Source organism: Microcoleus sp. T3_A4, from assembly GCF_036700465.1.
In the GTDB taxonomy this organism is placed as follows: domain Bacteria; phylum Cyanobacteriota; class Cyanobacteriia; order Cyanobacteriales; family Microcoleaceae; genus Microcoleus.
The window spans coordinates 1-53268 of record NZ_JAUBOY010000047.1 but is presented as its reverse complement, the minus strand read 5'-3'; the positions used below and the strand labels follow the sequence as shown (position 1 = coordinate 53268).

The following is a 53268-nucleotide window of genomic DNA, read 5'->3' as shown; positions in this document are numbered from 1 at the left end:
CTGCCACATCTCTTGATGAGATTATTCGCGCTTATTGTGCAACTTAGTGTCTCATTTTTATTTGAAATAACTATAATAACTAAACCCCAGCCGCAGTAAAAGCCGCCCAATAATAAGGATTGGCAAAAGGATAGGGTTTGCGGTTGCGAATTTGCTGCAAAGAAGCCTCCGCAATCAGGCGAGAACTTTGAGAAAGCCGATCGAACATTTGCGAAATTTGAGGTTGAAAATCCGCCAGCAACACCTCCAATTCCTCGCTAGTCAAATCCCGCAGCCACCTTTGAGCGTCCCCCAACGCGATCGCCACATCTCCCACCTGCAACCGAGAAAACCGTCGCAGATTTTCATAAAACTTGCTCGTCAGCAGCAGCGTAGAAACATCGTTCACCTTCCACAGACTGCTAACCACACTAGACGTGCCAGCATACAACAAACCCGCCGACAAACCCACAAAATCTCCTCCAGCACCGCTAACTCCGCCAGCGGCAATTTCACAACCCGATAAAGTAACTAAAAAATATTGTCTAAAATCCAGATTAAAAATTTCCTCCAAACTCAGAGAATCATTCCTCAAAAACACTGCGGATTTCAGAGGACAAGCCAAATTAAGCAAACTAAAACAAGCAAAATGAGCGCATTTTTTCTGCGGCAACTGCCCTATTTCCTGGGGCAAATTCCCATTATTAGCAGAGATTTCTTGGGAAAAAGCCTCTTTAATTGCCGGCTTATGGCGCACAACTTCTGTAGTGGCAAAATACTGGGAAATAGTGCCGATTTCAATGTTGCTGTAGAACGCATCTCTGGTGAAAGTTGGAATTGCCAAAAGCTGCTGCAAACCTGGTTTGTACCGACCAATAGCCGCTCCGTGTGCACTTTGTCTCAACAGCAATAGCTGACAGCTAGGAGCATAGCGAATTCCTCCGGGAAATCGATCAATCAAAGAAGTAGTAGGCGCTGCAACGTCGCCAAAAGACGAACTTTGAGAAAAATCCGAAAGGCTGTAGGTTTCCACCTCAAAACCGCTGCGATCGCTCCACCCAGACCTAAAAATTCCCCCACCGTCCTCAAACCCGTCTCTCCCCGCCAAAGGCAAAGCGTGGAGTGGCAAAGCGTGCAAAAATCGGTGCGGCACAAAAATCAGCCGATCGCAATTATCAGGAATCAGCGCCACCACTCGATCGATTTCCAGCATCGTAGCCAAGCGTTTGAGGCGAGTCGGGAGATGATTGATCCAGCGACCTTTTTGTTCAGAATAAGCGGTGAGGTACTCCTGGCTCCAACTTTCGGCAGCCAAAGCATTTTCCGGCGAACACAGGTGAACGGCGGGATATTGTGCACTCTTTACCACCACAAAAGCAACCAGCAACTCCCCCAAACTCGCCCACACCACAGCAGCGCAATTGTCATCAGGCAACAATTGGCGAATTTGCTCAAAAGCGATCGGTTCAACTTTGTGAGCGAGGCTGAAGAAAGGGTCGTTTGCCTGCACCTCCCGCGCAATCAACCTATCCAACTGCTTCCACAATTGATTTAAGTGCATGAAGTCCGAGTTCGGCAGCAGAGAACCGCTGTTCAAACCTTGGCTATCGCCCTCAGAAATCAAGGTCGTGTTCGGCTCAGGTTCTCCCTGTTCTTGGTGCCGCTGTTCCCCCGCTATTTCCAGTTGCAGGGACTCCAACTCGCTTCGCACCGCTGCAGGAATTTCGGCTTTCGGAGTCAAGTGACATTTAACCAGCAGTTGTACCAAATTCCGATTTTTGTGGCGTTCGGCGTATTCCAGAGCCTTAGCGTAATATTCAGGTTGGCTGGCGCCGAGTTCGAGGCCAACTTGCACCAGGCATTTATAGAGTCCAGCCCAGGTGCGGGTTAATTTGACTTTTGCGGTACTCGTCCGATCGCCAAAATCGACTGTATCAACCCCAACTTCGCAACGCAAGAATTCCACAGTATCGACCGCAGCAGTAAAAACCCCGTAGGCGCGAAGCAAGTCGCCTCGAATTCGGTAAGCTTGACCCAAATAAAATAAAATTTCAGCCCAGCGGTGGGGATAGGTTTCGCGAGTGTAGACTTGACAGGCGCTGTGATAGCAGCCGATCGCGCTTTCCATGTGGGACAAGTTTTCCGCCTCGGTCAGTTGCGAATAAGCCCTGCCGAGATAAATTTGTAGCATTGCCCAGCGGTTGGGATAGGCTTGCCTGGTGTAGACTTCGCCCGCATTTTGATAGCAGGCGATCGCGCTTTTGAGGTTGCGGTTTTTTTCCCCTTTCACGTGTTCGCAGAAAGCGCGGCCGAGGTAGGCACACAGCATAGCCCAGCGTTCGGGAGATTTTTGGCGGTTGCAAAAGAGCAAAGCATTTTGATAGCAGGCGATCGCCATTTCCATATTGTCGGCTTTTTCCCCTTTCACGCGCCGACTGTATATCCTACCGAGGTAAGTTTGGATCGAAGCCCAGGCTTCGGGAAATTTGATGCGGGTGTAGACTTGTAAAGCATTTTGATAGCAGGCGATCGCCATTTCCATATTTTCCACCGGATCGCCTTTGATGCGATCGACAAACACCCGGCCCAAATTCCTCTGAGTCGTTGCCCACTGCTGCGGAAAAGCTTCCCGAGTCCGCACCTGCAAAGCTCTCTGATAGCACGTAACCGCGTATTCCAGATTTTCGGCTCGGTTGCCCCCCAGCAACTCGCAGTAAGCATTTGCCAAATTATTTTGAGTTGTGGCCCAACGCCGGGGAAACACCTTGCGGTTGTAGACTTGCAAAGCATTTTGGTAGCAAGCGACTGCCAGTTCCAGATTTTGGGCTCGGTTGCCCCGCAGTCGGCGGCTGTAAGCACGGCCGAGATTGTTTTGAGTGCTCGCCCACTCTTCCCCAAAAGTTTCGCGGGTGCGAACTCGCAGTGCGTTTTGATAGCAGGCGATCGCCTGTTCTAGATTGTCTGCCGGAGCTCCCCTGAGACGCTCGCTGTAAGCGTTGCCCAGATTGTTTTGCAGCGTCGCCCACTGTTCCGGGTAATGTTCGGGCGTGCGTACTTGTAGGGCATTTTCAAAGCAAGCGATCGCCTGTTCGATATTTTGAGCCTTATCACCTTTGGGGCGATCGCTATAAGCGTTGCCCAGATTGTTTTGCATCACCGCCCATTCTTGGGGAAAGTCTTTGCGGGTAAACACCTTAGCAACTGTTTCGTAACCGGCAATTTCGATTTCCAAGTTATGAGCCTTGCTGCCGAGGGGAAACCGCCCAATTTTGTTGCTCAGATTGCCGATTAACGCTGCAATGCGCCTAGTCTCCGATTCTTTGGCAGCAGGGAGCACCAAAGTGGCCCAGTGGCGCAGCAGTTGTGCGAAATTCTGGTCGAGTTTGTCTAAATTGTTTCTCAGCAGCGAGTACAGGTGCTGCGAATCAGCGCCGCGCGCCACTGCCTGCAATACTTCTGCTAAAAAAGCCAGATATGCTGCCCCGGTTGCGGGCAATTTATAATTCCCTTTTGCAGATTCTAAGGGTGCGATCGCCCTTTGGAAAAATTTTGCAGCTTTCAGCAAACTTTCTCGCGTCAGTGCCGGTTCTTCCAAATAAAGCGTTTGCACGAACCCAAAGTCGATCGACTTTGGGTTCGTCCTCAAAATCAAATCTATTCCTGAGTCCCCAGGATTTTCCAGCAGCGCTTGGAGCATATTAACATCAGTTTTGCGACGCTGTTCGTCCATCGTGCATTCCGCCAAACTATTAACCATAGGAGCGCTGATTCTGTGCAACCAAGTGAACTACCCACCCCTAAATCGTAGTACCGAATATAGTAGGGGCTTCTGTACTCATAGGCGAGTGCCTTAGCTGAGACTTTCGTCCAACCTTTGGCCTTACCTCGCATCCTAAAGCCGAAACGGCTGAACCTTCCGCCTTTAGTGTTTTGATAGCTTCTGCTTTCATCTTTATCGGTGCATTCCCCTCCCGATCGCGATCGGTAGCACAGTGAGGACAAGTCCATTCCCTCATATCTAATGGCATCTCGGTCATTTGATGGAAACAATTAGAACAAGGTTTGGAACTGGAAACCCCTCTATCAATCTCGACTAAGTTCCCGCCTTTGCGTTCCCAGTTGTAGGCTAAGAAGTTGGTAAAACTTCCCAAAACCTCATCCGATCTTGCTTTCGCCAAATTGGAATTGCGAATCCTGTTCCAGAAATGAAAGTTTTCTACTATGACCGCGAGGCGATCGCTGACCAACTTATAACTAAGTTTATGTAGAAAATCTTGCCACCCATTCCTAAACCCTTCGCATACCTTGGCAACAGCTTTTCTATATTTGTATTCAGAATTACTTTTTTTTTGGTGGCCTGTAAACTTTGGCTGCTTGCGCTTCAAGTTCTTCTGGTGCTTGGCAAAATGCTTGGCATTGTCATATTTAGATACTTTTTCATCATCGGGGACAATAGCAAAGTATTTCAATACTAAATCACTGCCCGCAATCCTACCTTCTTTTGTTCTCTGGTTCTCAGCTTTGATTTCAGTCAGTATAGATGCCAGATATTTCTCTGAATATTTTTTACTAATAATTGAAGTCTGAATTTTACCATCAGTTAATCTATATCTCTTTATTTTTTTCGTCTTAGTTCTTCCCCTATAATCTAAAATTAGAGTACCCACAAAGTTGACGCTTTTAGGATGCTGAAATAACAGTTTTTTGGCTTGAGATGGGAAATTATAAAACCCAGCAACTTCATCAATTTTTTTTTGGTATGCAGTCGTTAGCTTGAGCGTAGTAGCTTGCCCAAATTGGCTGTAATACTGACATAACCCTACACTTTCATCGGATTTTTTGATAACAGGTAAAAGTGTGTTGAGACCGGAGTAGCCAAGTCCTTTACCAGTTTTTTTATATACTTCAATTGATTGATTTTGACCATAATTAGACCACCAACGCGCACCCCCAAAAGTTGAAGCTACTTGTATTTGTTTATTTTGGGTAGGATACAAACGAACTTGGATAGCCTTGTGTAGCAATCAACATCACCTCCTTGGTTCTTCTATTCTCTCACAATATACAGTTGACGATCAAAGCATTACGAAAAAATTTTGTGACGAGGATTACATATTTTCTCTCTTGAAAGCGAGCCCCAAAATTACTTGAGGATGCAATCGTCGTCACCCGCCCTTCCCACTATAACGGTACTCAGTTGAGTTGGAAGGGCCCGAAATAGTTAAATCAGGATTCACAAGTCCCAACAGACACGCAGATAGCGAAATTAGCACCTGCAATGGCTAATAGTATTAGCGTCTTGCCTTGAGTAAAATCCTGGTTCAAAGCGCCGTCAGTCTTTCAGGGCGGGTTTAACAGACAGTTCTAAACTTGAAAAACCCGCCCTGACACACTTGCAGCGGGGCGGGTTTACTTTTACCCCGATCGGACTTACGCTAAGAAACTGGGTTTCTGGGAAAATATTGGGTTTAGTAACGAGAAATCTCGAAAGAAACCCGGTTTCTGAGGAAGAGTGTGTCCTGGACTAAGTGAGTTATCTAGGATATTGCGCGAGTTTCAGCGCTACAGCTAACAAAAATCAACTCACTAAATTTTACTGTACCGCTTGAGAACGCAAGGCTGACTCCACTGCCTGCAGAGCTCGATCGACTTCAGCGGAGGTGACAATCAGCGGCGGGACAAATCTCAGCACTTTCGGCCCTGCAGGAACCAACAGAACTCCTGCGGCGATGGCAGATTTGACGATATCGCCCGATGTCAGTTCGATGTCAGCTTGCAATTCCATCCCGACAATCAAACCCCAGCCGCGCACTTCGGCAATTAAATGCGGATATGTGGCCGCCAACTTGTTGAGGCCTGCTTTCAACTGTTCCCCGCGCTGCTGGACGTTTTCTAGAAGGTTTTCCCGTTCCAAAGTTTGGCAAACGCACAAAGCTACAGCGCAAGCAAAAGGATTGCCGCCGAAAGTGCTGGCGTGACTTCCCGGTTCAAATACATCGCAGAAAGATTTGCACAGCATAGCGCCGATCGGGATACCGCCGCCCAATCCTTTGGCAGATGTAAAGATATCCGGTTCAATGCCGAGGTTTTCGTAGCCCCAGTATTTGCCGCTGCGTCCCATCCCGACTTGCACTTCGTCGAGAATGAGCAAAATACCTTTTTCGTCGCAAATTTCCCGAATGCGCTGGAAGTAGGCGATATCTCCGGGGCGAACTCCGCCTTCACCTTGCAGCGCTTCCAGCATAATTGCAGCTACTTGGCGTTCGTCTTTGTCGAGTTCCTCGATCGCACTTTCGATCGCACTAATATCGTTGTAGGGCACATAGTGAAATCCGGGAACCAAAGGGCTAAAACCCTTCTGGTATTTAGGCTGTCCCGTTGCCGTAATTGTCGCCAAAGTCCGCCCGTGGAAACTCGCAACAGCGGTAATGATTGTCGGATTCGAGATATTTAATTTTTCGTGGGCGTATTTGCGGGCGAGTTTAATTGCCGCTTCATTAGCTTCCGCGCCGGAGTTGCAAAAGAAGGCTCTGTCAGCGCAAGAATGGTCTACAAGCCACTTCGCCAGCTCGCCCTGTACGGGGATGTAATAAAGGTTAGAAACGTGGTGCAGGGTCTGAATTTGCTTAGTTACCGCTGCAATCATTGCCGGGTGGGCGTGTCCCAGAGTGCAGGTAGCAATACCAGCCACAAAATCGAGATATTCGCGGCCCTCGGTATCCCAAACGCGGCAGCCGAGGCCCCGTTCTAGGGCGATCGCAAAACGCCCGTAAGTCGTCATTACATAGCTGTCGAAGCTCTCAGAACTGAAGGGACTGGCTTCGGCTTGCACGCTTGGTTCTTTTAGTAAGGTTTCTGGACTCACGAATCGCTCCTTAACACATAATATTCAGACCTCGATTGTACGGTAAAAATCCAGGTTAGCGGTGCAGGCTGTTAGTTTTGTCATAAAATCATAACAGTAACAACAATTAATCCCTCACAAATCTACTGATGAGTTATTACATTTCTCCTAACTTTCTCGATAAAGTTGCGGTGCACGTCACTAAGAACTTTTTAAATTTACCTGGGGTAAGAGTTCCCCTAATTTTGGGAATTCACGGCCGCAAAGGAGAAGGCAAAACTTTTCAAACCGAACTGGTTTTTCGGCGGATGGGCTTTGAACCGGTGATGATATCTGGTGGGGAATTAGAAAGCCCGGATGCCGGAGATCCGGCGCGTTTAATTCGCCTGCGCTACCGGGAAGCGGCGGAGCAAATTAGGGTGCGGGGCGAGATGTGCGCCATCTTTATTAACGATTTGGATGCTGGTGCTGGCAGGTTCGATACTACTACTCAATATACTGTCAATACTCAGATGGTCAATGCCACTCTGATGAATATTGCTGATAATCCAACTAACGTGCAGTTACCGGGAAGTTATGACAGTACGCCACTGCACCGAGTGCCGATTATTGTCACCGGAAATGATTTTTCTACGCTGTACGCGCCGCTGATTCGCGACGGGCGGATGGAAAAGTTTTATTGGGAACCCAGCCGGGATGATAAAATTGGCATTGTTGGGGGAATTTTTGAGTCTGACAAATTGTCAAAAACCGATATTGTGGCGTTAGTCGATAATTTTGCCGATCAGGCGATCGACTTTTTTAGCGCTTTGCGATCGCGCATTTATGACGAACAAATCCGCGAATTCATTCACAAAGTAGGAATCGAGCGAGTTTCCAAGCGTTTGGTAAACACTTTGGAAGCAGCGCCAGATTTCCAGAACCCGAATTTCAGCCTCGCTCATTTAATAGAAATGGGCAGTTTGATGGTGGGTCAACAAAAGCGGATTCAGGAAATGCGCTTAGTAGATGAATACAACCAATCGCGCCTTTTCAACGTTCAAGGAACCCCCAATGCCCCTGCTGCTGCTGCGCCCACGCAAAGTGAATTAAACGACCCGTCATCCAAATATTATAAGGCTTACGTTGAGCCAAGTTCTGAAGCGGGTAACGGTCATGCGGCGCGGCTGAGTTCCGAGGTATTGGAACAAGTAAAGCAGTTATTAGCAAGAGGCTGCAAAATTGGCATGGAATATGCAGATAATCGCCGATTTAAAACTGGTTCTTGGCAAAGTTGCGCGACGATTAAAACTGCACAGGAAAAAGATGTGGTTGCATCTTTAGAAACTTGTTTGGCGGAACACGGCGGCGAATACGTGCGGCTAATTGGTATCGATCCAAAAGTCAAGCGGCGGGTAGTTGAAACAATTATTCAGCGGCCGAATGGTTAAAGTTAAAGCAGTCCGCCAGGGAATGAATTCCCTGTCTAATAGCTAAAGTCCTCTGAAGTGGACTAATGAGTTTAAAAATTTTTATTCTCATACAGCGTATTCCAGGTTTATGAAGTACACCCCAAAAACCAGGTTTCTTTACAGTTCTCGCATCCTTACTGATTCTGTTCAAAAAACCCGGTTTCTCGCAATCTACATCTACATGGAATATGCTGTATCATGTCCGGTCGAGCGATCGCGCTTTTTGTATGGGAGGGTTCGCCAACAAGACCTGCCAATAATTGACCATCTCAAAAACCCGCCCCGACCGGGATATTATGGTTAATCGATCGGACATGATATAATGAGTTTAAAAATTTTTATTCTCAGTCCTCTTGAGAGGACTTTAGCTTTGAGGCAGGGGTTTCAACCCCTGTCGGACTGTCGGACTATCGGTTTAATGTTAAGTTGATACCAATGAAGACAGTTGTGTCCCTACAGGCAATATCTTCTTTATCTCGCCCTCAACTACAGGACAGACAGAGATTATGCAAACCAGCGGCGAATTAGCTTTACAAGTTAAAGTAGGGTGCGCCTTCGGCACCTGACAAATTCAAATTAAATTCTGCAAAAATTTATCAAAGGTTGCCCGATCGCACATAGCACCTTGAGCACCCACTTTAGTTGTGCACAGAGCGCCCGCTGCTGCGCCCCACCGCACCGCCTCTGACAAGGACAGACCGGCATCTAATGCAGAGGCCAAACCGCCGTTAAAAGCATCGCCAGCAGCCACAGTGTCGATCGCCTCTACAGCAAAAGCCGGTACAAAAAAGGTTTCATCCGCAGTAACAGCAACAGCCCCGCGATCGCCCAATTTGACAATAACATTCTTGACGCCGCGCTCCTGCAAGTGTTTGGCAGCTACAATCGCTGTTTCCGTGTCATTCACCCGAAAACCGACTAACTGGCCCGCTTCCACTTCATTCGGCGTCATAATGTCAATTAGCGGATAAAGTTCCACTGGCAAATCCGCCCTAGCCGGTGCTGGATCGAGAATAACTCGCACCCCCGCTTGACGAGCAGCTTTCGCAGCTTTTTGGACAACTTCCAGGGGAATTTCTAACTGTAACAGCAAAGATGTAGCTGTTGTTAACACTTTTTTGAGACGTTCTATATCTGCTTCACCGACATTGTTATTCGCGCCCGGAATCACAATAATATTATTTTGACCTGTCTCGTCTACCGCGATAATTGCCACTCCTGAATGAGTATTTTGGTCTATTAATACATTGTCTGTACTTAAACCATAAGATTGTAAATTTGTCAATAATTCCTCAGCAAATTTATCGTTGCCGACGCGACCGATGATGTGGGTGGAAGTGCCGAGACGGGCGGCGGCGACGGCTTGATTTGCCCCTTTGCCGCCGCCGGCTGTGAAAAAATTGCTACCGATGATAGTTTCCCCTGGCTGCGGCAACCGGGGAGTTTTTGCTGCTAGGTCGATGTTGATACTGCCGAATACGATAATGGTCATAAATTATTCAATTTGGTAATTGGTAAGCTGTAGCGCATTTAATTTGTAAGCTACTTTTTACTTAAACTCTTGTGGCGCGGGCAAGATAGCGCGGGACGATCGAGCTTCAATTTAAATGCCAAATAGTTTAATTGGTAATTGGTAATTCTCCCACTCTCCCATTCTCCCCCTCTCTCCCTCTCCCTCTCTCCCTCTCTTCCTTAAGACGTGCTAGAACAGGTATGGTCTTCACAGGTCAATTCAATGGCTGCAATTACTCTCGATCGCAATCCCTGTGTCCTGCTAGTTGAAACAGACGAAGTTCTCGCCGGACACTTGAGTCTCGATTTAAAATCCTCCGGCTATGAACCGGTAGTAGCTTCTAACACCGCCACAGGCCAACATTTAGCCCGTGAATTGCAGCCAGCTTTGATTGTAATCGATCGGATACTTGGCCCTGAGTCGGGGCTGTCACTGTGTTCTTACCTCAGAAGTATTGGCAATCGGGTGCCGGTGCTGCTATTGGTCGGTCGTGATACAGTTGACGATCGCGTAGCTTGTCTGGAAGCTGGGGCGGATGATTATTTTCTCAAACCTTACCGCACTGAGGAGTTTTTGCAGTTGGTGCGCTTGTATTTGCAGCCGGATAACAGCAGCAACGAACAATTGAGGTTTGGCGATTTAGTTTTGGATTTGGCATCTAGGCGGGCCCTACGCAATGGACGGGCGATCGACCTGACGATGAAGGAATTTGAGCTGTTAAAGTATTTGATGGAACATCCCCGCGAGGTTTTGACTCGGGAACAAATTCTGGAAAATGTTTGGGGTTACGACTTTTTGGGCGAGTCTAATGTGATTGAGGTTTACATCCGCTATCTGCGGCTCAAAATTGAAGATGAGGGTGAAAAGCGTTTGATTCAGACGGTACGCGGTGTTGGCTATGTGATGCGGGAAGCTTGAAGAAGTCAGTTGACAGTTGTCACTTGTCAGTTGTCAGTGGTCAGTGGTCATTAGTCATTAGTCAACAATGCCCATGCCCCATGCCCTATGCCCCATGCCCCATGCCCTATGCCCAATCTAAAATCTAAAATCTAAAATCTAAAATCAATATGAATTATTTAACTAATTTGCTCGGTATTGGAGTAAGTATATTTTTGCTGGGATGTTCACCGACTTTACCGATCGCGAATGCTGGTGCTACTGGTATTTTGGCGGATCAGTCTCCTACGGCGACAACATCGGGTCAAGTGCTACCTGTTTCTGCTAGAGCTCGGATAGGCGATCGCCCAATCGAACTCGAAGTGGCGAAAACACCGGAACAACAGGCTATGGGTTTAATGTACAGAACTTCTTTGCCGGATGACAGAGGAATGCTGTTTGAGTTTAAACCGGCGCGGGGGGTCAATTTTTGGATGAAAAATTGCAAGATTTCTCTGGATATGATTTTTATCCGGGATGGGGTGGTTGAGGCGATCGAAGTTTCTGCACCTCCTTGTACTGCAGATCCTTGTCCTACCTACGGGCCCAATACCGCTGTCGATCAAGTCATTGAACTCCGGGGTGGGCGAGCTGCTGAACTCGGTGTCAAAGTGGGCGATCGTATTGAAATCGAGTTTTTCCAGTAAAACTTCGGACTGTTTCAGTAAGTAAAACCTCTAGACAGACAAAATCCCCCGGTTTGCATCGCCCAGAGCTCCCCCTACCTTCGGAATACCGACGAAAATTTAGAAACTTTACAAAAATTGATTAAATTTGTTAAGATATTAATGTAAGATTCAGTACAAACACCCAAAGATTTGCTACGATGTCGATCTCAGTCAGTCAGGACTTGAGCTTGTTTCCGGAAGCTGTAGATTCTTGGTCGCAGGTATGAGACGAGTCAGCGACTCGTTACCAATCCTGAGAGACGATACTCAGCCTCAAGGTGTAGCAACACGAAAAGAAATTCTCTGGAAGTTCTGGCGATCGAGCTAAATCTACTAAACCTATCTAAAGTAATATGCTACGAGCCAAGTTAATTGGCGGTAATTGGCAAACTTAACTTCTGGTAGCAGTTTCGGGTTTGATCGAAATATCTAACTAATTTTCCCGAAGTAGATTTGCGGATTCTGCATTTCGGCAGATGAAGTTAAACTCTGAACTTGGTTTAGTAGTTTTAGGTAGCAGAATTTATTCTGATTCGCGCTCCAAAGATGCCGAGGTATTCAGTTTAGGTTGGATCGCGATCGCAAGTCGATCGGGCCGACATCAGGAAAATGGCAAAACCTTTCACTTTTTGGGAAAGGTTAGCTTTACAGTAGCACTCAGCATTACGTTTGGCAGTTCAACCGCTAATAGCGTTTTAAAAGCTATCAACGGTAACAAGACAAATTTAAAACTGGCTTATTACTCATCAAAAACATCAGGTTCACATCAGAAAATGGTGTCCTATACTTAGAGGTGAAATCACATGGCACCCGCTAAATACACTCGATTAATTCGCTTTTTACAAGAAGATTTGGCAATTTCGCCCGCGTCAATTGCTGTCGCCGAACGTGTCGGCGATAACAAACAGCGGCAGCGTGATCAAGACCCGAATTCCTTGCCGATGGTTCTGTGGCAATACGGTTTAGTCACTCTCGAACAGTTGGATAAAATCTTTGATTGGTTATCCGAAGCATATTAAAAGGATTTTAGATTTTAGAAAGAATCCAAAATCCAAAATCCTTTAATAACTTGGATTAGGATTCAGCCAAGAATTTGGCAGCAGCGGCAACGCCGGCACCAGGAGTGTAGCCTTCATGACCCAATTCTTGCAACACGACTTCTAAAGAGGAAATTGCTGCTAGAATATCGCGATCGCACACAAAGCCCAAATGACCGATTCGGAAGATTTTACCTTTCAAATGGTCTTGTCCGTCGGCGAGAGCAATGTCAAATCTCTTTCTCATCAAAGTCCGCACTTTTTGAGCATCTACGGATTCTGGCGGCATAACCGAAGTAATCGCAGGGCTGGCGGCATCGTCAGCAGCAAACAACGGCAAACCTAAAGCTTTGACAGCAGCGCGAGTAGTTGTCATCAACCGTTTGTGCCGCGCGAAAACATTTTCCAACCCTTCTGTTTTCATCATCTGCAGCGATGCTTGCAGGGCGAAAAACATATTGACAGGGGGAGTAAAAGGAGTGGTATTTTTGGCAGCGTCTTTGCTATATTTGCCCAAATCCAAATAATAGCGGGGCAGTTTCGCAGTTTTGTAAGCTTCCCAAGCTTTGGGACTGACGGCCACAAAACCCAAACCTGGAGGAATCATGTAAGCTTTCTGAGAACCCGAAGCAATGACATCGATGCCCCAAGCGTCCATCGGAATATTGACCGCACCTAAGCTAGTGACAGCATCGACCATAATTAAAGCTTCACCGTGGGCTTTAACGTGGCGGTTGATAGTTTCGAGGTCGTTGAGGACGCCGGTAGAGGTTTCCGAGTGGGTGATGATGACAGCTTTGATTTGCTTCTCTGTATCTGCTTCGAGTTTTTCGCGGAAGTTTTCGGGGTCTAAAGGTTGACCCCACTCAGCTTTAATAATTTCGGCGTTTAAACCGTAAGCTTCGGCGACTTCCGCCCAACGTTCACCAAATTTGCCGTTGCATCCGACTAAAACTCGATCGCCCGCACTCAAGAAATTAATTATCCCAGCTTCCATCGCGCCGGTACCAGAAACCGTTAAACTCAGCACGTCACTTTTAGTTTGGTGCAGCCATTTGAGGTTTTCGGTACATTCTGCAAAAATCGCGTCAAATTCCTTGCTGCGGTGGCCCATCGGGTGTTTTGCCATCGCTAACAATGCCGCTTCAGGCACCGGCGTCGGGCCGGGAATCATCAGCATTAATTTGTTGTCCATGATATTGTCCTAAGTTTTTCTGTGGGAGTTATATAGAATAAATCAAATACGATACGTCACGTCGCGTCGATACTCTAAGTTTTTTAACTTTTAACTCCCTTGTGGTTAATTTCATTTAGAGACCAGCGATGTTCTACCGCTAAGTTCGATCGCTCGCAGCTTTGTTCTAATTGCTTTTGAATGGCAAGGGCTTTACGCAGGGTAATAATAAGTTGGTGCACTTGTTGCTGCTGCGGCGATTGTGGACTGACAGCAAACATCGTTTTGCGTTCTAACAATTGAAGTAGCAATTCATAATGAATGTACGAAGGAAGGGGGATTGGCTCCATGAAAGCTAACATACCTCAGCGAACCGACACCCCATTGCAATTGCATGAGGCATCACAGGTGAACATTAGATGCCCGATTTTTTATTTGTTTTCTAACCGTACAATAACCCCTGCTTTGCCGATCGAATATTCGGGGCTGGGTGCGTGGGACACGCTAAATTTTGCGATCGACAGGCTTACAGAATAGATTTAATTGCTTTCTGGCAAAATATTTCTATGCAATATAGCTTTCAGTGCTATTTCTTTTTTACAGTAGCGCTTGAGTCGATGCAGGCTAGAAATTCTCATTATTTACCTACTTAATCATTTTTTATCAGAATTAAGGGTGGTTTGTCAAGCGGTCTCGCCTTTCACAGGCTGGGAGGGCGATCGGCAAGGGAGGCTAAAGCGGCGCCCGGATCTGGCTGCTTGACCAGAGATTCGCCGATGAGAACGGCTTCGGCTCCGGCGGTGGCAAGTTTAGCGAGGTCGGCGGGAGTGTGGATTCCTGACTCGCTGACGATGAGGATGCCTTTTGCTTGGATCTCGGTTTGGCGGGAGGCTAATAGTTGACTGGTGGTTTCTAGGCTGACGGAAAAGTCTGCTAGGTTACGGTTGTTGATACCGATCAGGTTGACGCCTTCTAGGGTTAATACTCGATCGAGTTCTTCGAGAGTGTGAACTTCTATTAAAGCTGTCATGCCCAAAGTCTTGACAATTTTCACAAAATATTGTAAGTCTTTGTCAGATAGAATGGCGGCGATTAAAAGTACAGCATCGGCACCGTGAATGCGGGCGAGATAAATTTGGTAGGGATAGATAATAAACTCTTTGCAAAGTAAGGGTAAATCGACTGCCGCACGGATTTTAGCGAGGTTGTCGAAGCTACCTTGAAAAAACTTTTCATCGGTGAGTACGGAGATGCAGCTAGCGCCGTTTTGTTGGTAAGCTAGGGCGATCGCCACCGGATCGAAATCTTCGCGAATTACGCCTTTGCTGGGGGAAGCTTTTTTAACTTCGGCGATGATAGCGGGTGTGGTTTTGCCGTTTTTAAGGGCGGCAAGAAAGTCGCGAGTTGGCGGTGCGAAGGGGAGTTTTTTGTGAAGTTCGGATAAGGGAGTGCGATCGCGTTTTTGGGCGACTTCAGCTTCTTTTTCCCAGACGATTTCTTCGAGGATGTGCTGGGGTTCGGCGTCGGGTACGGCGATTTGGTAGCTGAGGTAGAGGACGGAGACGGATGTGCTGGGGGGACGACGGCGGATTTGAAGCATGATAGGGGGATAAAGGGCGATCGTAAACAAGTTTCTATTATATAAGGTCGATCGCCCTTTTCAATTTATGATTAAATGCGCTTAACTAAGTATTCGGAGATACACCGATGCAATTAGAAGACTATTTTGAATTTCTAGACCCTGATGACATCCGCATAAAAGGACATCGGATCGGCATTGACGACGTGATTAAATATTACTTGGATGGATATTCGCCCGACCAAATTCTGGAAGAATTACCAAGTTTGAATTTAGAGAAAATTTACGCGACGCTAACTTATTATCTGCAAAATCGGAGGCAGATGGATGCTTATATGTTGCGGCTGGCGAAGTGGCGGGAAGAACGCTATCAGGAATGGTTGGCTAATCCATCTCCTCTAGCATTGCGTTTGAGAGCAATCAAAGCACAGCGAGAACAGGAGTTACTTAACTAAGCGTGAAAATTCGTTTTTTAGTCGATGAAAATTTGCCTCCTAAGCTCAAAAGTGCTGTTTTAAACCTCGATCCGGAGATAGATATTTTGCGGGTGGGTGATTCAAATGCGCCGCCATTATGCACCTTAGATCCAGAGATTCTAATTTATTTGGAATCATCGAAACGACTATTAGTGACGGATAATCGCAAAAGTATTAGCGGACATTTGGAGTAACATTGGGCCGCAGGGGGACAAAGTTGGGGATTAGTTTAGGTGCGTCCAAGTGGAAGTATCGGCAGATGGGCAGAAACAATTCATTTTATTTGGGAAACTACTGAAGCTGAAGAATGGCTCGATAAGTTAGATTGGATTCCATATTAGAGAATGATGTGGATAAAGTACGCGCGTGCGTAGGCTTTAAGTCGGGGAGTTTTTCCATTCCTTGATCTAATGTCTATCTTGTCTTCTTGTCAAGGGGGTTGAGCAATTACTATTTTACTACAGGACTAGATATAAAATATAAAAGGACGATCGCCCTGGCGATCGTCCTTTTATTTGCTGCACGTACTATCAGCTTTGCAGCGTGTCTGAATCCAAGATTATTTACGGTTGTTGAGCCATTTAGCCGCAACTATTCCCAAAATACCAGCAACAACTGGATTGCCTAAAAACTTCATCAAACTCGGCTGTTCGGCTAGCACTTCTTGGAAAATATCCGGGTGATTGTGATAGGTGAACGAGGCCAACTTGGTAACATCGTCAGCATTCATGCGGCTGGCGTGGTGGGTAGAAAGTCCTAGCTGCTTTTCCAATTGGCGATCGTTCAATCCTCTCTTGCCCAAATGCTTGAAGAATTCCCGTGCTACATCGTCGCGTTCATTTGGCTTAATTTGGGCGATCGCCTTTTGCAATTCCGGTTCCAACTGAGCCGGCGGGAGGGAGTCGTGATTCAGGGAACGCCCGAATAATTGTTTGCGCTGAGCAGGGGAAGTTCTCTGAGCAAAATCGTCAAAGTTTTCGTAATCTTCACCCGTTGTCTCCGGCATCATTTCTCGATCGCCCTGGGCTAAATCGTTCATGATTTGACGCTTGTAATTATCGCTGCTACTCATGGTAACTCTCTTCCAATCTACACAACATTTCAGTCTTAAATTGAGATGATTTAGCCTTTGAAAAACTGCGGAATATTAAACCGCCACGCGGCTATCATTTAAGCTTGCTAACTCGGTCAAGACTTGTATTCAATCTGATTTGATTGCTGGTCGTACTTAGCAGTCAAAATCAACTTTTTGTCAGGAGCGTAAACCAAAACACTTACATCCTGATTTGGGAAATTGCGGTGAAAACCTTGTGCTAAAGATTTCGCCAAATCTTTCACTTCAGTCGGGCGGACTTGCGGGGTAATTACAACTCCCAATTTGTTATTGTCGCGCACATAAGCATCCTGAACCAAGCCCTTAGCCGTCTTTGTTACCCATTGACCAAAATCTTGACCTGCGGCGGTATTGCCACGTTCTAGCTGCGCGTAATAACCCTGACTGCCACCAATTGCTACAGGTACATCAGTCGGTTTTTGGGCGGAAACGCTGGGCGCGCAGGCAGTAGTAACTGCCAGCATTAATACCAAAAGTACGCCCGCAATTATTTTGCGACTCTGCTGCAATAAACTCACCTTTTTTCCTCCGTTCCTAAAACATTTGGAATACTTGAAAGGGTCAGGTTGCTCGACCCTCTCAATGCCTATAGTATTAGGCTTAGTCTAGTTTCTTTTTGAGCTCATCTTTTACATCTTCGATCGCGTGACCAGCTTCAGCTTTTGCCTGCTTGGCTTTGCCTTCTGCTTTATCTTTCGGGTCGCCAGTAACATTACCTAGGGCTTCTTGAGCTTTGCCTGCGATGTTGTTGCCAGTTGCCTTTGCTCTATCTTCAGTGCTCATGGTTTTCTCCCTATCTGTATCTAATCAGACATTTTCTACTTAATAAACTCATCATAGGTAACTAGGAGCTGCGTTGCACTCTACCTCTAGGAAGAAAGAATGAATAACAAATGAAGATGGAAGATGGAAAAGTTATTTTTCTGTCTTGGACAGCCTGCCACTTTCATACTTATAGGTTTTTTTTCACCGTTTCTGGTGGCTGCAACGAAGTATTTGTGTAAAAAAGCTGGTGGATGGTCAACCCCGCTTCCCGGAGTTTTTTTTTTCATACCCAAAATAATTTAAAACTATAAATTTTTATTTAATTCTGCCTTCTGCCTTCTGCCTTCCCAAAGCGAGTGTGGGCAAGATTGCATCTTACCCACACCGAAAAAAATCCGTATTAGTTTTAATCTACCTTGTGATGACATTCTTCATCTATTTTGTGCTGAAGTTCTTCTTTCAACTGTTCGACAGCGCGCATAGTTTGAGCATCTTCTTTTTTTTGCTGACCGAGGGCTTTTTCTGTTTCCTCGCCGAGCAATATTTCCCTGGATTTTGGTAGGGTGACTTGATTTTCGGTGGCCGTGTGGGTCGCGTTTTCTTGACTATTCATTAGTTTTTCCCCTATTGTTTGCAAAATTTATTTTTAACCAGGGTACTTAGAAGTTAACCTTATACTTAAGATAACGGAAATCACGAAGACTTCCATCTACCTGAAGGGAGATAGGGGCTGGTGAATAATTTTGAGTTTTATAGTTAAGATAAATTACGGAAACTTCCCTTAGCCCCAAAAGAGATAGGGGAAGGGGAATAGTGGGTGAGATTGCTTGGTGGGTCGCAAGTCGCGGGCAGTGAATGAGTTGGGAAAAGGGGAGGAGGGGGGAGAATTTTTCTGCGGCGCGAGCGATGGCATTAAGTGTCGAATGTTGTGGTATGAGGCTCTTTGGACTTCGGTAAAAGATGAAGAGAGAAATGGGAGGCAGTTTAGTGCAGACTTAAGTCTATGCTGAGAGTTGGAAAGTTAAAATCTGTAGGGTGCAGCAATTCCCAAGTTTGGTGGCGATCGGGTTAAATAATCTGCTAAACAAGAGTTAGCCTCAAGGCTAACTTCCAGCAGGATCGAACTAAAATTTCTGTTATTAGTAAAAATTATCTAAAACCCTATGGGAGCAAGGAGCAGTAACCCCCTCGAAGCAGCCGGCCCGACTCGTGAGCCGATCAAAATAGGTGTGTTGCATTCGCTGACGGGCACGATGTCCATCAGCGAAATTTCTGTTAAAGATGCGACGCTGTTGGCGGTTGAGGAAATTAATGCGGCCGGAGGGGTGCTCGGACGCCCCTTGGAAGCGGTTATAGAAGATGGAGCCAGCGATTTGCAGACTTTTGCTCAAAAAGCTAAGCAATTGCTCTTAGAAGCGCAGGTGGCGGTGGTATTTGGCTGTTGGACTTCGGCGAGCCGCAAAGCTGTACTGCCTGCTTTCGAGCACGGCAACGGGTTGCTGTTCTATCCGGTGCAGTATGAAGGGCTAGAACAGTGTCCGAATATTTTCTACACTGGTGCTGCCCCGAACCAACAGATTGTGCCTGGGGTGAATTACTTGCTGACACAGGGAAAGCGGAAAATTTTCCTGTTGGGTTCGGACTATCTCTTTCCCCGCACGGCAAATCGGATTGTGAAAGCTCAACTGGCGGCACTGGGGGGAGAGTTGGCGGGGGAAGTGTATCTGCCGCTGGGATCGAGGGAAGTGGGCGAGGCGATCGCACATATCTTAGCAGTGAAACCAGATGCTATTCTCAACACTCTCAACGGCGATAGCAATGTGGCTTTTTTCCAAAAGTTGCGGGAAGCTGGCGTGAACCCCGAGGATTTGCCGGTGATGTCGGTTAGCGTAGCAGAAGAGGAAGTGCGGGCGATCGGGCCGTCCAATCTTGCTGGACATTGGGTGGTTTGGAACTATTTTCAAACGGTGGACACACCAGAAAATCGGAAATTTGTCAAGGCTTATAAAGCCCGATACGGGGAAAATCGAGTCACGGATGACCCGATCGCAGCAGCTTATTTGGGCGTTTACCTGTGGAAGCAAGCAGTAGAAAAAGCTGGTTCGACAGATGTGGTTAAAGTCAGGGCTGCTGCTAAAAATATTGAGTTTGCAGCGCCATCGGGCAAGGTAAAAATAGATGCCCAAACGCAGCATATCTGGAAAACAGTGCGGATTGGTAAGGTGCGGTCGGACGGTCAAATTGAGGAGATTTGGAATTCGGGCGCACCGGTTCCGCCAGATCCTTTTCTCAAAACCTATCCTTGGGCGGCGGCACTTGCTCCGAGGCCGATTTCTCTAGGAACTCGGGCGTCTTTGAGCGGGCTGTTTGTCATCTTGGTACTGATAACTTGGATGGCGGTGGGAGTCGGGTGGATGGGTTCTGTGGAGATGAAGAACTATTTGCTGACAATAAAAGCTGCCTCAACTCCGGCGGGGGTTTCTGAGGCAGCAATGGCGGTGCTGGTGCAGCAAACTCTGGCAGTGGCGAGCCGCACTCAGCACTGGCTGCTGGGGGCTTCAGTTTTGAGTTTGATCGCGGGGATAGTGGCTTTTGTGTCGGTGTCGGCAATTATTCGGAATCTCGGCTTGCTGCGGGAAACTGCGGAACTGATGGCCAGCGGTGATTTTACGGCTCGATCGCCTGTGGTTTCTAATGATGCGATCGGGGTGCTATCTTCTACTCTCAATACAATGGCTCAGCAAATTAGCAGTTTGCTCAACGGTTTGGAAGTGCGGCAGCGGCAGCTAGAGGAACGATCGGAGGAATTGGAAGTCGCTAAGAATGCTGCGGAAGCTGCCAACCGGGCGAAAAGCACTTTTTTGGCAAATATGACTCACGAGTTGCGGACGCCTTTGAATGCGATTATCGGCTACAGCGAGCTGCTGCAAGAAGAGGCTCTGGAACTCGGCGAAGAAGAGTTTGTGATGGATTTGGCAAGCATTAATATGGCAGGCAAGCAGTTGCTCAACATTATTAGTGACATCCTGGATATTTCTAAAATTGAAGCAGGAAAGATGACTCTTTTCTTGGAGACTTTTGAGGTGTGGGATTTGATCGAGCAGGTTGTCACTACTGTTCAACCGACGCTAGGGAAAAATGGCAATACTTTGATCGTCAATTGCGATCGCAATATTGGCACGATATACGCTGATTCGGGGAAGCTGGGACAAGCGCTGTTAAATTTGGCGAGCAATGCTGCTAAGTTTACAGATCAAGGCAAAATTACGATTAATGTTTGGAAAGAAGAAGGGGAGGTTTTGCCGATCGACAATTCCGCAGAACTCTGGGCAGATCCTTCTCGGTGTCAACAGCCTTTGATCGTGTTTCAAGTAACCGATACCGGCATCGGCATGACTGAGGATCAGGTGTCGAGGCTATTCGGAGCTTTCGCTCAAGCGGACGATTCTACTACGCGCAAATACGGCGGCACCGGTTTGGGGCTGACAATTAGCCGGAGATTTTGCCAGATGATGGGCGGAGACATTACCGTTGAGAGCGAGTTTGGCTGCGGTTCTAGTTTTACGATCCGGTTGCCGATTGCGGTTAAAAACCCGAAAGAAGCGCGGGAAGATCCAGAAATCCAAGAAATTCAGGCCGAGTCTTCCCAGGAGTTAGACACGAGTGCAGCGGCGACTGAAGCGAAGCAAAAAGAACTGCGATCACAACCGCTGGATTTGCCCGATGCTGCTACTGTGCTGGTGATTGACGACGATCCAGACGCGCGAGACTTGATGACCCGCTGCTTGTCGAAACAGGGATTTCGGGTGCGATCGTCGGCTAGCGGTCAAGGGGGGCTTCTGTTGGCTAAGGAGTTGCTGCCCGACGCGATTATTCTGGACGTGATGATGCCGAGTATGGACGGCTGGGCGGTGCTGTCGGCGTTGAAAGCAGATCAAGATTTGGTTGATATTCCAGTGATTATGATAACTTTTTTGGACGACCAAAATCAGGGGTTGGAATTGGGAGCGGCGGAGTATGTGAGGAAGCCTGTGGATTACAAGCGCTTTGCTGCTTTATTGAGCAAATATCAGGGTATCGAGAAGTAGTTATTAGTCATATCAATTCTGGTTGCACGACCAAGGTATTGTTGACTGTTAACTGTTGCCTGTTGACTAAAATTATGCTTTCGGAACAACTGACTGTTTAGACATTTAAACAATAACGATGCCACCGGAAGCGATATCAGTAGTCATTAGCCCTTGAACTCTGAAATGTGAAAGATGAACTCTTAAATGTTGTGAACTATTAACAGTTATATCATGGTCAATCGACCGGACATGATATTAAACCCAAATTTTTGATAAATCAGCAACGCCACTCTGGCATTGGTTGGGGCATTGTTCCAGTGAAGGTAGGTTACGAGGGTTGATCGCCTGCATCACTTGCCAGAGTTGCATCGGGTGCTGCCGATTCTAGGTCCGGTGGCAGATGATTGGTAATGAAGGAACTCCAATGAGCTATCCCACCCGAATCAAATTCCATCTGCAAAATTGACGCATTTGGTACTGGAAAGCCTCGCGAAAATCCCAAAAGCCGAGTCATCGCAACGGCATCAATTACCGTTGGGTTAGCCAAAATCTGCCACAGCATTGCTTTGATAAAAAATCCATGTGAAAAGACAACTACAAAACCGGATTGTTGTTGTAACTGGTTTAGGAAAGTTCGGACTCGTTCCATCAGTTGAACCAACGATTCGGCGTTGGTTCCATCGACATATTCAGGGTCGCAGCGGTCCCAGTAAGCTTTGCTCAGAGGTTTGCGAGCCTGGGTTGTGGTTGGTTGGTCGAACTGTAGGCCCAGATAGGTAAATTCCTGAACTTGCCAAACCTCAACGGGTGTATGTGGAAATTTTTCAATCAATGGTTGAGCAGTGAGTTGTGTTCTCAAATAAGGTGAAGTCACAATCAAGTCGGGAGTTTGTTTAACGGCGGTTGGAATACATCTTGATTGTCGATCGCCCAATTCACTTAAGGCATTTTCATGCGGTCCAATAGTTGCCAACCCTGCATTGGATTGACTTTGACCATGACGAATAATCCAAATGGACACAGTTTGATATTCCCTCTCATTTAATGGGTAAAAATCACTTGGCGTTGCTGAATCACGGTAGGAAAATAGATAAGTTGGAAATTCCGAAGATGTTCTGACGCGCTTGTTTCATTATTTTGCAGATTGAGTTGTTCATACCATAAATCCGCAACGCCGATTGTTAAAATTGGCAGGGTTAAATAAATAACTTGAGACGATTCAATTGGTTGATCCGGTTCCTCAATAACTTGTATAAAAAAGTTTAATTAGTCATTAGTTAACAGCGAAAAACTAATAACTAATGACCAATGACTAATTAATCTAAGAAGCCCATTAATGTTGAGCTATCGTCAATTTCGTTTGAGGCAATTGGCCGATTTCCTCCCATTGTGGAGTAAACTTCATCAATGTGAAGAGTGCTGATTGCAATAGGGCGAGCACCGGACATACTGAACATTTCACTGACTTGCATGGCGCTGGAGCCGATCGGGCGATTGCCGATTGTAGCAACCACTTCAAAGTCGCTGGATTCTACCGGGCGATTGCCTACAATGCCGTAGGTTTCGCTGAGGTGCAGGGTGCTAATGCCGATCGGGCGGTTCCCCGACATCGAGACGGTCTCGCTGATGGTAAAATCGTCTGGGCCGACAGGGCGGTTGTCATGCATGAGTTGCGGCCGATAAAGTTGGATTCCTGTTGCTTTGGCATCCGTGGGTGGTGTCGGTTGGCTTTTGGAACTGCCTTTACCGCGACGGGCGATCGCTTTGCCTTTGCTTGTACCTGTACTGCTCGTATCCATAATTCTTTTCCTCGCTTATTTTTGGACGTTGATTGCTGGGTGCGGACAACTGCTTTTCTTGGCTTTCTGCTTGCTATTTCGGCCGATGATTAAAATAATATTACAAAGTCTAACTATTTTTTTAACGAAATTGCCGAATCTCTGCATTTTTGTTAAGATTTATGGGTAATAGCTACATTTTCCTATGGTAACTGCGGCAGCATCTTTTCAATTGCAAGCGCCCTTCCAGCCCACAGGCGACCAACCGCTAGCGATTAAGCAACTCGTCAAAGGCATCGAAGCGGGCGATCGATTTCAAACCTTACTCGGTGCCACAGGTACGGGCAAAACCTTCTCCATTGCCTCGGTGATTGAAAAAGTCGGCAGACCCACCTTAGTCTTAGCACACAACAAAACCCTAGCAGCTCAACTGTGCAACGAACTGCGAAATTTTTTCCCGAACAATGCAGTCGAATACTTTGTCAGTTATTACGACTACTACCAACCTGAAGCATACATCGCAGTCACCGATACTTTCATTGAGAAGACGGCAGCAATTAACGACGAGATCGATATGTTGCGGCACTCAGCCACGCGATCGCTCTTTGAACGCCGCGACGTAATTGTAGTTGCTTCAATTAGCTGCATCTACGGTTTGGGAATGCCCGCAGAATACCTGAAAGCGGCTATTCCTTTGCGAGTAGGAATGGAAGTAAACCAGCGGCAAGTTTTGCGTGATTTAGTTAACGTCCAATACAGCCGCAACGATATAGATTTAGGCCGAGGCAAATTTCGCGTCAAAGGCGATGTTTTGGAAATTGGCCCCGCTTACGAAGATAGAATTATTCGCGTTGAATTCTTCGGTGACGAAATCGATGCCATCCGCTACGTTGACCCCGTAACTGGTAAAATTATCCAAAGTACAACCGCTTTAAATATTTATCCAGCGCGCCACTTTGTCACGGCAGAAGATAAATTAGAGGCAGCTTGCCAAGGGATAGAACTCGAATTAGAAGACCGACTGGTAGAATTTGAAAAACAGGGTAAACTATTAGAAGCTCAGCGGTTGGAACAGCGCACGCGCTACGATTTAGAAATGCTGCGCGAGGTAGGTTACTGCAACGGAGTCGAAAATTATTCGCGACATTTAGCAGGGAGAAATGCGGGGGAACCGCCAGAATGTTTGATAGATTATTTCCCCAAAGATTGGATGTTGGTGATAGATGAATCTCACGTCACAGTGCCGCAAATTAGGGGGATGTACAACGGCGACCAAGCGCGGAAAAGAGTATTGATTGAACATGGTTTTCGCTTGCCCAGCGCGGCAGATAACCGCCCTTTAAAAGCAGAGGAATTCTGGGCAAAAGAGAATCAGTGCATCTTTGTTTCTGCTACGCCTGGGGATTGGGAAATGGAAATATCGGAAGGCAGAGTTGCAGAGCAAGTAATTCGCCCTACCGGAGTAATAGATCCGACTATTTTTGTGCGTCCGACGGAAGGACAAATTGATGATTTGTTGGGGGAAATTAAGGAGAGAGTAAGTCGGGATGAGCGAGTTTTGGTGACGACTTTAACGAAGCGGATGGCGGAAGATTTAACCGAATATTTGCAGGAGAGGGCGATTAAAGTCCGGTATTTGCACTCGGAAATTCAGTCGATTCAACGCATCGAAATTATCCAAGATTTGCAGGAGGGTAAGTTTGATGTATTGATTGGTGTTAACTTGCTGCGGGAAGGTTTGGATTTGCCGGAAGTGTCGCTGGTGGTAATTTTGGATGCGGATAAAGAGGGGTTTTTGCGATCGGGACGTTCGTTGATTCAAACGATTGGAAGGGCGGCGCGGCACGTTCAGGGACAGGCTATTTTGTACGCGGATAATTTGACGGATAGTATGGTTAAGGCGATCGACGAAACGGATCGACGCCGGGGGATTCAGGTAGCGTACAATAAGATGCACGGGATTACGCCACAGCCGATCGCGAAAAAGCGATCGAGTAATGCGATTTTGGCATTTTTGGATGTGTCGCGCAAGCTGAATTCTCAGCAGTTGGAGGAGGTTTACGAACAGGTGAACGAGTTATCTTTGGATGAGATTCCTCAGTTAATCGGGCGCTTGGAAGCGCAGATGAAGGCGGCGGCTAAGAAGTTGGAGTTTGAGGAGGCGGGTAAATTGCGCGATCGGATTAAGCATTTGCGGGATAAGCTATTGGGACATTAAGCTTTTTGGCAGAGAATTGAGGGGAGTTTTTAACCGCAGATGCACGCAGATAAACGCTGATGAAGGGAGAATTTAAAAGCTAAACATGGCTTTTAGTCCATTGGCGATCGGCTGATACTCTTCTGCGGTTAAACTGCCAAGATAGCGCAATACTCGCCGGATATCTACAGCGCGTACTTGATCCAGCAATACTATCGAGTCGGCCGTTAGATTTCCAACTCCTGCCCGAAGACTTGGGTATAAAATTGGATTTTGTGAAGTCCAATCTCCTGATTGTCTGGTAATCGGCACAACAATCACAAGCTCAAAACGTATCATACCTGTGTTGCTTGGCCTCCCCACTACTACAGCAGGGCGAATTCCTTGTTGTTCGTGCAATGCAGGCGTTTGAGGAGGGAAATCAACCAGTAAAATATCGCGGATGGTGAATCTATTAGCCACGCTTATTGCTATACCCTTTCGTCTTCAAGAATAACAGCACCTACTCCCGGTATATAGCGCACGGGTTGACCAAGTTTCATCGGGTCTACATCTCCCCAATCATAGGGAGGAATTTCATTATCGACGAGGTAAAGTTGACGCCAAGGCGATTTTGCCAATGCTTCCTCGGAAATGTCAGGAAAAAATATTAGCACTTCTGCGATGCCGACTGGAAAACCATTGAGTTTGCTCAAGCCATCTATAATGGCGGCTAGGACGGATAAATCTAGATGGTTGAGGTTTTCGGCTTTTTCTATCAGTTGGTATACGGTTTCAGGATTGAGTGTTTCGCCCACAGCTTCGACTAAGTTTTCGGGGGTGAAACCTCGACATTTCAAGTATTCGGCTAGTTGTAAGCGAATTGTACTCATGGGTTTAGTTGAGAAAGATTTTAGGGTGAAGTGCGATCGCCCTTTACCATTGTCCTATTTTTTGGATGGGAAGGGCGATCGAGGTTTCTATGAGATTCCTAGTCTATCCGTAACATCTTCGCGATCGTGACATTATGCAGTTGGATGAACCATCGTTTTCGCAGTAATTTGGCTGACAATCAAGTTCGCGCTTCAAGTCATCTATTTCCTGTCGCTGTTCTTCAATCGTTTCATCCTGTGCTTCTTTTTCCTCAAGCAGACTGCGGTGCGACTCCGCCAAAGCCCGGTGCGACTCCGCCAAAGCGTGGTACGACTTCGCCAAAGCAGAGAGAGCGATCCTAGCCCGCCGAAGGTTGGCAAACAATAGTCCGTCTTGTGGGTTACAGTTGTGGAACATATATTTCAAAGTAGTTGGGTTTACTTGTGTTGGTTTGACCTCTTAACTTCAGACCAACTGAGCTACCTAGCGAAAGCGAGGGCACTGTCTGAATTTGTACTTCAGGCGGGCCTTTTCCGTTTTTAGTGACTGGGTATCCTCATCAATAATTATAGATCAGTGTTTAGACTTGTAGCTAGCATGACTTGACATTTTTTTGATTGTGGGCTATCCTGTTAATAGGAACAGCAAACTGGTTGCCCTACTCTGGGCAAACAGCGCTCCCTATTAGGGATTGAAATATGCTTGCTACAAGTCAAGTTTGCTATTCCAAGCCCTCCTATTTAAACTCCATGTTTTTTAGGAGGGTAAATCCCTATCAGGGAAACTTAATAGAACGTTTACTTTAAAAGTCTTGTTGACCATGATTGGGGCTTTGCGAAACGAGGAAAATAGATTACTCACTTCAGGATAGTACGGGCTCGCTCGCTCCTCTCTCCCATTTCCTCTGCGTCAAGAACAATCGCCCAAAACATCCTCTTTCATTGTGGTACGGGCGTCTCGCCCGTAGATGATTTGTGATACGGGCGTCTCGCCCGTACATCATCTGCAGTTAAAATATCCATGGGTGCGATCGCCTCTTCCCAGCGCTGGGAATGGATGTTAAACAAGGTTAAAATATTAATTGACAACAAAAAGATCGATCGCCCAAAACACCACCAAAACAAACTACTTGCTCAATACCGCAGCATCCGTACTGCTAGCAAAAGCCGGACGAATAAATTCCTCCTTCTCTTCCAGCCTGATGTAACCCTTATCTACAGCTAGCTGCATCACTTCCTGAAGAAAACCTCTGAGCACATCTAATACTTGAGTGCGATCGAATTAAAAATGCTTTTCCTAGCCAGTGATAAGTTGGGCGAAGTGAAACCTAGGGTTCGTTACCTCAACCCAACCTACTAATATCAAATCCGGGTTAAATTTACCCTCTATCTCTTAGTCCGCGCAGGCGGACTTTGTGTGTATAGAAGCGGTTTCAACCGCCGAGACATCTTACGGTGTCGGATTCGGATACTTAGCGTGCACCGCATCGATTTCCGCTATAATCTCCCGATCCAAATTCACCTCCAAACTACCGATATTTTCCTCCAACTGTTCGAGACTTGTTGCACCGATAATTGTGCTAGTTACAAACCAGCGCGATCGCACATACGCCAAAGCCATCTGCGCCGGACTTATCCCATGTTTCCCCGCAATCTCAACATACGCTTTCACCGCATCATTCAGATTAGTTTTATCGTAACGCTGACCAAATCCCGCAAATAAAGCCAACCTTGAATTTTCGGGAATTCCATTCAAGTATTTACCCGTTAACAGCCCAAACCCCAAAGGACTGTAAGCCATCAATCCCACATTCTTAAAACGGCAAGTTTCTGCTAAATTTAGGTGAAATGTCCGATTGCTCAAACTGAAAGCATTCTGAATCGAAACAACTTTCGGCAATCCGTGTTTTTCCGCCAAGGTGCAGAACTCGCAAACTCCCCAAGGCGTCTCGTTACTCAAACCCAAATAGCGGATTTTCCCAGCTTTAATTAAGTCAGCAAATACCTCTAACTGTTCCAAAATCGGTACAGTTTCGTGCTCTTGGGCGATGTCGTAATCCGGCGCGCCAAATAGCGGCACGTAGCGATCGGGCCAGTGGATCTGATACAGGTCAATGTAGTCAGTTTGCAAGCGCTTCAGGCTGTCATTCAGGGCTTTTTCGACATTTGGGCGATCGATCTGATTTTTCCCTTCCCGAATCCACTTTAATCGAGTGCTTCTGCCCGCCACTTTAGTCGCTATAATGACTTTATCCCGCTGCTGTTTCGCCAACCATTCGCCGATATATTCCTCTGTTTTTCCCTGAGTTTCCGCCTTTCCAGGGACAGGATACATTTCTGCCGTATCGATAAAGTTGATTCCTCTATCGATCGCCAAATCGAGCTGTTGGGCCGCTTCTGCAACGGTGTTCTGCTGGCCGTAAGTCATCGTACCCAAACAGATTTCAGATACTGATAAGTCGCTGTCGCCGAGTTTTTTGTATTCCATGATTTCGGTTGCTTTCTGCAAAATTCTCTGCTTCTATATTACAGAAAAAGTTTCATTTAGTTGCTCACTCAAAAAAAACGAGGTGAGGCGCAGCTCTTCTGTAAAAAATATCCATTTTCCCTCTGCTACTCTGCGCCCTCTGCGGTTAAAATATTTTAAAAGCTATCTGCAATAAAATGTTAATATAAATAATTACGCCCCGATAGTTTATGAGTAACCGCCAGCCAAAAGTTCCGTTTGTAAATCTCTCCCTGCAACATCAGCCAATCCAATCCAAAATAGCAGAAGCAATTAGAAAAATTATCCAGGAAGGAGACTTTATTTTAGGTCAAGCCCTCGCGGAATTTGAAACAGCATTTGCTGCAGCTTCTGGAGTAAAATACGGCGTAGGAGTGGCTTGCGGAACTGATGCGATCGCTCTGGGACTCCAAGCTTGTGGTATTAATCCGGGCGACGAAATTATCATACCCGCTAACACTTTTATCGCCACCGCGATCGCCGTCCTCCAAGCCAAAGCTATACCTATTCTTGTAGATTGCGACCCGGAAACCGCCCTGATTGACCTCACAGCAGCCTCCACAGCAGTTACCTCGAAAACTAAAGCAATTATCCCCGTACACCTCTACGGTCAAATGGTATCGCCCGGGCAGCTTTTAGATTTTGCGAACCGCCACAATTTAATCATATTTGAAGATGCCGCCCAAGCGCACTTAGCCCACAGAGAAGGATACCGCGCGGGTTCCTTTGGAAAAGCAGCAGCATTCAGCTTTTATCCCAGCAAAAACCTCGGTTCTTTTGGCGACGGCGGGATGTTAATTACTAACGATGCAGAGCTCGCAGACAAAATGCGAACTCTCCGCAATTACGGAGCACCCAGTAAATATTTGCACACAGAAATCGGTAGCAACAGCCGCCTCGACAATTTGCAAGCCGCCGTGCTCAATGTTAAATTGCCTTATTTAGAAAAATGGAATCGCGATCGCACCGACGCTGCTCAACACTACAATACTCTACTAGCACCATTGAAACACAAAGGCATTGTACCGATCGCCAACCATAGCAGCAGCGGTCACATTTATCACCTGTATGTTATCAAAATTACTGAGGAAAGCTCGTTAGCGAAGCCCTCGAAGAGGATCGACCGCAACACCCTTCAGGAAAAACTCTGCCAACACGGCATTCAAACAGGCATACACTATCCCATACCTTGTCACCTGCAACCCGCCTACCAAAACTTAGGCAATCCGGGCGACTTCCCCCACGCAGAAACCCTGTGCCAACAGATTTTATCATTGCCAATGTATCCCGGATTGAGCAATACTCAGATCGAGCAAGTTGTTCGGGCGATCGTACTATCATTGAATTGCTAATTGTTCATAAAACTTATGCTGCAGGTGATTCAAGCAGTAGGGTGCGGTTCTCACAGCGTTTTTGTGGGGAATTAACAAATCTTTAACTGACAGTTCAAAAGCCCAAAGCGTTGCGAATCCAGCGCGGCAATCTTAAAACTTCTCAAACCATGCACATCCAGCGCAAAATTCGCATTGTTTTCAAGCGATACCTCCTGGCGGAAGGTATCACGGTGCTCCTAGTGCTGCTGTACGCCCCCCTGCTAGTACACTGGTACAACGGCTGGCTCAACAAAAACATCAGCATCGAACACGAATATTTCAGCCACGGACTAATTGGTTTGCCCTACGCAGCTTATATTGCTTGGATGAACCGAAAGTGCTGGCGCAGCTTGCCCAACTCACCGCATCCTTTGGGAGGCTTTTTGCTGGTACTAGCCACGCTTTTTTATCTGAGTCGCTTGAGCGATTTAGTAAATTTATCCCTCCCCGTAATGCTGGCCAGCATTTGCTTATCTTTAAAAGGAATTCCCGGCTTGAAATTGCAGGTGATGCCGCTTTTGTTCGTATTTCTGGCCTCGCCGAACCACATTCCTTACCTCATAGAACCCTACGCCTTGCCCTTACAGCAATTCATTGCTGAAGCATCAGGCTGGATATTAATTAAGATTGGTATCAACGTGAGAGTGGAAGAAATTTATCTGTACGTAAACGAGCGCATTGTAGAAGTTGCTCCCCACTGTGCAGGCTTAAAAATGCTGTTTACCAGTCTTTACGTCAGCTTAATTCTGCTGGATTGGACGGGAGTTTGGAACTCTCGCAAAAAAAGTCTTTTGTTTTTAGTGATTACATCCATTATTAGCATCACTTCCAACATTTTTCGCAATACTTTGCTAACTTACTTTCACGGAACCGGCAGAGAGGCGCTTTTTAATTGGCTACACGCCGGATGGGGCGGAGATTTATATTCTGCTTGTATACTAGGGTTATTGGTACTTCTCCTCAACGGGATGGAAAAGTATTTCCCAAGTCAGTCTGGCAATTAATGAAACAGATGATTTCAGCACAGAAACTAATGCAGCGGTATCAATTATCTAAAATTATGGTACTGGTGTTTTTGCTGGTATTAGTTGGAGCAGTAGCAATTCCCGGCTACGCGACGGGAAGGTGGCCTTGGACAAACCCGCCAACCCTTGCCAACCTCAAGCAATTAAGAAGTGTGCGCCAAAACGGGCTAAAAATTCCTGGGTGGCAGGTTATAGCCGTTCAGAATAACGTCCAAATTGGCGCTCACAGATGGTTAGTTCAAGAAATTAAAAAAGATAAAACAATTGCCATTTTATTGCTGTTACCTCAAAATTACCCCAAAAACCAGCCCCAAGTCGAATGGCTAGATATCGATGGATTTCACCGGTGGCAAACCGATTCTCATCGCACTTTGAGGTTTACAGTTAAATTAGCACCAATACCCGGCCAGCCACCGCCTAATGTCGAGGCGAGGTTTTTCCGAAGCTGGACTCGCCAACAAACTTTTGCTGTCGTGCAATGGTACGCTTGGCCTAACGGGGGTTCTCCAACAACCAGCCGCTGGTTTTGGGAAGATAGTATTGCTAGACTGTCGAACCGCCGCGCCTCTTGGGTTGCTGTCAGTATTATCCTTCCCATTCAACCGCAGGGCGACATTAAGATAGCTCAACCCTTGCTCGAATCTCTCGGTGAAAGTGTTCAGGCTAAATTAATTACAGAAACTTTTCGGTTTGAGTAAGCAGGTAGGTGCAAATAAATCAGCCTAGAGGGTGGGGAGGTTTTGCCAAAATCAACTGATTCCTAGTAAATATCCGGGTTCAACTCGCCCCGAAAATATCTTATTGTTTTTTCTCGTCGCTATATTTAGATGAAACTTACAAGTCAGACCATTATTCAAAATATTACTTTTTTAAATCCTCTGAAAATGCGGCAAAAATCCACTATTAAAAATCGCCTCGCTTTTTACTTGGCAGGCCTGCATTCAACTGCTTGGACTCTATCTTTTGCTGCTGTATTCTGGGGTTTTAATAGCAAAAATTTTTCGGAAACGGCTTTAGCTCAATCTGTTGTTCCTGGTTCCGAGCGCCTCGTGGCGCCACCGCCATTGCGTTTACCGCCACCGCCCCCTGCCAATTTCAACCGGGATATTAACCCAGCTTTTCGGAATCGGCCCTACCGCCTCGGGCCGGGAGACCAGATTTCTGTTCAAGTTCAACGCTTCCCAGAGCTAGGTTTTACGGGTCCAATCAGCCCTGAAGGCGTAATTGTACTGCCGCTAATCGGAACAGTAAATGTGCGTGGTCTTACTGTCGAAGAATCACAGCAGCGCCTCCGGGAGCGCTTTGGCCAATTTATCAAAAATCCTCAAGTCTCGGCTGCTTTGCTGGTTCAGCGCCCCGTAGTGGTGACGGTGACGGGGGAAGTTGCTAGACCGGGTTTTTATCCGCTGCAAACCCCCCAGCTTCCTGCTGCTTTGGCGGCTGCTGCTGGGACTAATCCTACGGCGGAACTGCGGGCGGTGCGGGTGCGGCGGACTCTGCCGGGAGGTGCTGTGGCGGAGCAAGTTGTTGATATTTTGACACCGTTGCAAACTGGTATTGCTCCACCGGATTTGCGTTTGGAAGATGGAGATGCGATCGTCGTACCGTATAAACAGGTTACGCCCGATCGCAAATCCGATCAAGATTTAGCATCCAGGTACAGCCTCGCTGCTGCTGCTGTCCCCGTCCAAATCACTGTCACCGGAGAAGTAAGCAAACCTGGTTTTTACACGCTTCCGGCGGGTTCGGGTCGAATTTCGGCTGCTTTGGTGATTGCGGGGGGAGTCACGGGAAAAGCCGATTTGCGGGAGGTGCGAGTGCGGCGGACGCTGATGAACGGCTCCTCGGTGGAGGAACCAATCGACCTCTACACTCCCCTAGCAAACGGTAACGATTTGTTCGATTTTCCTTTGGCATCGGGAGATGTGATTGTCATCCCGGAATTGGACGCTAGTACCAAAAACCTAGACTACGACAAAGCTCTGGTTTCGCGGTCTACTTTGATTAAGCCCAGGATCTACGTTCGAGTTTTGAGTTACGCTAGTGGTGGTTTGACCTCGTTCTACATAGAAAATGGCAGCAGGTTTTTGGATGCTCTCAACAACTTGCCTGTTAATCTTGCTGACTTGCGGAAAATAGCCCTGATTCGGTTCGACGAAAAGCAAGGTAGAGCAATCAACCGTTCGATAGATGCTAAAGCTGCTTTGGAGGGCAATGTTTCTCAGAACCCGATGCTCGAAGATAATGATGTGATTGTGATTGGTAGGAATTTGGTAGAGCGCATTGGTTATGTAATCAATACTTTTACTCGACCATTCCGGGATACTTTGGGATTTATTCTGTTCTTTGAGCAGTTGAGAAATGGAGTAACAGATTTGTTCGGCCCGTCACGTAATGATAGGTAGTCATACCATTTTAGATTTTAGATTTTAGATTTAAGATGGGGAATGACTTAGGCGATATGGGTTTTAATCACAGACCGAAAGTTCTAAGGTTTTTGGGGGATTTGTAGAATTAGTCAGCAGTCATTAGTTATCGTTAAGAATTAGCAATCTAAAATCTAAAATCGTCATGACTTTATCCGTTGTTAAACGTTATTTAATTGCTTTTGACCAATACAAGTGGGTGGGACTGGCTACTCTCGCGGTGACTGTGGGCGTGTCGGGAGTAGTGGCCATGCAGCCAAAGGCGGCGCCAGTTTACGTTGCCATAGGTACGCTGGCTTACGACAGACCGAGCGTGATTTTTTCATCGACTACTACTAAAATTCAACAGGAAGGACAAGAAATAACTAAAGATATGCTGCTGGATACAAGGGTGGTTGAACCAGCAGCAAAAAAACTCATCAAACCCGAAGGAAAATTAAACAAAGAAGAAGCGGAAAAAGTACAAGCTTTGGCTGACAAGCTGGGAAAAGATGTGCAAATAAAGATGCCCAGTAAGAATAATGACCCCAGCGCTTTGATTCAAATATTGTACAAAAATGCCGATCGTAAACAAGCAGAAGCGGTAGTAAAGACGCTGATGAACGAAATGGTGGAACACAGCAAAAATATTAATACTTCTAGACTGCGAGAAACGATCACCCAAATCAACCAGCGTTTGCCGAAAGTAACTCAGGAACTCAGAGAGACGGAAGCAAAACTTGAAGCCTACGAAAAACGAGAAGGAACTTCAATTTTAGCAGCTCAGAGCGGTGCTTTGCCGCAAGCGATTACCAGCATCCAACAGCAGCAGCGGCAACTCCGCGTGCAGTTGGGAGGAATTGAAGCTCAAATTAACAGTTTGCAGGATCGCTTGGGATTGAATGTGGAGCAAGCTTACGTCGCTCAAGCACTCTCTGCCGATCCAATTATTGCCCAACTGCGAGTGCAATTGTTTTCGATCGAATCTCAGCTCAAAATTCTCCGCAGCGACTTGCAGGAGGAACACCCGAAAATTGTAGAATTGCTTAAACAAAAACTTGCTTTTGAGCAGCAGTTGCAGCAGCGCCAGTCTGAGGTACTCGGCGGTAACGGGGTGGCGGCTCCGCTCAGAAGTGCCGATCGAATTCGGGTAGACTCTTCTTTAGATCCGGCCAGACAGCAGTTAGCTCAAACTTTGATTGCTTTGCAAACGCAGCGGGATACGGTGCAACAGCAACTCCAAGGAATCGAGAAAACTGAACAAGAATTGCGTCGAGAACACGCGACAATCCCCAACAAGCAGTTAGAACAAGCCCGTTTAGCCCAGCAAGTGGCGTTCAAAAAAGCTCTCTACGACAAGATGCTGTCGGCTTTGGTAGATGCTGAGGCGGCGGTAGCTGAGACAACGGGGAGTTTGAGAATCGCCCAATCTCCGCAAACTGATGACGTTGAGTCAAACAAAAGAGGTTTGCACGTGATGCTGGCGGTGGGAGGATTTGTGGGATTGCTGCTGGGCGGCGGGTTGATATTTTTGTTGGGGATGCTCAACGGCAAGTTTTACAGTTGGGAAGAAGTGCGGGCGGCCTTGGTGGAAAAAGAGGTGCCGATACTGGCAGTTTTGCCTGAAGTGACGGTGTTTGATTCTTACGCCGATGAAATGCCTCTGGCCCTGGAGGCAAATTCTCCCTATTTGGAATTTTACGAGCGGTTGCGTACTAATTTGCGCCGGATCGGGAACAAACCGGTGAAGGTGGTGTTGCTGACTTCGGCGGCGCCTTTGGAGGGGAAAAGTTTTAGTGCTTACAATTTGGCAATTGCATCGGCTCGATCGGGTAAACGGACTTTGCTAATTGAAGCAGATTTGCGATCGCCTTCTAACGTTGAATCTTTGAAAATTGCTGCTGATCCTCTGGCGACGGTGGAACCTTTGCACTATTACGGCAATATTAGCGAGTGCGTCCTTTTGGTTCCAGAGGTAGAGAACCTATACGTCGTGCCGAGTCCCGGCTTTTTGCGACAGGCCTCCGCCGTACTAGAATCAAGCGAAATGCGGAGATTGTTTGAGGATGTTCGCAACCGCTTTGATTTTGTGGTTGTGGATTCTCCGGCATTGAGCGAGTGCAACGACGCGCTGACGCTGGAACCGTACACGGACGGTATGATTTTGGTGGCGCGGCCTGGTTACACTTTGTCTAGTATGTTGTCTGAGGCTGCAGATCAGTTGCTGGAATCTGAGGATGACGAGTCGCATAAATCTGGGCCGCGGCTGTTGGGAGCGATTATTAACGGTGCTGATATTCCGGTGAAGTTCCGCAATGATATTGATATTGATGAATGGGAGTTGCCTGTGAGTGCGATCGGCGATCGGGCGATCGAAGTGCGATCGAGGCAATTACCGCAGCACTCAAAACCTAAAAATAAGGCTATTAATAGTAAATTGAGCTAATTTATGTGGCTTGATTCTTGTAAACCAATCCTCCAGCAAATGTGAATGTTTTGTAGGTGCAACCTAAGCAGGTTAAGCCGAAAGCACCGTTAACAGCCCGTCGATTTTAGATTTGGAATTGATACAAATTCTGGTTGCTTTGGAATGATTAAACCGCAGAGGACACAGAGATCACAGAGTCAGAGAACAGAGAGATGAATCATTTCTATGCTATTAGATTTTAGATTTTAGATTTTAGATTGATATCAATTCTGGTTGCTTTGGCCTGATTAAACCGCAGAGGACACAGAGTCAGAGAACAGAGAGATGAATAATTCCTATGCTACCGAATTTCACATTAAAAATTGACTCCACAGATTCATCTGGGAGCGTAAACATTAATCTAAAATTTTTCACTTGTCAACAGTCAACAGTCAACAGTCATTACTTGAAAATGTATCATCGCACTATTGATTCGATTCCGGGCGTTTCTGGTGTTTGCTCTGGATAAACTGTTCCAAATCGGCGATCGCATCTTCAAAATCCGACAAATTAATTTTCGCAGGTCTAGTCTTCTTCGGCAAACTCGAAGACTGACTCGAAGACTTAGCCGGAGGCGGTGGAGATTTCGGTTGTGCAGCTTGAGTGCTGTTCGATTCTATAGAATCGAACAATTCATCCAGGGACTCAAAAAATGATTGAGCCGAGGCCCGGCGTAAATCTTTCTGGTCGTCGTCATCCGTCATAAGCCACTCCATAGACTCTAAAAGTTGCCAGCAAACTCTGCCCGCCCCCAAGGCGTGCAGACATGAAAACCCGACTAAAACAAGCAAGCGGACACAATTTAACCGGACGGTGGAATGCCTGCTGCTGAACTTGCTGCCCCTTATAAAACCTGTAGCGGGCATTGTCAGCCTTCAAACTATATTTAACTCTACACCCGCCTACTGAGTGATTTGAGACTTGGTGCAGACCCAGCTCAAAATCATTGACCCTGAAAAAATCTCAGTTACGGCTCTTTCGTTGTCTAATTAACCCTAGTCTAGTCGAGAATAAGGAGACAGGACTTATGCAACTATTACCGCTGTTCAAGGGTTGCGATGGCAACGCGCCACCCGGAAAGGACCCAGAGACGGTGTTTTTTGCTTGAGTCCTAAGATTTCAAAGGCATTAGGAGATTTTAAGGTGACTCAGGGATTTGATTACGATTTAGCAATTATCGGCGCTGGCGTGGGCGGACACGGCGCGGCGATACACGCGGTTAGCTGCGGGCTGAAAGTGGCAATTATCGAAGCGGGCGACATGGGCGGGACTTGCGTCAACCGCGGCTGCATTCCCTCGAAGGCGCTGTTGGCGGCTTCCGGGCGAGTGCGAGATTTGCGGAATGCCCACCACCTAAAGACTTTGGGTATTCAATTGGGCAGTGTGGATTTCGATCGCGGGGCGATCGCCAATCACGCTAATACTATTGTTAGCAAACTTCGCGGCGACTTGACTAACAGCCTCAAACGTTTGAACGTCGATGTCATCCAAGGTTGGGGCAAAATTGCCAGTGCTCAAAAAATTACCGTCGAAACCGATAAAGGCGAGAAAACTATTACCGCCAAGGATATTATTCTCGCTCCCGGTTCGGTTCCCTTCGTCCCCCCTGGGATAGAAATTGACGGCAAAACTGTATTTACCAGCGATGATGCTGTCAGGTTGGAATCGCTGCCGAAGTGGATCGCAATTATTGGCAGTGGCTATATCGGTTTGGAGTTTTCGGATATTTACACAGCCCTGGGCTGCGAAATTACGATGATTGAAGCTCTAGACCAATTGATGCCGACTTTTGACCCGGATATTGCTAAATTAGCAGAACGAGTGTTAATTGCACCCCGCGATATTGAAACAAAAGTAGGTGTTTTGGCCAAGAAGATTATTCCTGGTTCGCCGGTAATTATTGAATTAGCTGATTTCAAAACTAAGGAAGTTGTCGAAGTTTTGGAAGTTGACGCTTGTTTGGTAGCAACTGGTCGGGTGCCGGTGAGCAAGAATTTGGGGTTAGAAACTGTTGGCGTGGAAACGATGCGCGGTTATATCCCAGTTAACGATAAGATGCAGGTTTTGGCGGCGGGAGAACCGGTGCAAAATTTGTGGGCGATCGGCGATGTTAATGGCAAGATGATGTTAGCGCATTCTGCGTCTGCTCAGGGAATTGCCGCAGTGGAAAATATTTGTGGCCGTGCGCGCGAAGTTGACTATTTGAGTATCCCGGCGGCGGCGTTTACTCACCCGGAAATTAGCTATGTGGGGATGACTGAACCTGCGGCGAAGGAGTTAGGAAAAACTGAAGGGTTTGAGGTCGGTTCTGTCAAGAGTTATTTTAAAGGAAATTCTAAGGCTATTGCGGAGGGTGAAACCGACGGTATGGCTAAGGTGATTTACCGGAAAGATACTGGGGAGTTGTTGGGAGTTCACATTTTCGGTTTGCACGCTTCGGATTTGATTCAGGAGGCGGCAAATGCGATCGCCCAGCGCGATTCTGTTAACACTTTGGCATTCCGAGTGCACACGCACCCGACGCTTTCGGAAGTGTTGGATGAGGCGTTTAAACGGGCGGCTGGAGCGGGTAGTCATTAATCTGTAGGGGCTGTTTTCTTGTTTTAGATCCCCGGCTTCTTGAAGAAGTCGGGGATTTAACTATTCTGTTTGAGGGCGGTGGTAGACTAAGTTAAAGGAGATGAAAATGCTCGCAATTGCAATCTTTTAGTATTCTCCAGAACCGCCAAGATGCCTGTTCCACAAAGAGTAAGTTTTTTTGTGGGGTGGGCATCCTGCCCGCCCGTCAAAGGCTTATTAAGAAATGACATTCCCTCTTGGCGAATATTCCTCAATAAAGGCTCGTTGTAATGTATAAATCGCTGTTCGTCCATAAACAGACAGCTAATTACTTCATTTCACTTGCTTCCGCTTGTAAGTTGTACAGTATTTAAATTGTATATTTCGATGACCCGATCGAAAATCGTCAAATTCTCTCCCCATCAAACTCTCTCCCCATCTCTCGAACACCATAGACAATCTAGATGCACAAAATCTTAATGATATGGTTGCAGTTATTTCCACTTTAGCTAAGCGATCGGGTTAACTTAGAATTGAGAGTTTTTAGGAGTTGAAGTGGGAGCTATATTTCCGCGCTCTCGCCATAGCAACAACGGAATGCTTAACGTTCCTAAAATCATTACAACTCCAGTCAGAATCCAAACTAGCACACGATTTGGGCGATAATCACCTCGCTCAATTTGCCAGAAAACTCGATTATAACGCCATGCGGCCAAGGCAATGACCGCAATTCCAAAAACGACCAGACTCAGCCCTAAAGTTTCTGAGTTGAAGAAGGGAGGGGAGGAAACTTCTTGCTGAGTCACTGTAGCTTGAAATTGACGGAGAAATAAACTGAACCGACTGATTGCAAACCCAAAACCAATTAAAGCGAGTGAAGTTCGTAACCATGCCAGAAAGGTGCGTTCATTTGCCTGATGTTCCCGCTGCCGGTCTATTTTAGCACCCTTGTTCATCAACCCTACCTTTATAAAATATTTTAAGCTTTCCCTCGTTGATTATTGTTTCAGTTGAGATTGCCGAGGGAAGTATCGCTATGGCGATCGTGATTCATTATCACCAAAAAATATAGTACAGTAAATCGACAAAAAGCGATCGCTTCCCTCTCATACCAACAGAAAATAAGAGGACACAGCATTGCTGTGTCCCTACAAATACTGCGGTTAAAGCCCAGTTTAAAAAGACTTAGCTGCACTGCCGGAGTGAGCCTTTTTCTCCAACCAATCCTTACCCAATCTAATTGTCACGTCGGACTGCAAAGAACCGGTACTCTCAACCAGCACATCTCCAAAACCCAAAAACTGGCGAATCGCTTGAGCACCTTTAATATCGCCCTGTTGAGCTACTAGAGTAGTTACTTCCAGCGGTTCCGGCCAAGCTTTATAAACCTGAACATTCCGATAACCGGCTTGAGTCAAATTATTGACAAAATCTTCAACAGCCGATGGATCTCCGGTACTATCTTGAATCGCCACATTCAGAAAAGTCGAATCAGCATTCTCAATTGTCCAAGTATTTTGGCCGAAGTCAAAATGTTCCGCCACCATAGTTTCGATGGCATATTGGTCGGGCAACCAAAAACTTGCCTTGTAGTCCTTAGAATCGCTAAATTTGCCGGGAACCATCAACATCTGCACGCCAGTGCGATCGGTTTGAGTAGCAAAACCAGCCAAAGCTACCAATTCTTCTATACTCAAATTCGTGTCAAGGTGAGACTGAACCACCGACAAAATCTTCGGTAGTCGAGACAGCAAACCTACATTTACTTCCTGTTCCACAAAAGCCCGCATCAACAATTGCTGGCGCTGCACCCGCCCGATGTCGCCCAAATCGTCGTGCCGATAAAGCAAATATTGCACGATTTGTTCGCCGTTGAGTTTTTGCTTACCAGCCTTTAAATCTATATATAAATGCTGGCTGTTATCGGTATACTTCATGTCTTTAGGGACATTAATAGTAATGCCACCCAGGGCATCGACCAAACTTTTTATGCCATGAATATTAACTGTGACGTAGCGGTCAATTCCCACACCGCCAAGGAGTCCGCTGACTGACTTCGCTGACGAAGCCGGGCCACCGTAGTAATTAGCTTCGTTGATTTTCACGACCCCCCTGCCTTCAACATAGGTGCGGGTGTCTCGCGGAATGGAAAGCACGCTTAACTTTTTATTTTGAGGGTCAAACCTAACCAACAGCATGGTATCGGTTAAGCCCTTAAATGAGTTTTCCCAAACCTCGTATCCGACATCTTTGTTGACACCTCCTTCGATGTCAGAGGTCAGAACTTTAAGTCCTAAAACTAAAATATTAACTGGGCGAGTCAGCTCCGGCATCTTCATGTTGAGCTTTGCCATGTCGCCTTGAGAAAATACTGCTGCTTCTTCAGGGCTCAACTTTTGTTGCTGAAGCGGCGTTGTAGAAAGGGAGACGGCTAGCAATGCTCCGGCTGTGGCTGAGAGCATTGCTACTCCAGCCAAACCAAAACCAAAACCCAGCCAGCGACCTCGATGGGGCTGGGAAGCTTTTTTGGTTGCAGGTTGAGCAGTGGATTGTTGGATAGGGTCTTGATTAGGAATTTTTTGAGCTGGCACTGGCTTCCTCACACACAACAAAAATAAAAAAGATAATGGCAATATGTAGTATCAAGCTGAAGACGCACTCAATCAATAGGGTAGGGGCTTAAAAGAACCCTAAATTATGATAAATGTTTGCCTACTACTTGCTCGGCTAAGCGACTAATTCCGGGCAACCATAGTGGTTGACGCTTCCAGAGGCGAACCATCAGTCCCAGAGCAACGATGAAATAGCTGGTTGTTAGCAGGCTACTCATTAATAACATGGGAAGTGTCGGAGATTCCGCAGAAATCGCTCCAGCTTCTAAAAGAATATGTCCTAAGAGCCAACTAAAAGCAAGGGCAATTGCCAAGCGGCTGATGGCTTTGCGTTCGGGACTACCCTGACGGCGGTAAAGAGTCCACAGGGCGGGGAAAAAGCCGATGACTGGGATCATTAATACAAACAGACTGGCACGATCGAGTTCAGGATTTTCTAAGGGATCTGTTCTTTTCATAATTCGGTACTCAAAATTTGCAGAAGGTCAGATTTTGCACACAAGTTATTTGTTAGAGGGAAAATTTATATCCTAAACCAAAATTCCCAGAGCTGGGGTGGTGCGCGATCGCCCAACTTGTCTGTCAGAGGCAAAATTTTTCTGCCCTCCCCATCTCGCGACCGATCGTTGGCAACTTTTCGACCCGGAGACCCGTATTTTGATAAACTGGATACAGCACAGCAGACAGGAGAACAGACTTAGCCATGACCCAATCCCAAAAACCCATCGTTATTGCTCCATCCATATTATCAGCCGATTTTAGCCGTCTTGGAGAAGAGATTCAGGCTGTCGATCGAGCTGGGGCTGACTGGATTCACGTAGATGTGATGGACGGTCGCTTTGTTCCTAATATTACTATCGGGCCGCTGATTGTTGAGGCAATTCGCCCCGTTACTACCAAGGTGATCGATGTCCACTTGATGATTGTGGAGCCGGAGAAGTACGTCGAGGACTTCGCTAAGGCTGGTGCTGACATTATTTCGGTTCACGCGGAACACAATGCTTCGCCTCACTTGCACCGCACCCTCGGCCAAATTCGGGAATTGGGCAAAATGGCTGGTGTGGTTCTGAATCCTTCGACGCCGCTGGAGTTGATCGAGTACGTGCTGGAACTTTGCGATTTGGTGCTGATTATGAGCGTCAATCCGGGCTTTGGTGGTCAAAGTTTTATCCCGGCTGTTTTGCCGAAAATTCGCCAGTTGCGTAAAATGTGCGACGACAAGGGCCTCGATCCTTGGATTGAGGTAGATGGCGGTTTGAAGGGGAACAATACTTGGCAGGTTCTGGAAGCCGGCGCAAATGCGATCGTCGCTGGTTCTGCTGTGTTTAAGGCGAATGATTACGCAGCCGCGATCGAGGGTATCCGCCACAGCAAGCGTCCGACTCCTGAGTTGGCTGCGGTTTAATCAAAGATTTTTCGAGTTTTTCTGGTTTTTCTCGTTCCCAGCCAACGCAGGCTGGGAACGCATTTTTAGACTCGGTTTCTAAGAGTCAGGAATTACTTATTTCGAGACAGAGGCGAGAATGCTTTCCATCTCAGAAAGCTCGATCGCCCCGGAGAAAGTTTTGCCGTTCATAATAAAGAAGGGAGTGCCTTCAATGCCTAGTTGTTGAGCGAGTTGCACGTCTTTGGCAATGGCGGCTTCTGCAGCGGGGCTGTTGCGATCGGTGTTAAATTTATCTAATTTTAGATTGAGCTTTTGGGCGATCGATGCGTACAAGGGCTCGCCTAAATCTTTCTGCCCTTCAAACAAAGCGCTGTAATATTCCCAGAATTTGCCCTGCTGGCCCGCCGCCCAAGCTGCTTTAGCTGCTGGCAGCGCTTGAGGGTGAATAGAAGTCAAGGGAAAATGCTTGTAAGCTAAAGTAACTTTGTCCTGGTGTTTTGCCATAAACTGCTTGACAGTATCGTGAGCGCGCGCGCAAAACGGACATTGAAAGTCAGAGAATTCTAAAAGTACAATCTGCTGCGAAGCTGAACCCGTGGTGGGAGAATCCCCTATCGAAGATTTGGGATTAGTTTTCATCTCCTGCAAAAATGACTGCTGCGCTGCTTTGAGAGACTGCTGCTGTTGTTGCTGGTACGCTTGTACCGACTCTAAAATTGCTTGGGGATTTTCGCGGATAACCTGCAAGACTTGCTCTTTCAACTTGGGATCGACTGAATTGCCAGCCGTTGACTGTGCGGGGGAACAACCGATAAATACCAGGCAACCTGCCAGGAGTACAGCCAAGCAGAAGGCTTGCTGGCTGCGGAGTTTTCGCCAAATAGTGGATAAGTTCATCTTTTTTTTCTGATTCACGGCAACACTTAATCCTACATTTAATTTTGCGGAGTGTCAGGTATACCGCAGTTTACTGCTGTGCAGTTGTTTTTATCTGTGACCAATATTTATTCAGTGGCGATCGGTAATTCGTAGTCGGTAATTAGGAAAGGTTGTGAATCACACGAACACCGACTAACCTAATAATTAATATTTAAATCATGGGAATTTATTATAATATAATGTCGCTTCAACAATACTCCGGACAGTTTTTAAAGAGGGAGGCGATCGCTTTGGCAGCAGAGAAGTGAAAAAAGTGAGTGCAATCTGAACCCAAAATCAACAGAAAACAAGGCACTCTTTTCGGTTAAGCTATAAAAACACACAAGCTCAACAGATTGCCTTATGAAAATCATTGAATCCATCTTACAACAAATGCCAGGGATTAGTCAACCCCAAAAGAAGTTTTTAATCACTTTATTCTCAACTATCTTGCTGGCTTATGGCTAGGTCAACTTCACAAATCTCAGTCGTTATAGTTGTTTGAGCGAAAAAACCTAGCGTCGTCACTTTCTCAAAAGCTTTAATTTTCCACAATTTAATAATCAATATTTCCTCGAACAAGCTTTAAATCCTGAACACACAGTCATTGCTGTTATTGATTGTTATTTTTTAATAAAAAGTGGCCGAAAAACTGACGGAAAGGCTTATTTTTATAATGGTGTAGCTGGTAAATCGGAACAGGGATTGGAAATTTATGTGATTTCTATTGTCGAAATTGAGACTCGTTTATCTTATAGCTTAAGCGTGCAACAGACTCCATCACGTCCTCAAATAAAGCCCCTGAAAAAACTGCAACAAAAACCGAAGAATAGCTGGTCAAAAAAATCTAGCAAAAAACAGGAATTTCAAAGCTCAAAGCTTGATATCACAAGAGTTTATGACAAGGTTGACTGCCAAGATCTGAGTCGTATTAAGTTTGTTAAATAAATAAAACCGGGAGTTTCATTATATACATTAGTAGAAAGCGATTTGTTGTTTAAATTGCCAAATTAGCTGGGCTTGTATTTCTGAGGTTCCAGCCAATGGTCAAATCAAAAATACTTTATTATTTAGCACTGATATTCATCTACCACCTGAGCAAATTGTTGAATATTATCAGGCTCGTTTTCAAATCGAATTTATTTTTCGTGATGCTAAACACTTTACGGGATTGTCTGATTATCAAGCTCGTCATTTACCACCGCTTGATTTTCATTTTAATGCCAGTCTGATTGCCTTAAATCTAGCCAAATATGAACTCTCTAGTTGTCATTCATCTGCCAAATATTTTGTGTTTTCGTAAGGATTCAGGTCAAAAAAGACTTAAGTGTCAAAAGCTGGTAAAATAAACAAATGAAAAAGCCCGCAGCCACCAGACAGAAAGAAAAAACCGAAATCGAGCAGTGGAGCCAAGCTGAACTGGTAGAAATGGTACTGGGGCTGCAAAAAATCATTGCACAATTGCAAGAAAAACTAGCGATTGCTACGGGCAAAAGTCGAACCACCAGTCAGACTTCATCCAAACCCCCATCAACGGATCTACTCCAAAAACCAGAGAAACCAACAGTCAAACCAGAAGCAGACCCAAAAAAGAAACCAGGCGGACAACCGGGTCATCAGGGAAAAACCCGAAAAGGGTTTGGACGAGTAGACAGAACAGAAATTAGCTCACCCAACATCTGTCAAAATTGTGGTAGTCAAGAATTAAGTGAAGTAATTAACATCCACAGACCGCAAGTAGCAAGTCTAGTAGCAAAACCAATTGAAGTCGTCGAATATCAGACACAATCGTGTAAATGCCTAGAATGTGGTGCAGTAGTCAGAGGAGAACCACCCCGCTTGAATAGTTCCTTGACTTGACTTGAGCATTAATCTCCAAGCACTCTTAGTCTGGCTTGGCAATTATGGGCATCTTTCCTACTCCAAGCTGACGCTCGTTATTGTGGGAACTCGGCAGGATTGAAGTAGGAGTAGGAACACTCCAAAAAACCAATCAACGAGTAGCAGCAGCAGTCAAACCAGCGCTCAAAGCACTGTGGGAATGGACACCTCTACAATCAAACGTTCATGTAGATGAAACGCCCCCGGTGTGTGATGGGGGTTAAAGAATGGCTATGGACGGCTAGTGGAGAAGGATTCTGTTTATTTCATGCCGCAGATACCAGGGGCCGTGTGGAACTAGAAACCATGCTGGGTAAAGAATTTGCTGGAGTCTTAAGCTCAGATGATTTCAGCGTTTATAATGGTGGGAAAGTCTCCGCCCAACAGAAGTGTCTGGCTCATTTACGGCGGCATTTCAAGAAAGTGCTGGGACTTCCGGGTCACAATAATAATGCAGCAGTCGCTCAAATATTTCTGTCATTAATTGATGAAGCTTTTAGATCCCATGAGTCCTGGCGAAAGACGAAGGAGCAACTTATCTACGACTCCTGGGCTGAGGATTTCAAAATACGATTGAATAAAGCCCTTGCCACTTGGTTGAACCAAGTTGGTTATGCGGCAGGTTTGTTACTCAAATCCTTGCGGGATAAGGCAAAACAGTGGTGGTATTTTCTGGATGACCCCTCGGTGCCTCCTGATAATAATTTAGCAGAACGTTCCCTACGGCTAGCTGTCACGAAACGGAAAGTTTCTGGCGGCTCTCGTTGGATGAAACGATTTGAGGAAACGGCTAATCTGCTGAGTGTGATTCAAACCTGTCGTTTTCAAGCTCGTTCAGTAATGGCTTTTTTCCGTGAGGCTCTAGAGGCCCATTCTTGTGACTTGGCTCGGCCTGAGCTTATTCCCTTCTTTCAGACCTGAATCCTTACAAGATTTCGCATTCGGGGAGTTTGGGCAGGGCGGGGCGGGTTGGGGTTTTGGTTTGGGTTTTTAGTAATGTTAGGGGTGAGGAAGTTCACAGCCTCAGTGGCTGCGGTTGACATCTCTCAATCACGAGGAAAAGGGGATGGATCAGGCAACTTTAAGGCAAATGGCGATGGCTACGCTTTCACAAGTTGGCATTCAATTTGATGAAGCTAACGTAAAGGCGGAGATTGACGATAACTGGTTTCTTGGTGGTCTTGAGCCAACCAATCAACTTTACTTTGTGCATTTGCTAGTTGACGGACAAGGGCGGGAAGAACCGGGGCGACATGGTTGGGTAGAGTTCAATTGGAAAGGAGAGGTGCTCCCGTTGGACTCTGGAGGAACAGGATGAATATGGTAAGCAAGAAATTGCCAGCAGCAATGATGGGATTGAGTACGATCGCATGAATCCCCCTATCCGTAAGCCCATGCCCATTCGCTATCGACCGCTCTTACCCCCTGCCAGCCGCACACCATAAGGGCGGTAGTTAGTGCATATCGCCCTGCCCCAGCGAGTCTCCATCACCCACCATTTCTGAGAGAAATGTCAGGGGATTGCTCATATCAGCAGCGAAACCAAGGATGGCGCGATCTCGATGTTCGTAGACTAAATCTCCCTCAGCATTAAACAAGAAAGTTGCGCCTCGTTGAGTGAGATAAGCAGCATTTGGAACATAGGTTTTCCAATGACTCAGCACTTCTCCCATATTCCGCAGCCGTAAAGTTGCCAATTCAAATGGACGCTGGAAACCTTTGCCACCTGCCCACCGGAAAGTGGAGCCTTTGAGGGGTGGAAGAGGGAAAGCCTGAATAATTTCATCATCACCAATTAATTGAGGTGCTCTTGCGTCGCCTCGATATCCTCTCCATACTTCTGCCAGAGTGCCAGGGCTACCAATCCCGGAACACATGAACAATAGATTGAGGTAAGCATTCATAGCAGCCGATAAACCGGGTAGTTTTAACGATAAACCTGGATACAGGTCAAGTTTTTGGTGCAGTTGGGCACTGGGATCTACAAACAAACAGTCGGCAGGAAATCCTGTATAGCCACAGAATCGCTGACCCGATGAGCGTGAGCCAATTCCCACAGCTCGGATTGCTATCCCTTGTGTTTCCAGCCGTTGAGCGTCCCGCTGCAACCACCAAGCATATTCAAGGCTGTCGAAATCTCCCAATTGTGGCAAGAACAGCACCAATTGCCTCATAGAGGAATCGCAACCGTTCAAGATGGGTAAAACGGCTCCATCGCTTACCCGTTGGCGTTCGGTTTGGCTCAAGAGGGTATGGATATTCATTGGCTAATTATCGATTAAGGAATTGGGAAAGTAGAAAATAATCAGTTGTTGGACAGATGCTTTACTCACATCAAATCGGGCCGCTTTTCGGAATTGATGTATCACCTGGTTGAGACGCTTTAACTATTGCGCTTGAGCTGGCAGGGTCTGTCTAGCTGTGCTACTTTACCACAGATAAGCTGATGCTGTCCGGCGATCGCCAATGCTCTCTCTGCGAGAGCAGACTCAATAAAATTGGTGCCGACAAGCGTGAAATATTTTGACAGACTAACTGGAATCAGCGTCAGTTCACGGCATTTGTAGCTAACTTTTCGCTCGGCTTTTTTACATAAAGAATACCGAGAGCAATGGTCGCTCCCGGTATCAACTTTTCCAGTTCCGTTGTTGTTAGATAAATCCAATCAGGCTCAATGAAAGGAAAATTGACCTCACTCAATTAAGCACAGCCTTTCTGCGTACTGAGTTCACCACTAAACACGCTTACCCCATCGTTATTGGTTAGCCTGTTCCAAAGCGGGAGTCGCTGGAGTTCCAGCAATTTCGGCTAAGTTAATCTTGACGACTTTATTGCGAGCTTCAGTCACTTTGGGCAGGGTTAGCGTTAGAATGCCATCTTTGTACTCAGCTTGCACAGAGTCGTTTTGAATGTGTGCGGGCAAGGGAAGCACCCGGTGGAATTTGCCATAGCGGAATTCTGAGCGGACGTAGCCAGATTTTTCGTCTGTGTTTTCGTAACGACGTTCGCCAGAGATAGAAATTGCTTCGCGAGTGACTTGAACGTCAATGTCTTTGGGGTCAATTCCAGGCAGTTGCGCTTTTAATAGGAAATTGTCCCCAGCATCAACCAATTCTAGAGCTGGCATCCAAGTGGCTTCTGAGTTATCTCTCGTTGCTGTCCGTTGGTCAAATACTTTATCTAGTTGCTCGCGGATGGTTTCAATTTCTGTGAAGGGTTGCCAGTAGCGCATCAACATAATGTGTCACCTCAAAGGTAATGCTTTATAAGAAATGTTTGGGTTGAAGCTCATTGCTTACAGTTATCATGATGCCGCTTTCTAAGTGGGAGGAACAGTCAGGATAACCCCACTTGGTTAGTCGTATTTGCCAGAATTAGTGCGAAACAATCGGGATACTTCGCATTGAAGAAAACCGTACAAAGCTATTCCTAGAAACCGAAAATGCTCTGGCAACGCCATGATGAGCTTGCCGAGTGAACTCTGCTGGCGTGTGAGCGTCGGGGGAAGTATCGGCGGTGTTGCCAACCGTACCAAAATGCGGTGCGGGTGATGTGTAGCAGGGTAAGGACGTGATTTGTCGGCGATCGCTGCTTTCCTATAGTCATCGCTCGCGCTCATGAGGGATCTCGAATAATCGCCCTCTTAAAAACAAAGTATCGAATGTGTGGCGAGAAAACCTAAACATTAAAGTCAGCTTTGTGAAAGAAAAATCCCCGAAATAAAATTTCGAGGATTCTCAAGAAAATCAAAAATTTGACCACAATCCTGAAGCTAAAAAACCAGATTTAGCCTTCAGTGGGATAAGGTTTTTCCTGACTTGGTAGACTGGGAGTGCGGAAAATCGCAATAATCGCTCGCACCACGAAGATAAACATTGCCAACGCCCCAACAGAAAAGATCACATCACCAGGAACCCTTGTCCAAACCGTCCAGTGCATCCATTGGGAACCCATCACCGTTTCACCCCGTGCATACCAAGTTCCGTAATTGATCGACTGGGTAAGCTGGTAAAAACCATTCGGAATCGGCCCAAATAGCAGCATCACCACCAAACCAATATTCAGGAACCAGAACGAGAACTTTAGCTGCTTCTCATTCCATACCGATTCCGGCGTAAATTCGCGCAGGGCAAACAACATTAGTGCTAACGCCAGCGACCCATACACCCCAAACAACGCTCCATGCGCGTGAATAGCGGTTGTATTCAAGCCTTGGGAGTAATAGAGAATACTCGGCGGGTTGATCAGGAAACCAAACACCCCTGCCCCCACCAAATTCCAAACGCAGGTAGCAATAAAGAACCGTAGGGGCCAGCGATAGAAACCTTCCGCCTCCCGTGAAAGCTTCAGCGTTTGCAACACCTCAAAGCCAATCAAGGTGAGGGGAATCACCTCCAGGGCAGAAAACACCGACCCAATTGCCGCAATAAACACCGGAGTCCCCGAAAAATACAGGTGGTGCAGCGTTCCCACAACACCACTACCCAAGTAGAGGATTGTGGTCAGATAAGTTGCCCGTAATGCTGAGGACTTTTTCAAGAAGCCTAACTCACTACATAAGTAGGCAATCACCACCGTGGCGAACACTTCAAAAAAGCCTTCTACCCACAGATGCACCACCCACCAGCGCCAGTATTCGGCAATACTCAACGGAGTCCGGTTTGTGTAGAACAGTCCCACCGAGTAGAACAGGGGAATCGTAATCGCACTGTAGAGGAAAAAGTGACTTAATCCTGTCGGGCTTTTCTCCTGTTGTAAAGCCGGACGGAAGGCACGGTACATCAGGAATAGCCAGAACACCATCGCTACAATCAGGAGAACTTGCCAGACCCGCCCTAACTCAATATACTCATAGCCTTGATGCCCCCACATAAAGCTATCTTCAACGCCAAGAATCCCTTGAATGGCAGCCCATGACCCCACAAGGGAACCCACGACTACAACGGTCAAAGCACCTAACAACACCAGGTTTCCCACCGCCTGACCTTTCGGTTCAATGCCTCCAAAGCGTGGCGCAAAGTAAAGTCCTGCAGCTAACCAGCAGGTAGCAATCCAAAATATCGCCAGTTGCACGTGCCAAGTGCGGGATGCCGCATAGGGAAGAAATTGTGCTAGGGGAATGCCATAAAAACTATCGCCTTCAACGGCATAGTGTGCCGTTACCATTCCCATCGCCATTTGCACCATGAATAGTGCCATTGCCACACCAAAAAAGAGTGAGGTGGTTTTCTGGCTGGCCGTCGGGATTCGCACGGTGGGACGAGTGGTGACCGACTGGAGATCGTCTACACTTTCACGAGTCAAGTAAAGCAGTAGAAATCCACCGGTTCCGGCAATCAGCAGCACCACGGAAATGATTGACCACAGAATGAATTGTCCGGGTTGTTCATTTCCAATCAGGGGGTCGTGGGGCCAATTGGCGGTGTAGGAAAAAGTCGCGTTGGGGCGATTGGCGGCAGCGGCCCAGGCAGTCCAGGCAAAGAACGCCGTGACATCATGAATCTGGGATGGCTCTTTAAACCAGCCATGCGGAATCGAGTGGATGACGGAACCGTAGGTCAGCAGGTGTTCATAGTCCGCAAAGACTTGTTTTAGTCCTTGTGTCTGAGCATCGGTCAGCAGCAATTCATGGGTGTTCGGGTCATAACGATTGGTTTTGAATTGCTCACTGATTCTCGCTTGTAAAGCCGCCCGTTCTGGTGCAGGCAATGCTTCTAAATCACTCTGGCTCATCGCTGGGTCATTGTGGTGCAAAACCCCGGCGGTGGCTAATCCCCAGCGATGCAATACATCTGCTGTCCAGTCGGGGGCGAGGTAGCTACCATGTCCCCAAATACTGCCGATGTGCTGACCACCCCTTGCTAGGTAGGTGGCTTGACCATCCTGAATCTGTGCTTTTGTGATCACAATCTCCTGTTTTGGAGACTGGATCACATCGGGTAAAGGGGGAGCATTTTTCCAGATGGCAGCCCCTGCTGCCAGTAGCGCGGTAAAAGCAATGATACAGATTAGCACCAGCCACGCCGGAAGACCCAGGGCTAATCGTCTATGAGGAGGTGCCAGTATTTCAGGACTGGCTATCTGAGAATCTGTCATCTCTTTCACCTTAAAAACAATATTAAATAGGCAAGGATATTCTTCGCTTTTTGAGCATCGGCTCTGACCACAGAGCCGACCTACTACAAGAGTAAGATAAGATTTTGGTGATGGAAAAAAAATTGATCAACTAAAATAGTTTCGCAATAAAATTTATTACTTCCGAAGCTGCCTGTTCAATTCCTTTGCCGGCGACCAAGGTAATCGCAAGGGTGGAAGTAAAACTAGATTCAAAGCGGATCTAACATAAATAATCTTTTTTAAAACCTTTAAGTTTTAGTCATCTATCTTAAGAGTGAAGTGTGATAGGGAAAGTCCAAAGTAAAGTTTTTGTACCGATGCTTTACTCTTGCTGTCGCAGCTATGAAAGTAACAACCGAACAGTTCGCATTGAACCCAGTGTGTGCTCAACTGCAACCAGATCGTCGGCTAGCAGAGTTCCGGTAAACGAATACGGGATTCGCTATCTTGAAGACTTAGACGCTTGGAAAGCTGCTCCAAATCTTGTAGCGATTGCTAACCTTATCCAGTTTGATGAACCTGCCACAAGCCCTTATAGTTCTGTGACGATGCGTAACTGCTGCAAGGTTTAGTCACAGGCGTGAGCACAAGGTGAGAACACCCAACTCAACATCACTCAACACTTTTGTTTCCATCTCATACAAATCGTTCAGCACAAGCTTGACGTTCGGAAACACAAAATACTCCGTCAGCTTGCCAATGCGGTAATTAAACGCTTTGTAGCGGTGTTTGAAGTACAGTTCCACATTACCCCGGTGTTCCCACAACCCTAGCAAATTGACAACCACATCCGAGTAATGCGCTTTCACATCTCGCTGCACTTCCGCGATTCTCTCCTCGATCAATCGAGTGGTAATCCCAATTTTGTAGAACGTGTTCCCGTCGGCTTTGACCTCTAAAAAGTAGAGCGCGTTCACCAGAATTCGCCTGGGAGCGTGTCACTTATGTTATGAGTATAAATACTGATAAAGACTACAATCACTTTTTTACCTATCATCAGTAAAATAGGCGATAATTATGCTCTCTTCCCACGGATCAGTTGAGATAGAATCATGACACCCGAACAACAACAGGCGATTAAAACACATCTAGATGCTATTTCTGCCATCCTTTATGCTGATTCTAATCCTGATGCCTTCCAGACATTAGAAGATATTGAACTTGCAGTGAGAGACCAAGTTTTGACTCATGTGACGCCACATATCGGCTTTTTTTTATCTGCTCAGCTACCGGTACAAAAGCCGGAAGAATCAAGACACTAAAAAGCACTCTCGGTAATTTAAGTATCACCCAGAAGCAAGCAGATAGACTAGGCATAGGTAGCCGTAGTCGGTTGAGTCCACATTTAGAAAACTGTTGCTTAAGACTGAGTGCCAATGTCTCTTATCAGCATGCAGCCCTAGATATTAAGTATCTAACGGGAGTGACTGTTCCGTCTAAAACACAACGCCAGATTAGTACATTATCAAGACTTCCATCAGCCCATCGCCAGAGCAGATATTTTGGAGCTAAGTGCAGATGGTGGAAAAGTACGACTCAGGAGACCTCAAGGAGAAAAGTCTGAATGGAAAGACTATAAAGCAATT

51 protein-coding genes and 1 pseudogene are annotated in these 53268 nt (G+C 46.5%); 21 read left to right on the top strand and 31 right to left on the bottom strand.

Features of this window, described 5'->3' with window-relative positions; all coding sequences use genetic code 11:
* Nucleotides 1–79: 79 nt before the first annotated feature.
* The 3 genes from QUA07_RS23575 to QUA07_RS23565 all read right to left on the bottom strand — a co-directional run bounded on the left by QUA07_RS23575 (nucleotide 80) and on the right by QUA07_RS23565 (nucleotide 6844).
* Entirely contained in the window at nucleotides 80–3736 is a 3657-nt protein-coding gene (locus tag QUA07_RS23575) for a CHAT domain-containing tetratricopeptide repeat protein (protein WP_333329904.1), read from the bottom strand.
* 40 nt (nucleotides 3737–3776) lie between these two features.
* Nucleotides 3777–5003, bottom strand: coding sequence for an RNA-guided endonuclease TnpB family protein (locus QUA07_RS23570; RefSeq protein WP_333329902.1), 1227 nt, complete (start codon nucleotides 5001–5003; stop codon nucleotides 3777–3779).
* Nucleotides 5004–5572: 569 nt separating this feature from the next.
* On the bottom strand, nucleotides 5573–6844 hold the full coding sequence (locus QUA07_RS23565; protein ID WP_333329900.1) for an aspartate aminotransferase family protein: 1272 nt from the start codon (nucleotides 6842–6844) through the stop codon (nucleotides 5573–5575).
* 128 nt (nucleotides 6845–6972) lie between these two features.
* Between QUA07_RS23565 and QUA07_RS23560 the strand changes: the two genes are divergently transcribed.
* Nucleotides 6973–8253 (top strand): ribulose bisphosphate carboxylase small subunit, encoded by a 1281-nt coding sequence (locus QUA07_RS23560; protein WP_333329898.1) that lies wholly within the window; start codon nucleotides 6973–6975, stop codon nucleotides 8251–8253.
* A gap of 592 nt (nucleotides 8254–8845) precedes the next feature.
* On the opposite strand, the gene rbsK is transcribed toward QUA07_RS23560, so the two are convergent.
* Complete coding sequence (rbsK, locus tag QUA07_RS23555) at nucleotides 8846–9766, bottom strand: ribokinase (RefSeq protein ID WP_333329896.1); 921 nt, start codon at nucleotides 9764–9766, stop codon at nucleotides 8846–8848.
* Nucleotides 9767–10009: 243 nt separating this feature from the next.
* Between rbsK and nblR the strand changes: the two genes are divergently transcribed.
* From nblR to QUA07_RS23535, 4 genes are all read left to right on the top strand, one after another.
* Nucleotides 10010–10705 (top strand): response regulator transcription factor NblR, encoded by a 696-nt coding sequence (gene nblR / locus QUA07_RS23550; protein ID WP_333297208.1) that lies wholly within the window; start codon nucleotides 10010–10012, stop codon nucleotides 10703–10705.
* Between the two features lie 149 nt (nucleotides 10706–10854).
* Nucleotides 10855–11370 (top strand): DUF192 domain-containing protein, encoded by a 516-nt coding sequence (locus QUA07_RS23545; RefSeq protein WP_333329893.1) that lies wholly within the window; start codon nucleotides 10855–10857, stop codon nucleotides 11368–11370.
* Nucleotides 11371–11867: 497 nt separating this feature from the next.
* Nucleotides 11868–12182, top strand: coding sequence for a hypothetical protein (locus QUA07_RS23540; RefSeq protein WP_333329891.1), 315 nt, complete (start codon nucleotides 11868–11870; stop codon nucleotides 12180–12182).
* 12 nt (nucleotides 12183–12194) lie between these two features.
* Nucleotides 12195–12410 (top strand): DUF2949 domain-containing protein, encoded by a 216-nt coding sequence (locus QUA07_RS23535; protein WP_333095284.1) that lies wholly within the window; start codon nucleotides 12195–12197, stop codon nucleotides 12408–12410.
* A gap of 55 nt (nucleotides 12411–12465) precedes the next feature.
* On the opposite strand, the gene QUA07_RS23530 is transcribed toward QUA07_RS23535, so the two are convergent.
* The 3 genes from QUA07_RS23530 to trpC form a co-directional block, all read right to left on the bottom strand.
* Entirely contained in the window at nucleotides 12466–13623 is a 1158-nt protein-coding gene (locus QUA07_RS23530) for an alanine--glyoxylate aminotransferase family protein (protein WP_333329889.1), read from the bottom strand.
* 83 nt (nucleotides 13624–13706) lie between these two features.
* Nucleotides 13707–13952 carry a DUF5340 domain-containing protein gene (locus tag QUA07_RS23525; protein ID WP_041623669.1) on the bottom strand — a complete coding sequence of 82 codons (246 nt, stop codon included), beginning with the start codon at nucleotides 13950–13952 and terminating at the stop codon, nucleotides 13707–13709.
* A gap of 350 nt (nucleotides 13953–14302) precedes the next feature.
* The gene (gene trpC, locus QUA07_RS23520; RefSeq protein WP_333329887.1) at nucleotides 14303–15202 is read right to left on the bottom strand and encodes an indole-3-glycerol phosphate synthase TrpC; all 900 of its coding nucleotides are present in this window, start codon (nucleotides 15200–15202) and stop codon (nucleotides 14303–14305) included.
* A 107-nt stretch (nucleotides 15203–15309) separates the two neighbouring features.
* Between trpC and QUA07_RS23515 the strand changes: the two genes are divergently transcribed.
* Together QUA07_RS23515 and QUA07_RS23510 are read left to right on the top strand one after the other, a co-directional pair.
* Entirely contained in the window at nucleotides 15310–15636 is a 327-nt protein-coding gene (locus QUA07_RS23515; RefSeq protein WP_333329885.1) for a DUF433 domain-containing protein, read from the top strand.
* 2 nt (nucleotides 15637–15638) lie between these two features.
* Entirely contained in the window at nucleotides 15639–15851 is a 213-nt protein-coding gene (locus tag QUA07_RS23510) for a DUF5615 family PIN-like protein (RefSeq protein WP_333329883.1), read from the top strand.
* Nucleotides 15852–16216: 365 nt separating this feature from the next.
* Here the strand turns inward: QUA07_RS23510 and QUA07_RS23505 are convergent, their stop codons facing one another.
* The 4 genes from QUA07_RS23505 to QUA07_RS23490 form a co-directional block, all read right to left on the bottom strand.
* Nucleotides 16217–16729: a hypothetical protein gene (locus QUA07_RS23505; protein ID WP_333085500.1), complete on the bottom strand. Its 513-nt coding sequence runs from the start codon at nucleotides 16727–16729 to the stop codon at nucleotides 16217–16219.
* A 116-nt stretch (nucleotides 16730–16845) separates the two neighbouring features.
* Nucleotides 16846–17289, bottom strand: coding sequence for a hypothetical protein (locus tag QUA07_RS23500; RefSeq protein WP_333085501.1), 444 nt, complete (start codon nucleotides 17287–17289; stop codon nucleotides 16846–16848).
* A gap of 82 nt (nucleotides 17290–17371) precedes the next feature.
* Nucleotides 17372–17554, bottom strand: coding sequence for a CsbD family protein (locus QUA07_RS23495; RefSeq protein ID WP_333034601.1), 183 nt, complete (start codon nucleotides 17552–17554; stop codon nucleotides 17372–17374).
* Nucleotides 17555–17942: 388 nt separating this feature from the next.
* On the bottom strand, nucleotides 17943–18149 hold the full coding sequence (locus tag QUA07_RS23490; protein ID WP_333329882.1) for a hypothetical protein: 207 nt from the start codon (nucleotides 18147–18149) through the stop codon (nucleotides 17943–17945).
* A gap of 550 nt (nucleotides 18150–18699) precedes the next feature.
* Here QUA07_RS23490 and urtA point away from each other — a divergent pair.
* Nucleotides 18700–21624, top strand: coding sequence for an urea ABC transporter substrate-binding protein (urtA, locus tag QUA07_RS23485; protein WP_333329877.1), 2925 nt, complete (start codon nucleotides 18700–18702; stop codon nucleotides 21622–21624).
* Between the two features lie 310 nt (nucleotides 21625–21934).
* On the opposite strand, the gene QUA07_RS23480 is transcribed toward urtA, so the two are convergent.
* Nucleotides 21935–22627: a histidine phosphatase family protein gene (locus tag QUA07_RS23480; RefSeq protein ID WP_333329875.1), complete on the bottom strand. Its 693-nt coding sequence runs from the start codon at nucleotides 22625–22627 to the stop codon at nucleotides 21935–21937.
* A 295-nt stretch (nucleotides 22628–22922) separates the two neighbouring features.
* Nucleotides 22923–23405 carry a hypothetical protein gene (locus QUA07_RS23475; protein WP_333329871.1) on the bottom strand — a complete coding sequence of 161 codons (483 nt, stop codon included), beginning with the start codon at nucleotides 23403–23405 and terminating at the stop codon, nucleotides 22923–22925.
* 184 nt (nucleotides 23406–23589) lie between these two features.
* Between QUA07_RS23475 and uvrB the strand changes: the two genes are divergently transcribed.
* Entirely contained in the window at nucleotides 23590–25602 is a 2013-nt protein-coding gene (gene uvrB / locus QUA07_RS23470) for an excinuclease ABC subunit UvrB (RefSeq protein ID WP_333329868.1), read from the top strand.
* 72 nt (nucleotides 25603–25674) lie between these two features.
* Here uvrB and QUA07_RS23465 read toward each other — a convergent pair whose 3' ends face one another.
* The 6 genes from QUA07_RS23465 to QUA07_RS23440 form a co-directional block, all read right to left on the bottom strand.
* A complete protein-coding gene (locus QUA07_RS23465) occupies nucleotides 25675–26043 on the bottom strand; it encodes a type II toxin-antitoxin system PemK/MazF family toxin (protein WP_333329865.1) in 369 nt (122 codons plus the stop codon).
* An 8-nt stretch (nucleotides 26044–26051) separates the two neighbouring features.
* Complete coding sequence (locus QUA07_RS23460) at nucleotides 26052–26453, bottom strand: hypothetical protein (protein ID WP_194064236.1); 402 nt, start codon at nucleotides 26451–26453, stop codon at nucleotides 26052–26054.
* Between the two features lie 103 nt (nucleotides 26454–26556).
* A complete protein-coding gene (locus QUA07_RS23455) occupies nucleotides 26557–26850 on the bottom strand; it encodes a hypothetical protein (RefSeq protein ID WP_333329862.1) in 294 nt (97 codons plus the stop codon).
* Nucleotides 26851–27371: 521 nt separating this feature from the next.
* Nucleotides 27372–27500, bottom strand: a complete 129-nt coding sequence (locus QUA07_RS23450; RefSeq protein ID WP_333329859.1) for a hypothetical protein — start codon at nucleotides 27498–27500, stop codon at nucleotides 27372–27374.
* A gap of 58 nt (nucleotides 27501–27558) precedes the next feature.
* The gene (locus tag QUA07_RS23445) at nucleotides 27559–27690 is read right to left on the bottom strand and encodes a hypothetical protein (RefSeq protein ID WP_333329856.1); all 132 of its coding nucleotides are present in this window, start codon (nucleotides 27688–27690) and stop codon (nucleotides 27559–27561) included.
* 192 nt (nucleotides 27691–27882) lie between these two features.
* Nucleotides 27883–28941 carry an NADP(H)-dependent aldo-keto reductase gene (locus QUA07_RS23440; RefSeq protein ID WP_333329853.1) on the bottom strand — a complete coding sequence of 353 codons (1059 nt, stop codon included), beginning with the start codon at nucleotides 28939–28941 and terminating at the stop codon, nucleotides 27883–27885.
* Between the two features lie 188 nt (nucleotides 28942–29129).
* Here QUA07_RS23440 and QUA07_RS23435 point away from each other — a divergent pair, with 188 nt between their 5' ends.
* The 5 genes from QUA07_RS23435 to QUA07_RS23415 all read left to right on the top strand — a co-directional run bounded on the left by QUA07_RS23435 (nucleotide 29130) and on the right by QUA07_RS23415 (nucleotide 36187).
* The gene (locus QUA07_RS23435) at nucleotides 29130–30290 is read left to right on the top strand and encodes a DegT/DnrJ/EryC1/StrS family aminotransferase (RefSeq protein WP_333329850.1); all 1161 of its coding nucleotides are present in this window, start codon (nucleotides 29130–29132) and stop codon (nucleotides 30288–30290) included.
* A 149-nt stretch (nucleotides 30291–30439) separates the two neighbouring features.
* Nucleotides 30440–31315 carry a cyanoexosortase B gene (crtB, locus tag QUA07_RS23430; RefSeq protein WP_333329847.1) on the top strand — a complete coding sequence of 292 codons (876 nt, stop codon included), beginning with the start codon at nucleotides 30440–30442 and terminating at the stop codon, nucleotides 31313–31315.
* Nucleotides 31315–32034, top strand: a complete 720-nt coding sequence (locus QUA07_RS23425; protein WP_333329844.1) for a cyanoexosortase B system-associated protein — start codon at nucleotides 31315–31317, stop codon at nucleotides 32032–32034. The genes crtB and QUA07_RS23425 overlap by 1 nt, the downstream gene beginning before the upstream one ends.
* Nucleotides 32035–32163: 129 nt before the next feature.
* Complete coding sequence (locus tag QUA07_RS23420) at nucleotides 32164–33741, top strand: polysaccharide biosynthesis/export family protein (RefSeq protein ID WP_333085514.1); 1578 nt, start codon at nucleotides 32164–32166, stop codon at nucleotides 33739–33741.
* 166 nt (nucleotides 33742–33907) lie between these two features.
* Nucleotides 33908–36187, top strand: coding sequence for a lipopolysaccharide biosynthesis (locus QUA07_RS23415; RefSeq protein ID WP_333329841.1), 2280 nt, complete (start codon nucleotides 33908–33910; stop codon nucleotides 36185–36187).
* Between the two features lie 446 nt (nucleotides 36188–36633).
* Here QUA07_RS23415 and QUA07_RS23410 read toward each other — a convergent pair whose 3' ends face one another.
* On the bottom strand, nucleotides 36634–36912 hold the full coding sequence (locus QUA07_RS23410) for a hypothetical protein (protein ID WP_333171805.1): 279 nt from the start codon (nucleotides 36910–36912) through the stop codon (nucleotides 36634–36636).
* A 439-nt stretch (nucleotides 36913–37351) separates the two neighbouring features.
* Between QUA07_RS23410 and lpdA the strand changes: the two genes are divergently transcribed.
* The gene (gene lpdA, locus QUA07_RS23405; protein WP_333329838.1) at nucleotides 37352–38788 is read left to right on the top strand and encodes a dihydrolipoyl dehydrogenase; all 1437 of its coding nucleotides are present in this window, start codon (nucleotides 37352–37354) and stop codon (nucleotides 38786–38788) included.
* Between the two features lie 506 nt (nucleotides 38789–39294).
* On the opposite strand, the gene QUA07_RS23400 is transcribed toward lpdA, so the two are convergent.
* From QUA07_RS23400 to QUA07_RS23385, 4 genes are all read right to left on the bottom strand, one after another.
* A complete protein-coding gene (locus QUA07_RS23400; protein ID WP_333329835.1) occupies nucleotides 39295–39723 on the bottom strand; it encodes a DUF202 domain-containing protein in 429 nt (142 codons plus the stop codon).
* Nucleotides 39724–39773: 50 nt separating this feature from the next.
* Entirely contained in the window at nucleotides 39774–39905 is a 132-nt protein-coding gene (locus tag QUA07_RS23395; protein WP_333329832.1) for a hypothetical protein, read from the bottom strand.
* Nucleotides 39906–39942: 37 nt separating this feature from the next.
* The gene (locus QUA07_RS23390) at nucleotides 39943–41358 is read right to left on the bottom strand and encodes an LCP family protein (protein WP_333329829.1); all 1416 of its coding nucleotides are present in this window, start codon (nucleotides 41356–41358) and stop codon (nucleotides 39943–39945) included.
* Nucleotides 41359–41462: 104 nt separating this feature from the next.
* On the bottom strand, nucleotides 41463–41837 hold the full coding sequence (locus QUA07_RS23385; protein ID WP_333214506.1) for a hypothetical protein: 375 nt from the start codon (nucleotides 41835–41837) through the stop codon (nucleotides 41463–41465).
* A 245-nt stretch (nucleotides 41838–42082) separates the two neighbouring features.
* Between QUA07_RS23385 and rpe the strand changes: the two genes are divergently transcribed.
* Nucleotides 42083–42784, top strand: coding sequence for a ribulose-phosphate 3-epimerase (gene rpe, locus QUA07_RS23380; protein ID WP_006632078.1), 702 nt, complete (start codon nucleotides 42083–42085; stop codon nucleotides 42782–42784).
* A 96-nt stretch (nucleotides 42785–42880) separates the two neighbouring features.
* Here the strand turns inward: rpe and QUA07_RS23375 are convergent, their stop codons facing one another.
* Complete coding sequence (locus tag QUA07_RS23375; protein WP_333329826.1) at nucleotides 42881–43663, bottom strand: DsbA family protein; 783 nt, start codon at nucleotides 43661–43663, stop codon at nucleotides 42881–42883.
* Nucleotides 43664–44401: 738 nt separating this feature from the next.
* Here QUA07_RS23375 and QUA07_RS23370 point away from each other — a divergent pair.
* The 4 genes and pseudogenes from QUA07_RS23370 (at nucleotide 44402) to QUA07_RS23355 (ending at nucleotide 46883) form a co-directional block, all read left to right on the top strand.
* Nucleotides 44402–44632, top strand: coding sequence for a hypothetical protein (locus QUA07_RS23370; RefSeq protein WP_333329823.1), 231 nt, complete (start codon nucleotides 44402–44404; stop codon nucleotides 44630–44632).
* A gap of 40 nt (nucleotides 44633–44672) precedes the next feature.
* The gene (locus QUA07_RS30115) at nucleotides 44673–44987 is read left to right on the top strand and encodes a transposase (protein WP_333448672.1); all 315 of its coding nucleotides are present in this window, start codon (nucleotides 44673–44675) and stop codon (nucleotides 44985–44987) included.
* Between the two features lie 50 nt (nucleotides 44988–45037).
* Nucleotides 45038–46486: pseudogene (tnpC, locus tag QUA07_RS23360) on the top strand (IS66 family transposase).
* A 145-nt stretch (nucleotides 46487–46631) separates the two neighbouring features.
* A complete protein-coding gene (locus QUA07_RS23355; protein ID WP_333329821.1) occupies nucleotides 46632–46883 on the top strand; it encodes a hypothetical protein in 252 nt (83 codons plus the stop codon).
* Between the two features lie 136 nt (nucleotides 46884–47019).
* Here QUA07_RS23355 and QUA07_RS23350 read toward each other — a convergent pair whose 3' ends face one another.
* The 6 genes from QUA07_RS23350 to QUA07_RS23325 form a co-directional block, all read right to left on the bottom strand.
* Complete coding sequence (locus QUA07_RS23350; protein ID WP_333329818.1) at nucleotides 47020–47829, bottom strand: peroxiredoxin-like family protein; 810 nt, start codon at nucleotides 47827–47829, stop codon at nucleotides 47020–47022.
* Nucleotides 47830–47948: 119 nt separating this feature from the next.
* Nucleotides 47949–48230 (bottom strand): hypothetical protein, encoded by a 282-nt coding sequence (locus QUA07_RS23345; RefSeq protein WP_333329815.1) that lies wholly within the window; start codon nucleotides 48228–48230, stop codon nucleotides 47949–47951.
* A gap of 90 nt (nucleotides 48231–48320) precedes the next feature.
* Entirely contained in the window at nucleotides 48321–48803 is a 483-nt protein-coding gene (locus QUA07_RS23340; protein ID WP_333329812.1) for an Hsp20/alpha crystallin family protein, read from the bottom strand.
* Nucleotides 48804–48920: 117 nt separating this feature from the next.
* Nucleotides 48921–49184 carry a hypothetical protein gene (locus tag QUA07_RS23335; RefSeq protein WP_333329809.1) on the bottom strand — a complete coding sequence of 88 codons (264 nt, stop codon included), beginning with the start codon at nucleotides 49182–49184 and terminating at the stop codon, nucleotides 48921–48923.
* A gap of 167 nt (nucleotides 49185–49351) precedes the next feature.
* Entirely contained in the window at nucleotides 49352–51661 is a 2310-nt protein-coding gene (locus QUA07_RS23330; protein ID WP_333329806.1) for a nitric-oxide reductase large subunit, read from the bottom strand.
* Between the two features lie 593 nt (nucleotides 51662–52254).
* The gene (locus QUA07_RS23325; protein ID WP_333329803.1) at nucleotides 52255–52599 is read right to left on the bottom strand and encodes a GIY-YIG nuclease family protein; all 345 of its coding nucleotides are present in this window, start codon (nucleotides 52597–52599) and stop codon (nucleotides 52255–52257) included.
* Nucleotides 52600–52734: 135 nt separating this feature from the next.
* Here QUA07_RS23325 and QUA07_RS23320 point away from each other — a divergent pair, with 135 nt between their 5' ends.
* The gene (locus tag QUA07_RS23320; RefSeq protein WP_333136763.1) at nucleotides 52735–52944 is read left to right on the top strand and encodes a hypothetical protein; all 210 of its coding nucleotides are present in this window, start codon (nucleotides 52735–52737) and stop codon (nucleotides 52942–52944) included.
* Nucleotides 52945–53268 lie beyond the last annotated feature (324 nt).

Coding starts and splice junctions, on each gene's coding strand:
- QUA07_RS23575 (WP_333329904.1), bottom strand. CDS start 3,736: ATGGTTAATAGTTTGGCGGAATGCACGATGGACGAACAGCGTCGCAAA.
- QUA07_RS23560 (WP_333329898.1), top strand. CDS start 6,973: ATGAGTTATTACATTTCTCCTAACTTTCTCGATAAAGTTGCGGTGCAC.
- rbsK (WP_333329896.1), bottom strand. CDS start 9,766: ATGACCATTATCGTATTCGGCAGTATCAACATCGACCTAGCAGCAAAA.
- nblR (WP_333297208.1), top strand. CDS start 10,010: ATGGCTGCAATTACTCTCGATCGCAATCCCTGTGTCCTGCTAGTTGAA.
- QUA07_RS23545 (WP_333329893.1), top strand. CDS start 10,855: ATGAATTATTTAACTAATTTGCTCGGTATTGGAGTAAGTATATTTTTG.
- QUA07_RS23540 (WP_333329891.1), top strand. CDS start 11,868: ATGAAGTTAAACTCTGAACTTGGTTTAGTAGTTTTAGGTAGCAGAATT.
- QUA07_RS23535 (WP_333095284.1), top strand. CDS start 12,195: ATGGCACCCGCTAAATACACTCGATTAATTCGCTTTTTACAAGAAGAT.
- QUA07_RS23530 (WP_333329889.1), bottom strand. CDS start 13,623: ATGGACAACAAATTAATGCTGATGATTCCCGGCCCGACGCCGGTGCCT.
- QUA07_RS23525 (WP_041623669.1), bottom strand. CDS start 13,952: ATGGAGCCAATCCCCCTTCCTTCGTACATTCATTATGAATTGCTACTT.
- trpC (WP_333329887.1), bottom strand. CDS start 15,202: ATGCTTCAAATCCGCCGTCGTCCCCCCAGCACATCCGTCTCCGTCCTC.
- QUA07_RS23515 (WP_333329885.1), top strand. CDS start 15,310: ATGCAATTAGAAGACTATTTTGAATTTCTAGACCCTGATGACATCCGC.
- QUA07_RS23505 (WP_333085500.1), bottom strand. CDS start 16,729: ATGAGTAGCAGCGATAATTACAAGCGTCAAATCATGAACGATTTAGCC.
- QUA07_RS23495 (WP_333034601.1), bottom strand. CDS start 17,554: ATGAGCACTGAAGATAGAGCAAAGGCAACTGGCAACAACATCGCAGGC.
- QUA07_RS23490 (WP_333329882.1), bottom strand. CDS start 18,149: ATGAATAGTCAAGAAAACGCGACCCACACGGCCACCGAAAATCAAGTC.
- urtA (WP_333329877.1), top strand. CDS start 18,700: ATGGGAGCAAGGAGCAGTAACCCCCTCGAAGCAGCCGGCCCGACTCGT.
- QUA07_RS23475 (WP_333329871.1), bottom strand. CDS start 23,405: ATGGATACGAGCAGTACAGGTACAAGCAAAGGCAAAGCGATCGCCCGT.
- uvrB (WP_333329868.1), top strand. CDS start 23,590: ATGGTAACTGCGGCAGCATCTTTTCAATTGCAAGCGCCCTTCCAGCCC.
- QUA07_RS23460 (WP_194064236.1), bottom strand. CDS start 26,453: ATGAGTACAATTCGCTTACAACTAGCCGAATACTTGAAATGTCGAGGT.
- QUA07_RS23455 (WP_333329862.1), bottom strand. CDS start 26,850: ATGTTCCACAACTGTAACCCACAAGACGGACTATTGTTTGCCAACCTT.
- QUA07_RS23435 (WP_333329850.1), top strand. CDS start 29,130: ATGAGTAACCGCCAGCCAAAAGTTCCGTTTGTAAATCTCTCCCTGCAA.
- crtB (WP_333329847.1), top strand. CDS start 30,440: ATGCACATCCAGCGCAAAATTCGCATTGTTTTCAAGCGATACCTCCTG.
- QUA07_RS23425 (WP_333329844.1), top strand. CDS start 31,315: ATGAAACAGATGATTTCAGCACAGAAACTAATGCAGCGGTATCAATTA.
- QUA07_RS23420 (WP_333085514.1), top strand. CDS start 32,164: ATGAAACTTACAAGTCAGACCATTATTCAAAATATTACTTTTTTAAAT.
- QUA07_RS23415 (WP_333329841.1), top strand. CDS start 33,908: ATGACTTTATCCGTTGTTAAACGTTATTTAATTGCTTTTGACCAATAC.
- QUA07_RS23410 (WP_333171805.1), bottom strand. CDS start 36,912: ATGACGGATGACGACGACCAGAAAGATTTACGCCGGGCCTCGGCTCAA.
- QUA07_RS23400 (WP_333329835.1), bottom strand. CDS start 39,723: ATGAACAAGGGTGCTAAAATAGACCGGCAGCGGGAACATCAGGCAAAT.
- QUA07_RS23395 (WP_333329832.1), bottom strand. CDS start 39,905: ATGCTGTGTCCTCTTATTTTCTGTTGGTATGAGAGGGAAGCGATCGCT.
- QUA07_RS23385 (WP_333214506.1), bottom strand. CDS start 41,837: ATGAAAAGAACAGATCCCTTAGAAAATCCTGAACTCGATCGTGCCAGT.
- rpe (WP_006632078.1), top strand. CDS start 42,083: ATGACCCAATCCCAAAAACCCATCGTTATTGCTCCATCCATATTATCA.
- QUA07_RS23375 (WP_333329826.1), bottom strand. CDS start 43,663: ATGAACTTATCCACTATTTGGCGAAAACTCCGCAGCCAGCAAGCCTTC.
- QUA07_RS23355 (WP_333329821.1), top strand. CDS start 46,632: ATGGATCAGGCAACTTTAAGGCAAATGGCGATGGCTACGCTTTCACAA.
- QUA07_RS23350 (WP_333329818.1), bottom strand. CDS start 47,829: ATGAATATCCATACCCTCTTGAGCCAAACCGAACGCCAACGGGTAAGC.
- QUA07_RS23340 (WP_333329812.1), bottom strand. CDS start 48,803: ATGTTGATGCGCTACTGGCAACCCTTCACAGAAATTGAAACCATCCGC.
- QUA07_RS23335 (WP_333329809.1), bottom strand. CDS start 49,184: ATGAGCGCGAGCGATGACTATAGGAAAGCAGCGATCGCCGACAAATCA.
- QUA07_RS23330 (WP_333329806.1), bottom strand. CDS start 51,661: ATGACAGATTCTCAGATAGCCAGTCCTGAAATACTGGCACCTCCTCAT.
- QUA07_RS23320 (WP_333136763.1), top strand. CDS start 52,735: ATGACACCCGAACAACAACAGGCGATTAAAACACATCTAGATGCTATT.